Origin of the sequence: Rhodococcus sp. NPDC003318, from assembly GCF_042879035.1 — a bacterium.
Lineage (GTDB): Bacteria > Actinomycetota > Actinomycetes > Mycobacteriales > Mycobacteriaceae > Rhodococcus_G.
On record NZ_JBIAOU010000007.1, the window covers coordinates 1 to 53,799 of the forward strand.

61 protein-coding genes, 4 tRNA genes and 1 riboswitch (1 of these 66 only partly in view) are annotated in these 53,799 nt (G+C 69.5%); of the genes, 21 read left to right on the forward strand and 44 right to left on the reverse strand.

What is annotated here, in order from left to right:
- Positions 1–263: 263 nt before the first annotated feature.
- The 4 genes from tgt to ACFYVR_RS13425 form a co-directional block, all read right to left on the reverse strand.
- Positions 264–1,529, reverse strand: a complete 1,266-nt coding sequence (tgt, locus tag ACFYVR_RS13410; RefSeq protein WP_387473709.1) for a tRNA guanosine(34) transglycosylase Tgt — start codon at positions 1,527–1,529, stop codon at positions 264–266.
- Positions 1,526–3,433, reverse strand: a complete 1,908-nt coding sequence (locus ACFYVR_RS13415) for an ABC transporter ATP-binding protein (protein ID WP_387474213.1) — start codon at positions 3,431–3,433, stop codon at positions 1,526–1,528. Before ACFYVR_RS13415 ends, tgt begins: the two co-directional genes overlap by 4 nt.
- Before the next feature lie 5 nt (positions 3,434–3,438).
- On the reverse strand, positions 3,439–5,172 hold the full coding sequence (locus ACFYVR_RS13420; RefSeq protein WP_387473711.1) for an ABC transporter ATP-binding protein: 1,734 nt from the start codon (positions 5,170–5,172) through the stop codon (positions 3,439–3,441).
- A gap of 69 nt (positions 5,173–5,241) precedes the next feature.
- Positions 5,242–5,697, reverse strand: coding sequence for an RrF2 family transcriptional regulator (locus ACFYVR_RS13425; RefSeq protein ID WP_387473713.1), 456 nt, complete (start codon positions 5,695–5,697; stop codon positions 5,242–5,244).
- A 277-nt stretch (positions 5,698–5,974) separates the two neighbouring features.
- Here ACFYVR_RS13425 and ACFYVR_RS13430 point away from each other — a divergent pair, with 277 nt between their 5' ends.
- A complete protein-coding gene (locus tag ACFYVR_RS13430) occupies positions 5,975–6,997 on the forward strand; it encodes an LLM class flavin-dependent oxidoreductase (RefSeq protein ID WP_387474215.1) in 1,023 nt (340 codons plus the stop codon).
- Here ACFYVR_RS13430 and ACFYVR_RS13435 read toward each other — a convergent pair.
- From ACFYVR_RS13435 to ACFYVR_RS13445, 3 genes are read right to left on the reverse strand one after another with little or no spacing between them, the layout of a single operon-like run.
- The gene (locus ACFYVR_RS13435) at positions 6,963–7,328 is read right to left on the reverse strand and encodes a hypothetical protein (RefSeq protein WP_387473715.1); all 366 of its coding nucleotides are present in this window, start codon (positions 7,326–7,328) and stop codon (positions 6,963–6,965) included. The two genes, ACFYVR_RS13430 and ACFYVR_RS13435, sit on opposite strands and share 35 nt — an antisense overlap.
- Before the next feature lie 32 nt (positions 7,329–7,360).
- On the reverse strand, positions 7,361–9,046 hold the full coding sequence (locus ACFYVR_RS13440) for an alpha/beta hydrolase (protein ID WP_387473717.1): 1,686 nt from the start codon (positions 9,044–9,046) through the stop codon (positions 7,361–7,363).
- Entirely contained in the window at positions 9,043–9,348 is a 306-nt protein-coding gene (locus ACFYVR_RS13445; RefSeq protein WP_387473720.1) for a hypothetical protein, read from the reverse strand. Before ACFYVR_RS13445 ends, ACFYVR_RS13440 begins: the two co-directional genes overlap by 4 nt.
- 172 nt (positions 9,349–9,520) lie before the next feature.
- Here ACFYVR_RS13445 and ACFYVR_RS13450 point away from each other — a divergent pair, with 172 nt between their 5' ends.
- Positions 9,521–10,558 (forward strand): sterol desaturase family protein, encoded by a 1,038-nt coding sequence (locus ACFYVR_RS13450; RefSeq protein WP_387473722.1) that lies wholly within the window; start codon positions 9,521–9,523, stop codon positions 10,556–10,558.
- A gap of 38 nt (positions 10,559–10,596) precedes the next feature.
- Here ACFYVR_RS13450 and ACFYVR_RS13455 read toward each other — a convergent pair whose 3' ends face one another.
- On the reverse strand, positions 10,597–11,283 hold the full coding sequence (locus ACFYVR_RS13455; protein WP_387473724.1) for a YceI family protein: 687 nt from the start codon (positions 11,281–11,283) through the stop codon (positions 10,597–10,599).
- A gap of 427 nt (positions 11,284–11,710) precedes the next feature.
- On the opposite strand from ACFYVR_RS13455, the gene ACFYVR_RS13460 reads away from it, so the two are divergent.
- Entirely contained in the window at positions 11,711–12,418 is a 708-nt protein-coding gene (locus ACFYVR_RS13460) for a TIGR02391 family protein (protein ID WP_387473727.1), read from the forward strand.
- Positions 12,419–12,679: 261 nt separating this feature from the next.
- Here ACFYVR_RS13460 and ACFYVR_RS13465 read toward each other — a convergent pair whose 3' ends face one another.
- The 13 genes from ACFYVR_RS13465 to ACFYVR_RS13525 all read right to left on the reverse strand — a co-directional run bounded on the left by ACFYVR_RS13465 (position 12,680) and on the right by ACFYVR_RS13525 (position 18,758).
- Complete coding sequence (locus ACFYVR_RS13465) at positions 12,680–12,853, reverse strand: hypothetical protein (RefSeq protein WP_387473728.1); 174 nt, start codon at positions 12,851–12,853, stop codon at positions 12,680–12,682.
- Positions 12,854–12,948: 95 nt separating this feature from the next.
- Positions 12,949–13,854, reverse strand: coding sequence for a major capsid protein (locus ACFYVR_RS13470; RefSeq protein ID WP_387473731.1), 906 nt, complete (start codon positions 13,852–13,854; stop codon positions 12,949–12,951).
- A gap of 2 nt (positions 13,855–13,856) precedes the next feature.
- On the reverse strand, positions 13,857–14,261 hold the full coding sequence (locus ACFYVR_RS13475) for a hypothetical protein (RefSeq protein WP_387473733.1): 405 nt from the start codon (positions 14,259–14,261) through the stop codon (positions 13,857–13,859).
- Positions 14,254–14,550 carry a hypothetical protein gene (locus ACFYVR_RS13480; RefSeq protein ID WP_387473736.1) on the reverse strand — a complete coding sequence of 99 codons (297 nt, stop codon included), beginning with the start codon at positions 14,548–14,550 and terminating at the stop codon, positions 14,254–14,256. The genes ACFYVR_RS13475 and ACFYVR_RS13480 overlap by 8 nt, the downstream gene beginning before the upstream one ends.
- Before the next feature lie 149 nt (positions 14,551–14,699).
- Positions 14,700–15,068 carry a hypothetical protein gene (locus ACFYVR_RS13485; RefSeq protein WP_387473739.1) on the reverse strand — a complete coding sequence of 123 codons (369 nt, stop codon included), beginning with the start codon at positions 15,066–15,068 and terminating at the stop codon, positions 14,700–14,702.
- Complete coding sequence (locus ACFYVR_RS13490) at positions 15,065–15,226, reverse strand: hypothetical protein (RefSeq protein ID WP_387473742.1); 162 nt, start codon at positions 15,224–15,226, stop codon at positions 15,065–15,067. Before ACFYVR_RS13490 ends, ACFYVR_RS13485 begins: the two co-directional genes overlap by 4 nt.
- A complete protein-coding gene (locus tag ACFYVR_RS13495; protein WP_387473745.1) occupies positions 15,226–15,420 on the reverse strand; it encodes a hypothetical protein in 195 nt (64 codons plus the stop codon). The genes ACFYVR_RS13490 and ACFYVR_RS13495 overlap by 1 nt, the downstream gene beginning before the upstream one ends.
- Positions 15,417–15,674 (reverse strand): hypothetical protein, encoded by a 258-nt coding sequence (locus ACFYVR_RS13500; RefSeq protein WP_387473747.1) that lies wholly within the window; start codon positions 15,672–15,674, stop codon positions 15,417–15,419. Before ACFYVR_RS13500 ends, ACFYVR_RS13495 begins: the two co-directional genes overlap by 4 nt.
- The gene (locus ACFYVR_RS13505) at positions 15,671–15,910 is read right to left on the reverse strand and encodes a hypothetical protein (RefSeq protein WP_387473750.1); all 240 of its coding nucleotides are present in this window, start codon (positions 15,908–15,910) and stop codon (positions 15,671–15,673) included. The genes ACFYVR_RS13500 and ACFYVR_RS13505 overlap by 4 nt, the downstream gene beginning before the upstream one ends.
- A gap of 94 nt (positions 15,911–16,004) precedes the next feature.
- Complete coding sequence (locus ACFYVR_RS13510; RefSeq protein WP_387473753.1) at positions 16,005–17,207, reverse strand: DUF3631 domain-containing protein; 1,203 nt, start codon at positions 17,205–17,207, stop codon at positions 16,005–16,007.
- Positions 17,204–17,716, reverse strand: a complete 513-nt coding sequence (locus tag ACFYVR_RS13515; RefSeq protein ID WP_387473756.1) for a hypothetical protein — start codon at positions 17,714–17,716, stop codon at positions 17,204–17,206. The genes ACFYVR_RS13510 and ACFYVR_RS13515 overlap by 4 nt, the downstream gene beginning before the upstream one ends.
- A 122-nt stretch (positions 17,717–17,838) precedes the next feature.
- Positions 17,839–18,354, reverse strand: a complete 516-nt coding sequence (locus ACFYVR_RS13520) for a hypothetical protein (protein ID WP_387473759.1) — start codon at positions 18,352–18,354, stop codon at positions 17,839–17,841.
- Positions 18,355–18,551: 197 nt separating this feature from the next.
- Positions 18,552–18,758, reverse strand: coding sequence for a helix-turn-helix transcriptional regulator (locus tag ACFYVR_RS13525; protein ID WP_387473761.1), 207 nt, complete (start codon positions 18,756–18,758; stop codon positions 18,552–18,554).
- 140 nt (positions 18,759–18,898) lie between these two features.
- Here ACFYVR_RS13525 and ACFYVR_RS13530 point away from each other — a divergent pair, with 140 nt between their 5' ends.
- Together ACFYVR_RS13530 and ACFYVR_RS13535 are read left to right on the forward strand one after the other, a co-directional pair.
- Positions 18,899–19,429, forward strand: a complete 531-nt coding sequence (locus ACFYVR_RS13530; RefSeq protein ID WP_387473763.1) for a hypothetical protein — start codon at positions 18,899–18,901, stop codon at positions 19,427–19,429.
- 3 nt (positions 19,430–19,432) lie between these two features.
- Positions 19,433–20,578 (forward strand): tyrosine-type recombinase/integrase, encoded by a 1,146-nt coding sequence (locus ACFYVR_RS13535; protein WP_387473766.1) that lies wholly within the window; start codon positions 19,433–19,435, stop codon positions 20,576–20,578.
- Positions 20,579–20,632: 54 nt separating this feature from the next.
- Here the strand turns inward: ACFYVR_RS13535 and ACFYVR_RS13540 are convergent.
- The 3 genes from ACFYVR_RS13540 to ACFYVR_RS13550 all read right to left on the reverse strand — a co-directional run bounded on the left by ACFYVR_RS13540 (position 20,633) and on the right by ACFYVR_RS13550 (position 21,778).
- Positions 20,633–20,723: transfer RNA gene (locus tag ACFYVR_RS13540), tRNA-Ser, on the reverse strand.
- Positions 20,724–20,756: 33 nt separating this feature from the next.
- Entirely contained in the window at positions 20,757–21,209 is a 453-nt protein-coding gene (locus tag ACFYVR_RS13545; protein WP_387474217.1) for a nucleoside deaminase, read from the reverse strand.
- Between the two features lie 32 nt (positions 21,210–21,241).
- Positions 21,242–21,778 carry a tRNA adenosine deaminase-associated protein gene (locus ACFYVR_RS13550; RefSeq protein ID WP_387473768.1) on the reverse strand — a complete coding sequence of 179 codons (537 nt, stop codon included), beginning with the start codon at positions 21,776–21,778 and terminating at the stop codon, positions 21,242–21,244.
- A 49-nt stretch (positions 21,779–21,827) separates the two neighbouring features.
- On the opposite strand from ACFYVR_RS13550, the gene ACFYVR_RS13555 reads away from it, so the two are divergent.
- Complete coding sequence (locus ACFYVR_RS13555) at positions 21,828–22,796, forward strand: prephenate dehydrogenase (RefSeq protein WP_387473771.1); 969 nt, start codon at positions 21,828–21,830, stop codon at positions 22,794–22,796.
- 40 nt (positions 22,797–22,836) lie between these two features.
- On the opposite strand, the gene ACFYVR_RS13560 is transcribed toward ACFYVR_RS13555, so the two are convergent.
- Positions 22,837–23,427: a putative glycolipid-binding domain-containing protein gene (locus tag ACFYVR_RS13560; protein ID WP_387473773.1), complete on the reverse strand. Its 591-nt coding sequence runs from the start codon at positions 23,425–23,427 to the stop codon at positions 22,837–22,839.
- A gap of 238 nt (positions 23,428–23,665) precedes the next feature.
- Between ACFYVR_RS13560 and ACFYVR_RS13565 the strand changes: the two genes are divergently transcribed.
- The 4 genes from ACFYVR_RS13565 to ACFYVR_RS13580 all read left to right on the forward strand — a co-directional run bounded on the left by ACFYVR_RS13565 (position 23,666) and on the right by ACFYVR_RS13580 (position 27,574).
- Complete coding sequence (locus ACFYVR_RS13565) at positions 23,666–24,187, forward strand: hypothetical protein (RefSeq protein WP_387473776.1); 522 nt, start codon at positions 23,666–23,668, stop codon at positions 24,185–24,187.
- A 113-nt stretch (positions 24,188–24,300) separates the two neighbouring features.
- Positions 24,301–25,341: an NAD(P)-dependent alcohol dehydrogenase gene (locus tag ACFYVR_RS13570; RefSeq protein WP_387473778.1), complete on the forward strand. Its 1,041-nt coding sequence runs from the start codon at positions 24,301–24,303 to the stop codon at positions 25,339–25,341.
- Between the two features lie 77 nt (positions 25,342–25,418).
- Complete coding sequence (locus tag ACFYVR_RS13575; protein WP_387473781.1) at positions 25,419–25,946, forward strand: hypothetical protein; 528 nt, start codon at positions 25,419–25,421, stop codon at positions 25,944–25,946.
- Between the two features lie 176 nt (positions 25,947–26,122).
- Positions 26,123–27,574 (forward strand): PepSY-associated TM helix domain-containing protein, encoded by a 1,452-nt coding sequence (locus ACFYVR_RS13580; RefSeq protein WP_387473783.1) that lies wholly within the window; start codon positions 26,123–26,125, stop codon positions 27,572–27,574.
- Positions 27,575–27,774: 200 nt separating this feature from the next.
- Here ACFYVR_RS13580 and ACFYVR_RS13585 read toward each other — a convergent pair whose 3' ends face one another.
- The 4 genes from ACFYVR_RS13585 to ACFYVR_RS13600 form a co-directional block, all read right to left on the reverse strand.
- On the reverse strand, positions 27,775–27,954 hold the full coding sequence (locus ACFYVR_RS13585; RefSeq protein ID WP_387473785.1) for a hypothetical protein: 180 nt from the start codon (positions 27,952–27,954) through the stop codon (positions 27,775–27,777).
- Between the two features lie 260 nt (positions 27,955–28,214).
- Positions 28,215–28,287: transfer RNA gene (locus tag ACFYVR_RS13590), tRNA-Arg, on the reverse strand.
- Between the two features lie 65 nt (positions 28,288–28,352).
- Positions 28,353–28,444, reverse strand: a tRNA-Ser gene (locus ACFYVR_RS13595).
- An 83-nt stretch (positions 28,445–28,527) separates the two neighbouring features.
- Positions 28,528–29,244 carry a dienelactone hydrolase family protein gene (locus ACFYVR_RS13600; protein WP_387473788.1) on the reverse strand — a complete coding sequence of 239 codons (717 nt, stop codon included), beginning with the start codon at positions 29,242–29,244 and terminating at the stop codon, positions 28,528–28,530.
- Between the two features lie 69 nt (positions 29,245–29,313).
- Between ACFYVR_RS13600 and hisC the strand changes: the two genes are divergently transcribed.
- Complete coding sequence (hisC, locus tag ACFYVR_RS13605) at positions 29,314–30,399, forward strand: histidinol-phosphate transaminase (protein WP_387473791.1); 1,086 nt, start codon at positions 29,314–29,316, stop codon at positions 30,397–30,399.
- A 73-nt stretch (positions 30,400–30,472) separates the two neighbouring features.
- Here hisC and ACFYVR_RS13610 read toward each other — a convergent pair whose 3' ends face one another.
- Positions 30,473–31,450 carry an alpha/beta hydrolase gene (locus ACFYVR_RS13610; protein WP_387473793.1) on the reverse strand — a complete coding sequence of 326 codons (978 nt, stop codon included), beginning with the start codon at positions 31,448–31,450 and terminating at the stop codon, positions 30,473–30,475.
- Positions 31,451–31,578: 128 nt separating this feature from the next.
- Between ACFYVR_RS13610 and ACFYVR_RS13615 the strand changes: the two genes are divergently transcribed.
- A complete protein-coding gene (locus ACFYVR_RS13615; protein WP_387473795.1) occupies positions 31,579–32,397 on the forward strand; it encodes a DUF5602 domain-containing protein in 819 nt (272 codons plus the stop codon).
- Positions 32,398–32,453: 56 nt separating this feature from the next.
- Positions 32,454–32,789, forward strand: coding sequence for a hypothetical protein (locus tag ACFYVR_RS13620; protein WP_387473798.1), 336 nt, complete (start codon positions 32,454–32,456; stop codon positions 32,787–32,789).
- Between the two features lie 32 nt (positions 32,790–32,821).
- On the opposite strand, the gene ACFYVR_RS13625 is transcribed toward ACFYVR_RS13620, so the two are convergent.
- The 4 genes from ACFYVR_RS13625 to ACFYVR_RS13640 form a co-directional block, all read right to left on the reverse strand.
- Entirely contained in the window at positions 32,822–32,971 is a 150-nt protein-coding gene (locus ACFYVR_RS13625; RefSeq protein ID WP_387473801.1) for a transposase, read from the reverse strand.
- Positions 32,972–33,082: 111 nt separating this feature from the next.
- On the reverse strand, positions 33,083–33,811 hold the full coding sequence (locus ACFYVR_RS13630; protein WP_387473803.1) for a dienelactone hydrolase family protein: 729 nt from the start codon (positions 33,809–33,811) through the stop codon (positions 33,083–33,085).
- Between the two features lie 457 nt (positions 33,812–34,268).
- On the reverse strand, positions 34,269–34,409 hold the full coding sequence (locus ACFYVR_RS13635; RefSeq protein WP_387473805.1) for a hypothetical protein: 141 nt from the start codon (positions 34,407–34,409) through the stop codon (positions 34,269–34,271).
- Between the two features lie 14 nt (positions 34,410–34,423).
- The gene (locus ACFYVR_RS13640; RefSeq protein WP_387473808.1) at positions 34,424–35,044 is read right to left on the reverse strand and encodes a TetR/AcrR family transcriptional regulator; all 621 of its coding nucleotides are present in this window, start codon (positions 35,042–35,044) and stop codon (positions 34,424–34,426) included.
- Between the two features lie 219 nt (positions 35,045–35,263).
- Between ACFYVR_RS13640 and ACFYVR_RS13645 the strand changes: the two genes are divergently transcribed.
- Positions 35,264–36,214, forward strand: coding sequence for a metal-dependent hydrolase (locus tag ACFYVR_RS13645; protein WP_387473810.1), 951 nt, complete (start codon positions 35,264–35,266; stop codon positions 36,212–36,214).
- Positions 36,214–37,362, forward strand: coding sequence for a hypothetical protein (locus ACFYVR_RS13650; protein ID WP_387473813.1), 1,149 nt, complete (start codon positions 36,214–36,216; stop codon positions 37,360–37,362). The genes ACFYVR_RS13645 and ACFYVR_RS13650 overlap by 1 nt, the downstream gene beginning before the upstream one ends.
- Here the strand turns inward: ACFYVR_RS13650 and ACFYVR_RS13655 are convergent.
- From ACFYVR_RS13655 to ACFYVR_RS13675, 5 genes are all read right to left on the reverse strand, one after another.
- Positions 37,359–37,760: a class I SAM-dependent methyltransferase gene (locus tag ACFYVR_RS13655; protein ID WP_387473816.1), complete on the reverse strand. Its 402-nt coding sequence runs from the start codon at positions 37,758–37,760 to the stop codon at positions 37,359–37,361. The two genes, ACFYVR_RS13650 and ACFYVR_RS13655, sit on opposite strands and share 4 nt — an antisense overlap.
- Positions 37,757–38,752, reverse strand: coding sequence for an ABC transporter substrate-binding protein (locus tag ACFYVR_RS13660; RefSeq protein WP_387473819.1), 996 nt, complete (start codon positions 38,750–38,752; stop codon positions 37,757–37,759). Before ACFYVR_RS13660 ends, ACFYVR_RS13655 begins: the two co-directional genes overlap by 4 nt.
- Before the next feature lie 58 nt (positions 38,753–38,810).
- Positions 38,811–38,937: riboswitch (cobalamin riboswitch) on the reverse strand.
- Between the two features lie 99 nt (positions 38,938–39,036).
- Positions 39,037–39,121: transfer RNA gene (locus ACFYVR_RS13665), tRNA-Ser, on the reverse strand.
- A 51-nt stretch (positions 39,122–39,172) separates the two neighbouring features.
- Entirely contained in the window at positions 39,173–39,667 is a 495-nt protein-coding gene (locus ACFYVR_RS13670) for a MarR family winged helix-turn-helix transcriptional regulator (protein WP_387473821.1), read from the reverse strand.
- Between the two features lie 28 nt (positions 39,668–39,695).
- Positions 39,696–40,853 carry an alpha-hydroxy-acid oxidizing protein gene (locus tag ACFYVR_RS13675; protein WP_387474219.1) on the reverse strand — a complete coding sequence of 386 codons (1,158 nt, stop codon included), beginning with the start codon at positions 40,851–40,853 and terminating at the stop codon, positions 39,696–39,698.
- A gap of 85 nt (positions 40,854–40,938) precedes the next feature.
- Here ACFYVR_RS13675 and ACFYVR_RS13680 point away from each other — a divergent pair, with 85 nt between their 5' ends.
- Positions 40,939–41,925 (forward strand): NAD(P)H-quinone oxidoreductase, encoded by a 987-nt coding sequence (locus tag ACFYVR_RS13680; protein ID WP_387473823.1) that lies wholly within the window; start codon positions 40,939–40,941, stop codon positions 41,923–41,925.
- 188 nt (positions 41,926–42,113) lie between these two features.
- Here ACFYVR_RS13680 and ACFYVR_RS13685 read toward each other — a convergent pair whose 3' ends face one another.
- On the reverse strand, positions 42,114–43,313 hold the full coding sequence (locus ACFYVR_RS13685) for a cysteine desulfurase-like protein (protein ID WP_387473826.1): 1,200 nt from the start codon (positions 43,311–43,313) through the stop codon (positions 42,114–42,116).
- A 154-nt stretch (positions 43,314–43,467) separates the two neighbouring features.
- Between ACFYVR_RS13685 and ACFYVR_RS13690 the strand changes: the two genes are divergently transcribed.
- The 4 genes from ACFYVR_RS13690 (at position 43,468) to ACFYVR_RS13705 (ending at position 46,835) form a co-directional block, all read left to right on the forward strand.
- On the forward strand, positions 43,468–44,058 hold the full coding sequence (locus ACFYVR_RS13690; RefSeq protein ID WP_387473828.1) for a bacterial proteasome activator family protein: 591 nt from the start codon (positions 43,468–43,470) through the stop codon (positions 44,056–44,058).
- A gap of 152 nt (positions 44,059–44,210) precedes the next feature.
- A complete protein-coding gene (locus ACFYVR_RS13695) occupies positions 44,211–45,050 on the forward strand; it encodes an ABC transporter ATP-binding protein (RefSeq protein WP_387473831.1) in 840 nt (279 codons plus the stop codon).
- Positions 45,047–45,931, forward strand: coding sequence for a glycosyltransferase (locus ACFYVR_RS13700; protein WP_387473832.1), 885 nt, complete (start codon positions 45,047–45,049; stop codon positions 45,929–45,931). Before ACFYVR_RS13695 ends, ACFYVR_RS13700 begins: the two co-directional genes overlap by 4 nt.
- A gap of 88 nt (positions 45,932–46,019) precedes the next feature.
- Positions 46,020–46,835: an ABC transporter permease gene (locus ACFYVR_RS13705; protein WP_387474221.1), complete on the forward strand. Its 816-nt coding sequence runs from the start codon at positions 46,020–46,022 to the stop codon at positions 46,833–46,835.
- A 25-nt stretch (positions 46,836–46,860) separates the two neighbouring features.
- Here ACFYVR_RS13705 and ACFYVR_RS13710 read toward each other — a convergent pair whose 3' ends face one another.
- The 4 genes from ACFYVR_RS13710 to rfbB form a co-directional block, all read right to left on the reverse strand.
- The gene (locus ACFYVR_RS13710; protein WP_387473835.1) at positions 46,861–48,408 is read right to left on the reverse strand and encodes a glycosyltransferase family 39 protein; all 1,548 of its coding nucleotides are present in this window, start codon (positions 48,406–48,408) and stop codon (positions 46,861–46,863) included.
- A 4-nt stretch (positions 48,409–48,412) separates the two neighbouring features.
- Positions 48,413–50,314 carry a glycosyltransferase gene (locus ACFYVR_RS13715; RefSeq protein ID WP_387473838.1) on the reverse strand — a complete coding sequence of 634 codons (1,902 nt, stop codon included), beginning with the start codon at positions 50,312–50,314 and terminating at the stop codon, positions 48,413–48,415.
- Positions 50,315–50,499: 185 nt separating this feature from the next.
- Entirely contained in the window at positions 50,500–51,150 is a 651-nt protein-coding gene (locus ACFYVR_RS13720) for a hypothetical protein (RefSeq protein ID WP_387473840.1), read from the reverse strand.
- A 147-nt stretch (positions 51,151–51,297) separates the two neighbouring features.
- Positions 51,298–52,305 (reverse strand): dTDP-glucose 4,6-dehydratase, encoded by a 1,008-nt coding sequence (gene rfbB, locus ACFYVR_RS13725; RefSeq protein WP_387473843.1) that lies wholly within the window; start codon positions 52,303–52,305, stop codon positions 51,298–51,300.
- Between the two features lie 128 nt (positions 52,306–52,433).
- Between rfbB and ACFYVR_RS13730 the strand changes: the two genes are divergently transcribed.
- Positions 52,434–53,799, forward strand: partial view of an APC family permease gene (locus tag ACFYVR_RS13730; RefSeq protein WP_387473846.1) — the 5' portion only. The gene runs 86 nt beyond the window's last position; only the first 1,366 of its 1,452 coding nucleotides appear in the window; the start codon lies at positions 52,434–52,436; the stop codon falls past the right edge of the window.

The following is a 53,799-nucleotide window of genomic DNA, read 5'->3' on the forward strand; positions in this document are numbered from 1 at the left end:
AAGCTCGACGGCTTGAGCCCGGTCACATACCGGGCCCAAGCCCTCGCCGCCTAGGCTTCCGATTACCCAGTCCAACTTCCGGGGACCAGTTCACGTGCGGTCAGATCGCACGAAGGGCACCTTCAGCCGGAAAGGGTGGGACGGCAGCGCGCGACGGTCGACGGCATCGCCCCATCGGCCCCGGCACCTCCCCGCGGGCTGAAGGCCCCCTTCATGCGGTTCACCCGCACGAAGGGGGCCTTCAGCCCGAAAGAGAGTGACGATCAGGCGCGGGCGGTGGCGTAGAAGCTGCTCAGGGTCTGCGCCCGCAGCTCGTCGAAGTAGCCGCCGTCGATACTGTCGCGGATCCGGTCGACGAGGCGGATGGTGAACCGCTCGTTGTGGATGGTCGCCAGCGTGGACGCGAGCATCTCCTTCGCCTTGAACAGGTGGTGCAGGTACGCCCGCGAGTAGTTGCGGCAGGTGTAGCAGTCGCAGTTCTCGTCGATCGGGTTGAAGTCCCGTTTGAAGCGGCTGGTGTTGACGTTGAACCGGCCGTTCTCGGTGTACATCGCGGCGTTGCGGGCGACCCGGGACGGGTTGACGCAGTCGAACGTGTCGGCGCCGTTCTCGACCGCGGTGAACAGGTCGTCCGGTTCGCTGATGCCGAGCAGGTGCCGCGGCTTGTGCTCGGGCAACTCCTCGTTGCACCAGCGGACGATGGTCCCGAGATTCTGCTTCTCCAGCGCGCCACCGATGCCGTACCCGTCGAACCCGCGTCCGGTCTCCCCGACGATCGACTCCAGCCCGCGGCACGCCTGCCTGCGCAGGTCCTCGTACTGCGCGCCCTGCACCACACCGAACAGCGCCTGGTAGGGCCGGTGCCGCCGCTCCGCGGTCAGACGCTCGTGCTCGGCGATGCACCGCACCGCCCACGCCTGCGTCCGCTGCACCGACTCCTCCTGGTAGGCGCGGGTGTTGAACAGCGTCGTCAGCTCGTCGAACGCGAAGATGATGTCCGCGCCGAGCCGGTGCTGGATGGCCATGGAGATCTCCGGCGTGAACCGGTGCCGCGACCCGTCGCGGTGCGACTTGAAGGTCACCCCGTCGTCGTCGACGTGCGCGAGCCGTTCCTTGCCCGCGGCGATGACGTCGTCGGACTGGACGCCGACGGCCTCCATCGCGAGGACCTTCTTGAACCCGACTCCCAGGGACATCACCTGGAAACCACCGCTGTCGGTGAACGTCGGGCCGGACCAGTTCATGAACCGGCCCAGGCCACCCGCCTCGTCGACGATGTCCGGACCCGGCTGCAGGTACAGGTGGTAGGCGTTGGCGAGCACCGCCTGCGCACCCGCCTCGCGGATCGTCTCCGGGAGCACCGCCTTGACGGTGGCGTTGGTGCCGACCGCGATGAACGCGGGGGTGGCGATGTCACCGTGCGGGGTGTGGATGGTGCCGGTGCGCCCCAACTGTCCGGGGATTCTGGTGCGGACCGTGAAGAAGGGGTCGTTCGGGGCAGGCACGGCGGTCCCGTCGCTCCCGTTCACGCCTGCACCTGCGCCGGTCCGGCGAACTGGCTGTGGTACAGGTCCGCGTACGCCTCGCCGTGTTCGAGCAGCTCCTCGTGCGTGCCCTGTTCGACGATGCGTCCGTCCTGCATCACCACGATCAGGTCCGCGTCGCGGATGGTCGAGAGCCGGTGCGCGATGACGAAGCTGGTGCGGTCGCTACGGAGCGCCGCGGTCGCGTGCTGGACGAGCAGTTCGGTACGGGTGTCGACCGAGCTGGTCGCCTCGTCGAGGATCAGGATCGACGGCTGCGCGATGAACGCCCGCGCGATGGTGATGAGCTGCTTCTCACCGGCGCTGACGTTGTTGCCCTCCTCGTCGATGACGGTGTCGTAGCCGTCGGGCAGGGTCCGCACGAACCGGTCGACGTGGCTCATCCGCGCCGCCCCGAGGATCTGTTCCTCGGTTGCCCCGGCCAGCCCGTAGGCGATGTTGTCGCGGATCGTGCCGCCGAACAGCCAGGTGTCCTGCAGCACCATCCCGATCCGCGACCGCAGGTCGTCGCGGGTCATCGTGGCGATGTCGACGCCGTCGAGCAGGATCCGGCCCGAGTTGATCTCGTAGAACCGCATGACCAGGTTCACCAGCGTCGTCTTGCCGGCTCCGGTGGGCCCGACGATCGCGACCATCTGCCCGGGCCGGGCGAGCAGGTTCAGGTCCTCGATCAGCGGTTCGTCGTCCTTGTACCGGAACGACACGTCCTGGAACTCGACCAGCCCCCGCTTGGACGGCGGGCCGGCGGCCGGCTCCGGGTCGGCGCTCTGCTCGTCCTCGTCGAGGAGGGCGAAGACCCGCTCCGCGGACGCGACACCCGACTGCATCAGGTTCATCATCGAGCTGACCTGCGTGAGCGGTTGGGTGAACTGCCGCGAGTACTGGATGAACGCCTGCACGTCACCGAGGGACATCGACCCCGACGCCACCCGCATGCCGCCGATCACGGCGATGGCGACGAAGTTCAGGTTCCCGAGGAACATCACCGCGGGCTGGACCAGACCGGAGATCAGCTGCGCCTTGAAACCCGATTCGTACAGGTTGTTGTTCTTCTCGTCGAACGCCGCGCGGACCTCGCGCTGGCGGCCGAAGACCTTGACCAGCTCGTGCCCGGTGTAGGCCTCCTCGATCTGCGCGTTCAACAGGCCGATGGTCTGCCACTGCGCGATGAAGTGCTTCTGCGACCGCTTCGCGATCACCGTCGTCACCGCGATGGAGGCGGGCACGACCAGCACGGTGATCAGCGCCAGCAGCCACGAGATCCACACCATCATGCCGAGGATGCCGATCACGGTCAGCAGGGCCGTCAGCAGCTGGCTGATCGTCTGGTTCACCGTCTGTGCGACGTTGTCGATGTCGTTGGTGACGCGGGAGAGCACGTCGCCGCGCGGGTTGGTGTCGAAGTACCTGAGCGGCAGCCGGTGGATCTTGGCCTCGACGTCGGCGCGCAGCTGCTTGATCGTGCCCTGGACGATCCGGTTGAGCAGGAACGCCTGCAGCCACGCGAACAGCGCCGCCAGCAGGTACAGGCCGAGGACGAGCGCCAGCACCTGACCGAGAGCGGTGAAGTCGACGCCGGCGCCCGGGGTCACGTCCATGCCGGACACCATGTCCGCGAACGTGTCCTGGCCCTGCGTGCGCAGGGCGGCGACGGCCTCGTCCTTCGTCATGCCCGCGGGCAGCTGCTTGCCGATGACACCGTCGAAGATGATGTTCGTGGCGTGACCCATGACCTTCGGGCCGACGACGGTGAACACGACGCTGATCGTCGCCAGCAGGAGCACCACGACCAGCGCGACCTTGTGCGGCGCGAGCCGCCGCAGCAGCCGTCGCATGGACGGCCCGAAGTGCATCGGTTTCTTCGACGCCGCGGCGCCGCCTGCGATCATGGCACTCACGACGCCTCCTGCGCGGTGAACTGGGAGGCGACGATCTCCGCGTAGGTGGGGCAGGTCTCGAGCAGTTGCTCGTGCGTTCCCGTCCCGACGATCCGGCCGTCGTCGAGCACGATGATCTGGTCGGCGTCGATGATCGTCGACACGCGCTGCGCGACGACGATCACGCAGGCGTCGCGGGTGACGGGGCGCAGCGCCTCCCGCAGTCGGGCGTCGGTCCGCAGGTCGAGCGCGGAGAACGAGTCGTCGAAGAGGTAGATCTCGGGGGCCCGCACCAGCGCTCGCGCGATCGCGATGCGCTGCCGCTGACCGCCGGACAGGTTGGTGCCGCCCTGCGCGACGGGGGTGTCGAGGCCCTGCGGTGCGGCGCGCACGAAGTCCGCGGCCTGCGCGACCTCGAGGGATCGCCACAGCTGCGCGTCGGTGGCTTCGGGCCGGCCGTACCGCAGGTTGGTGGCGATGGTGCCGGAGAACAGGTACGGCTTCTGCGGCACCAGGCCGATCGAGGCCCGCAGTCGTTCCGGGTCGACGGAACGGACGTCCGCGGCGCCGACCCGGACCTGGCCTGCGGTGACGTCGATCAACCTCGGGATCAGGTTCAGCAGGGTCGTCTTCCCGGAGCCGGTGCCGCCGATGATCGCCGTCGTCATGCCCGGTTCGGCGAGGAAGTTGAGGTCGTACAGGACCGGGGCGTCGGCGCCGGGGTAGGAGAAGGTCGCGTCGCGCATCTCGACGATGCCGCGCTCACGCCACGACTCGAGCTGCCATTCCGGGGCCTGCACGGACGGTTCGGTGTCGAGGACTTCGGTGATGCGTTCGGCACAGACCGAGGCGCGGGGCAGCAGCACCGTCATGACGGTGACCATCATCACCGACATCAGGATCAGCATGATGTACGACAGGACGGCGGTCAGCGCACCGATCTCCATCTGCCCGTCGTTGATCAGGTGCGCGCCGAACCACAGCACCGAGATGCTGGTGACGTTCGCGATCAGCATCACCGCGGGACCCATGAAGGCCATCAGCTTGCCGACCTTGAGCGCGACGTCGACCAGGCTGTCGTTGGCCTCGCCGAACCGCTCGATCTCGTGACGCTCTCGCACGAAGGCGCGGACCACGCGGATACCGGTGATCTGTTCGCGCAGCACCCGGTTGATCGCGTCGATCCGCACCTGCATCGACCGGAAGTGGGGAATCATCTTCCGGATCACCAGGAACATCGTCAGCGCGAGCACGGGCACCGCGACGGCGAGCACCCAGGCCAGGCCCTGCGACTCCCGGATCGACATCACGATGCCGCCGATGCACATGATCGGTGCGGCCACCAGAATCGTGCAGCTGATCACCACGACCATCTGGACCTGCGTGACGTCGTTCGTGTTGCGGGTGATCAGCGACGGCGCACCGAAGAAACCGACCTCGCGCGCCGAGAACTCTCCGACCTTGTACATCACGCCGGCCCGCAGGTCGCGTCCGAGTCCCATCGCGGCCCGGGCACCGAAGTACACGGCACCGATGCTGCACGCGATCTGCAGGCAGGTGATCAGCAGCATGACGCCGCCGGTGGAGAGCACGACCCCGGTGTCGCCCCGGGTGACGCCGTCGTCGATGATCGTGGCGTTGAGGCTCGGCAGGTACAGCGACGCCATCGTGGAGATGAACTGCAGCGCGATCACACCAGCAAGATCAGCCCGGTACGGCCGCAGGTATGTCCGCAGCAGTGAGTACAACATATTGAATGAGGCTACCAACCTGGCCGTTTGACGCCCGTCGGGCGCGCAATCAGCGAGCAATCAGGTAGGTCAGCGGCGACGCCAGGCCTGGGGGTCGGCGGTGAGTTCCTCGACGAAGCCCGGCAGGGCCCCGGACGCGATGTCGGCGACGCTGACGGACTCGAGCACGGCGCGCAGGTTCACGCGGACGGCGATCCACACGTCGCGCAGCGGTGCGGCCGCGCCACCGTACTCGACTTCCTCCGGCCGTTCGCCGCGGACGGAGGCGAGCGGCCCCTCCACCGCACGGATCACGTCGGCGACCGCGATGTCGGTGGCGGGGCGGGCCAGCCAGTAGCCGCCCTCCGGTCCGCGGCGGCTGTTGACCATCCCGGCGCGGCGCAGGTCGCCGAGGACCGCTTCGAGGAACTTGTGCGGGATCGTCTGGGCCGTGGCCAGGTGTTCGGCCTTGACCGGGGTGGCGCTCGCGGCGGCGATCTCGACGAGTGTTCGGACTGCGTAGTCGACCTTCGCAGTGATGTGCACCGCCAACTCCTCCCCGGTGCCCGACGTCTTCCGGCCCGGGATAAATTCCTACCACTTCAGTATGAAATGGGGCAAGCAGGGGTTTGACAGCGCAGGCACGCACTGCGAACCTGAACACATGTCCGACACCTTCGCGCTCACGGTCCGACGCCACGTCGACCTCCTGCGTGTCGCGGCCGATCTCTGTCGGTAGCGCCTGCCACCGACCCGATCACCCTTCCGCCCGACCGGACGCCCGGTCCCGCGGCCCTTCCCCGAAGGACACCCATGAGCGTCGATCTGCACTGGTTCCCTCGACTACCTCACGCAGGTCGCCCGCGCCGCGGAGTCCGCCGGCTTCACCGGCGTGCTCACCCCGACCGGGACGCACTGCGAGGACGCCTGGCTGACGACCGCCGCCCTGATCCCGCTGACCACGCGACTGAAGTTCCTCGTCGCGTTCCGACCGGGCGCGATCTCCCCGACCCTCGCCGCGCAGATGGCGTCGAGCTTCCAGCGGTTGTCGGGGGGCCGGTTGCTGCTCAACGTCGTGACCGGCGGCGATTCGGTCGAGCAGCAGCAGTTCGGCGACTGGCTGACCAAGGGCCAGCGGTACGGGCGCACCGCGGAATTCATGCAGGCCCTGCGCGGAGCGTGGGGTGACGCCCCGTTCGACTTCGACGGCGAGCACTACCGGCTGGCCGGCGCGACGACGTCCGCGCCGCCGAACCCGGTGCCGCCCTTGTACTTCGGCGGTTCCTCCGCGGCGGCGCTGCCGGTGGCGGGCGAACACGCCGATGTGTACCTCACCTGGGGGGAGCCGCCGGCCGCCGTCGCCGCGAAGATCGCCACGGTCCGCGAGCACGCCGAACGTGCCGGTCGCACAATACGATTCGAAATCCGGCTGCACGTGATCACCCGTGACACGTCCGCCGAGGCGTGGGCCGTGACCGACCGGATGCTCGCCGGCCTCGATCCCGACGCGATCGCCGACGCCGCGGCGCGGTTCGCGAACGCGGAGTCCGAGGGCCAGCGCCGGATGACCGCGCTGCACGGCGGCAGCACCGCGAACCTCGAGATCGCCCCGAACCTGTGGGCGGGCGTCGGTCTGGTGCGCGGCGGCGCGGGGACGGCGCTGGTCGGCAGCCACACCGAGGTCGCCGACCGGATCGCGGAGTACCACGCGCTCGGCATCGACGAGTTCGTGCTGTCCGGTTACCCGCACCTCGAGGAGGCGCTGTGGTTCGGGGAGGGCGTCCGTCCGATCCTCGCCCGCCGCGGCCTCCTCACCACCGAGGCCGCGGCGCGGCCTGTGCGGTAGGCGCCAGCGGATCCTGCAGGAACGACGGGGGTTGCCCCGCGGCGACCGGGCCGGTGGCCTCCCCGGCCGGGTCGAGCGCACCGGCCAGGTCGAATGCCCGCGCGACCATCGGGTCGTCGAGCAGCTCGGCGAGGACGCCCTCGGACTCGGCGCGGGCGCGCTCGCGGGCCCCGCGGTGCGCCTCGGCCACCAGGGCCGCGAGTCGGGCCGACCCGAGTCCGAGGGCCCGCTCGGCGATCTCCACGACGACGAGCCGGCCGTCGGCCGCGACACCGATCCGGACACCGCCGACCTCCGCGACCCCGCACACCCCGTCGAGTTCCCGCTGCATTCGGATCAGTCTGTGCGCCAGCGCTTCCCGGGTCACCACCGACCACCCGACAGCCGCTGCCGGAGGTCTCCGAGCGGCGCGCCGGGTATCCGGTCGCCGAGGCCGGCGTCGGTGCCCGCCACGATCCGCTCCGGCACGCCCCCGACCACGGCGGCGATGTTGTGGCGGCTGAGCGTCCCCGCGGCCAGGTACTCGCTGTGTCCCGTCGAGCCCTCGAGCCCACCGGCGGTGGCGGTGGACAGATTCGTGACGCCGCGCAGCCGGTTCGGGTCCCGGCCGTACGCGGCGAGGTCCGCGACCGCGTCGCCGGACGCCTCGGCCACGTAGACGTGACCGGGGCCGAGCCCGAGATCGTCGACGTGGTCGGTGCCGAGGCCCGGCGACCCGAAGAACACGGCGTCGTCGACACCGGTGTCGCCGCGCTGCAGCGCCAGGCCCGCCGTGGTGGATCCGTAGGAGTGACCCAGCGCGGTCAGGTGTACCCCGTCGGGCCGGGCGGCGACACCGCGGTAGAACGCGGCCAGGGCCGCCGCGCCGTCGCTCGCCGCCACCGCGCCGCCGAGGTCGACGAGGGCGTTGCGCAGCGAGTCGATCGGTCTCGCCGGATCCAGCTGCGGGGGAACGTAGTCCAGCCAGGCCACGACGGCGACCGATTCGTCGCCGCGCCCGGCGTCGGCGAGCTGGTCCCCGACCTCGCGGCGCAGGCCTCGGGCGTCGTCGACGTACCGCGGCAGGTCGAGGGCCGTCGAGTTCACTCCCGGGGTGAACACCGCGACGTGATCGGCCGTGTCGACGTCCCCGACCGCGACCGCTGCCCGCACCCGTTCCCCGCCCCGGTACACGAGCAGCCGCCCGTCCGGGTCGCCGATCGCGCGGGCCACCGCGTCCACACCGGCGAGACGAGCACGAAGCGCGAGGAGGTCGGGACGCACCTCGGGACGGCCCCAGTCGAACACCCACGGGTCCTGGGCGGCGCGGTCGATGAGCAGTTCGAGACTCCGGACGTCGGCGGCCAGCTGCGCCCGGTTCGCCGCGTCGCGGACGGCCGCGGGAATGCCGTCGAGGTTGCCGATCCACCCGGGGTGCTCGGCGAGCACCCGGTGCCGCTGGTCCTCGGACAGTGCCGCCCAGTAGTGGGCGTTGTCCGCGGGCGTCGCACCCGGCTCCGGCGGCGTCAGATCGTGCGGTGACGCGGTCAGCGCCCCTGCGGCGAGGCCGACGGCCGCTGCCGTGGCCCGGTCGGCCGCGTCGACCGCGTCGAGCGCCGCGGTCAGCCGGGCCTCGCACACCCGCGCCTGCTCCGCGAGCGCCGCGCGAAGCAGCGCGGCCGGGAGGGGTCCGCCGATCCACGGCACCGGCGGCGGGGCGACGCGTCCGGCATCGGTCACGACGAGACCGAGACCGTCGGTGGTGTCCCGGAACACCGCGAGCGCCACCGTGCGGGCCGAGCCGATCGACTCCGCACCCGACCGCAGCTCCCGCGCGAGCTCCGCGAGCCCCCCGGACCAGGCCGTCGCCGAACGCAGTTCGGCCTCCGCTGCGGCGAGCGCACGGTCGGCCGCCGCCCCCGTCCACGAGCCGGTGGCCCGCCGGGTCCGCTCGTGGGCCGCGGTGACGGCGTCGAGGTGTTCGGCGGCTGCCACGTCGAGGGCGTCGGCGCCGCCGGCCAGGGCCGTCGGATTCCACTCCAGCAGCCGGGTCAGGGTCGGCCTCGTCACCGATCACCGCCGAGCCGGTCGAGCTGGCGGGACAGTTTTCGCGCCACCGCCGCGTCGGTGTCCGCGTACGCGACCGCCGACCGCGCGGTCGCCCCGGCCATCGACCGGATGCGCCCGGCCGTCTCCGCGACGGCCCGTGCCACGGCGTCCGGCAGCGGCGCGAGGACCGCAGCCGTGTCCGACCCGGGCATCGCGGCGAGCGCGTCCGTCACCGCGGTCTCCGGGCCGGATCGGCCGACCCGTTCGGCGGCCACGCCCAACTCGGCCGACAACGCGACCAGCGCGTCCACGTCGACACTCATCTCCCCCGGCATCCGCTCCCCCTTCGCCGCCCCTGTCCGCACCCTAACGACGTCGCACCGCTGGTCAGCGGTCATGCACAGGGCTTGTCCCCAGGGGAACCGGGCGCCGGGTTGCTGCGTCCGGTCGGGTCCGGGTCTGGATCGCGGGTGGGGCGGGGTCCACACTGCTTGCATGCTCTCGGTGCCCGAACTGTGGAACGCGCTGCCGCAGCCGCTACGCGACCCGGTCGCGCTCGCGATCCCGTTCTTCCTGCTGTTCCTCGTGCTGGAGTGGACGGCGGCGCGGTACCTCGCGGACCCCGAGGCCGACGACGCGGGCCGCACCCACCCGCCGTCGGGCGGCTACGAACGACGCGACGCGCGGGCGAGCATCTCGATGGGGTTGGTCTCGGTCGCGACGAGCGCGGCGTGGAAGGCGCTCGCGCTGGTCGGGTACGCCGCGATCTACGCCTACCTCGCGCCGTGGCACCTGCCGGTGGACGCCTGGTACACGTGGGTGATCCTGATCGTCGGGGTCGACTTCCTCTTCTACTGGTATCACCGGATCGCCCACCGGGTGCGGGTCGTCTGGGCAACCCACCAGGCCCACCATTCGAGCGAGTACTTCAACTTCGCGACCGCGCTGCGCCAGAAGTGGAACAACAGCGGCGAGATCGTCATGTGGATCCCGTTGCCGCTCATCGGCATTCCGCCGTGGATGGTGTTCGTCGGGTTCTCCGTGAACCTCGTCTACCAGTTCTTCGTACACACCGAGCACGTCGACCGCCTGCCCCGACCGGTCGAGTTCGTGTTCAACACACCGTCGCACCACCGGGTGCACCACGGCTGCGACCCGGAGTACCTCGACAGGAACTACGCCGGGATCCTCATCGTCTGGGACCGGATGTTCGGCACGTATCGCGAGGAGACGCACCATCCCACCTACGGGCTCATCAAGCCGGTCGGCACCTACAACATCCTCGCCCTGCAGGGCCGCGAGTACGCGGCGATCGGCCGGGACGTGCGCGCGGCGCGCACGTGGCGTGAACGGTTCGGCTATGTCTTCGGTCCGCCCGGGTGGGCCCCCGCCGCCGACACCGCGCCGGCGGGGCGCCCAGGGTGTTTCTCCCGATTCCTCTCGGATGCACCTGGCGAATCAATCGTCGTCCGGGAAGGCGGAGCCGACACCGCGGTCCGGCGGCCGACGACGACGCAGCCGGCCGGCGGTTGAGCGCCAGGGGCGCCGACAACGGATTCGAGAGAGATGCCCTAACTCTTCTGGAGGCTGACCAGGAAGTCGACGGTGCCGGTCGGGTCGACGGTGACGAACCCGAGCGACGGCGGCGTGACGCCGTAGTCGGTGAACGTCACCGGGATGGAACCCGACGCGATCAGGTCGGTGCCGGACCGCAGCACCTCGATGTCGACGGTGACGGGACGCTCCGCGCCCTTGAGGGTCAGCGTGCCCGTCGCGGCGACGGTGCCGGTGGTGCCGTCGGCGGGGACCGACGACAGGTCGACGGGGCCGTCGAGTTTGAAGGTCGCGGTCGGGAACTGCCCGGTGTTCATCACGTTGAGGGCGAACTGGGCGTCGCGGCGGCCGCTGTCGGTCGCGATCTTGCCGACCTGCACGGTGACCTCACCGGCGGTGAGCTTGTCGTCCTCGATGGTCGCCGAGCCGCTGACCTCGGAGGTCGAGCCGACGACGGTGACGCTGGCCCCGTTCAGGATCTCGTGCACGGTGTAGCCGGCCGCCGTCGTGTTCGGGTCGGAGCCGGGCACGACGGTCCACTGCCCGTCGATGTCGCCCTCGGCGGCCTGCGCGCCCTCCGTGGACACGGTCGCGGCCGGGGCGTCGTCCTCGGCAATCCAGTTTCCGTACACCCACGGCCCGGCCACCAGGGCCAGCACCGCAACCACGACGATTCCACCGACGATCCACCAGCGTTTGGTCATGCGAACCAGGCTAGTTGAGCTTTCAAGACCGTGGGGGTGGTAGAAATCCGCGCCGGGCCTGGACAGGGCCAGGGCCGCCAGCCCCGTGAGCGATATCGCGATGAAAGCCTTGGTCACGGCCACCACGGCTACCAGACCCGGGCGAGGATGCGCCCGCGAACGAGAAAACTCCCCACCTGCGTACAGGTGGGGAGCTTCGTGGCGGTGGCGGAGGGATTTGAACCCTTCCGTCCCTCCTGGTCAGGCGGTCAATATGGGCTTGACCTGCAGAATCACATGCCTGCACGTCACGCCCAATAACCCCGAATTGAGACCAGGTGTGCCCAAAATGTGCCCACAGCATGCACCCGGCGCGTCTGCGTCCGTACCAGGAAGTTTCTCGCTCTACGCTGCTGGCGATCTACTCCAACAGAAGGGCAGCAACCGAATGGTCATTCCCGCCATGAACATGCGCTCGACGCGGATGACGTTGAAGCGAGTGGTCGACGGCCAGGTAACCGAACAGCCCATTGACGGAATCGACCTCAGCAAGGACGGCCTGACGTTCAGCGTCGACGCGGATGTGCTTGTCGGCGACATCGTCAGCTACAAGCTCCCAAGCGGACGAGTGAAGTCGATGAGAATCACGGAGGTTCATGTACTCCAAAGCCCGTTCCAGGGCGGACCGAACCTCGACCACACGAAGGCCGAGTACGTCGAGGGTGATCTGCCACCGTTGAACCCCCCGAAGCGGATCGACCTGCCTGGCCTCCACCCAGCAGTCTCAGCGGCCAGCGGATCGAAGTTCGCCCAGCGGCAGTACGGCAACGCTGTCTTCGACGCCTTCAAGGCGGTCGAGCATCGGGTCCAGACCTTGACCGGTGAAAGCGCCTCTGGAAAGCCCCTGATGTCCTCGGTCTTCAGCGAGAAGGGTCCGACGCTGGACATCACCACGAGCGACGCGGGCGATCGACAGCGGCAGGATCAGATCGAGGGCTACAAGTTCCTGTTCATGGGTGCGACGCTCGGGCTGCGGAACCCGCAGGGGCACGGAGGCGAGATCACGTTCGACGAGCAGGAAGCGCTGGAGGCTCTCGCTCTCGCGAGCCTGCTCATGCGATCACTCGATCGTGCGGAATCGCGACTCACGATGTAGCGACTCACCCCCTGAGCATTTCCCCAGGGGAGAGAGATTTGTGGACTACCGCGGAGGAGTCTCGGTGCCCCTCCCCTCGATTTTCTGGGGGTCGGTGAACGCGGAAGCACCCCGGTCTCGTGGTGAGGCCGGGGCGCTTCGTGTGGGTGGCGCTGGTCGGGTCTGTGCGGGGCCAGAAAGGTTTCCCTGCTCGCCGGCCATCCAGTCCCCTGCACCGCCCCTGCAAGGTCGCGGTCGGGGTGAGGTTGACGCCTGGTCGCCCTACTGGGCGAGGTTCCTCGGGGGCCGGCCGAACAGCTGCTCGTAGATGTCGGTGACAGCGTTGATGTCGGTGACAGCGTTCCGGCTCTCGGCCTGCGATTCATCGGCGAGCCGGTGTGCCTCGTTGTCGATCCGCCTGCGCCGGTCGGCGAGGTCGAGGGACTCGGCGACCATGCGCTCAATCTCGTCGGCTTCGCACTTGACTGCGGCGACTGCGCGGAAGGAGTCAGCCTTGCGTCCCCGGATCACTCCAATGATCTGCCTCCGCATCATGCCTCCGGATCGACGTTGAGGCCGGTGATCTTGCGGACCGCGCCGGGTGTGGTGACCGCGAAGGCCGGCACCGCGTAGGACTGGATCCACGTCGACCGGTGGTGACGGTCGTCGATGGTCTCGGTCATCAGGGGCCGCTCGAATGCCACCTGGCCGGCCTTGCCTTCCTCGACGAGGTAGGCGGTGCCGTTGGTGACGAGCGTCGATGTGCGGACGCTGGTGATCCCTGCGCTGGCGAGGGCCGCGGCGAGTCCTTCGCCGTAGCCGATCTTCAACGCGGCTTCCTGCTGCGGGTGGCAGACGAGGACGTTGAGGGTGCCGATACCGAGGTCGTCGACGCGGGCGAGGAGGTTCGCGCGGGCGAAGTCGGCGGTCGGGCGCTTCGTGGACGGCGTCAGCTCCGCTTCGGGGCCGGCGGTGACGAGGCCGTCCCAGTAGTTGCCGGGCACCCCGGCGATCGAGTGCCTTGTCAGCGCGGCGTCGATCGCTGCGATGGCGATCTGGTCGATCTTCTTGGTGAGGGTGTTTGCCTGCTGGATCAGCTTGTTGCCGAGGGTGATGGTGTGGCTGCGGTCACGTTCCTCGTCGAGGATCTGCACCTTCGAGCCCCAGTCCTGCGGGGTGGCGAGGTCGAACGTGGTCTCCCCGTCGGTGACGACGTACTCGGCGCCAGGGCTACGCTCCGCGACGTCGCTGATGGTGAAGTTCGACCCGTTCAGCAGTACCGAGTAGACGAGCCCTCCACCCTGGATGGTGGAGACCGAGGTGCCGAAGAAGGCAGGCATCACCAGTCGGTCAGCGGTGAGTTGCGCGAGAACGGCATTCAGCGCGGCCGGCGACTTGAGAAGCGCGGACACGGTCAGTTGGTTGCTGCTGATGCTGGGGACGAGGGGGGTTGGCATGATCAGCTCCTGTCGGGCCGGCAGGCCCGGTAGTCGTCGAGTGCGGTGGTGGGGATCCACCAGCGCCGGTGGCGCCAGGTCGCTTGGAGTCGTCCGGTTCGGCATAGGTAGCGCACGCCGTCGGCGGTGATCCCGAGCGTCCCGGCCGCGGTGACTGTGTCGACCACCGCGTCCTGTTTCACACCCAACAGGTCACCGGGCGCATGTACTTCGGTGCTCGCGTCGGCGCGAATGTTGGCGTGAGTGGCGAGGTCTCGGCGGATTTGCGCGATCCGCGGCGCGAGTTGGGATCCGCTGCGGCCAGCGAGCTGGTTGAGGACGTCGAGGGCGGCGACCACCTCGGCCGCAGCCGCGCGGGATAGCACCACACCCGCCACCGCGGCGACATCACCGTCCGGATCAGTCACCGCTACCGTCCTCGCCGAGGTCGTCGAGGCCGTGCTCGTGCTCGAACAGCGCCCACATGTGCGTGTCGAGCTGCGCGCCGCACGTCTCGGGATCAAGCCAGAGTGCAGGCGCCGCGGCCTCGCAGGCACGGAACACCGACAGCGGGTGAATCGGTCCGGTCCGCGCCACGCGGGAGGCGTCGTCGAGGCGGCCGTGAATCAAGTGCTGCACCCACTCGGCGGCGCGGCGTTCGTCGGCGATGGGAACGTATCCGGTTCGGTCCGGGTCGGGATCGGGATGGTCGGGCATGGTGGGAGGTCCTTCCGAGCGGGGTACGCGGTCGGCGCGTACGTGCGGGTCGAGGGGCGTTTTCGCCCCAGATTTCGGGGGCCGTACAAAAAAAGATGTGGACTACCGCGGAGGAGTCTCGGTGGGGGGTGCCTCGATTTTTCTGGGGGTCAGGGGGTGAGGTCGGGCCAGGGCATCGCGCGGTGGCCGAGGAGTCGTGCGGACTCGTCGTCCTTGGCGGACGGTGGGGGTCGAACGCCGGTTACCGCAGGCCGTAGGTGGTCGCGGGAGCCGTCGCCGCGCTCGCGGTTGCACACGCTGTGCAGCAGGCGATCTGCGCGGGTGCCACCGCGTGAGCGGGCGAGGGTGTGGTCCGCCTCGAGTGGCTGGCCGTCCGGGTTCATGTCGGGTTGGCGGCGAAGTGGCTGCGAGCACCACCAGCACGGCGTGCCGTCGACCAACGCGCGCAGGAGTCGTTCGCGTTGTTGACGGTGGGCGTAGCCGAGTCCTCGTGCTGCTGCGCTCTTGTTGGGGGTCACAGGTTCTCCTCGGTGGCATCGATGAGAGCGTCGGCGAGTTGTCGGGCTGCGGCGTTGCTCAGGGTGAAGGTGAGGCCGGCGACTTCGAGTCGGATCGGGCGTCGTGGGTTGTCGACTCGGGTGATGCGGGCCTGATGGTTGGACGGCTGCAGTCGCATCAGTCGTCCTCGCCTGTCAGGGTTCGGATGCGCGCGTTGAGTGTGGCGACCTCGTCGAGCATTTCGTTGTGAAGTTCGCGGGCCTGTTCGAGCGTGAGGTCGGCGAAGTTGCAGCCGCGGCGTTCTCGGGTGAGGAGGTCGAGTTGTCGGCGCTCCGGAAGGGTGAGGTTGCCGAGGTGGTCGGGGGCGATCATGCGGTCTCCTGGTGTGGGCGGGCGGCGAGGGAGTCGGGGCAGCGGGTGGTGTGTGGGCAGCCGCGGCAGAGTCGTTCGGCTGCGATCTGCGCGACGGTGGCGTCTGCCTCGGGTTCGGGGTGCAGCGCCGCATCGAACAGTCGGTGCTGTCGGCGGCACGCGGCGTGCTCGAGGTTCGGGCAGTCGTTGAGGATCGCGGCGAGCAGGGAGACCGGGCCGGGTTCGTGCCGGCCTCCGCTGCTGCGTCGCGTCACTGCCTGTCCCTCGCCTCGAGAAGGCGGGTCGGGTCGAGGTTTCCGAGAAGGTGTCGCAGATCGCGCCGGAACAGCTCGGCGACCTCCTCGGCTGAGTCGCGGTCGAAGTAGGTGCCGTCGACTTTGAGCACGACGTCGAACGCTCCACTCTCGACCTCCACCACGCCGACCGCGAGCCAGTCGCGGCGCGAGTCGAGGAAGTCGTCGGCGGTGACATAGGCGCCTTTGTCGGGCATGGTGCGGTCCTCTCGGGGTCGCGGTCGGGTGGTAGCCGTAACCGGGGTAACTTCGGCAACTTGCCTGGTCAGGTGGTTACGGACAATTTCGTGGTTACGCTTCATCCGTAACCCCGTTCTGATCCGTAACCGCTCTGAGCTGCGGAGTTACGGCGGTTTCGCTGGTTACGGGTACCGATGGGTCCGCGGGTAGGTAACGCGTCCACGCATCGTGGAATCCGGTCGCCCCGGTCGCCGCGTAGCCCTTCGCCGGAGTGCCGTCGGGCATCTTCTGCGTCTTCGACCGGATGCCATACGGCTTGAGCAACCGGGCCAGCGTTCGGGCGTCTATCTGCTTGCCGTGAAGGTCCTTCCACGGCGACTCCTCGAGGTCCCGCAGAGACAGCACCAACTCCTCGGTCTTGACCCGATCGCGGCCACCGAACACGCGCCGGCAGTCGGCGAGCAACTGCACCCCGATCGACAGCTCGGGCGGCTCGGCGTCGACGACGAAGTGACGGCACGCCGAGCGGGCGGTCCCGGGCCAGTGCCCGCCGGCGGCGTCGGCGATCGCCAGCAGCGCCTCCCACACCTCGGCTGGCCGGTCCTCGACACCGCGCGGCATCTCCGGTCGAGCCTCGGCCAGCTCGTCGGCGATGCTGCCCACCCACTCGGCGAGATCGGCCTGGATCGGGGCGGCCTGCGCGGCTGCGTCCCGTTCTCGGAACGGGTGCACCTTCTCCCCCGGTGCCCGCTTGCGCTTGTGGATCGTCACCGAGCGGGTGGTGATCGTCGCGGGCATGTTTCCCGCGAGACCGGCGAGTGCGACCGGCGCGAACACCGGGAACTCGCGCACCTTCATGTTCTTGCTGTCACCTTCGCAGCGGTCCACGGTCGCGCCGCGCTTGTAGCCGGCGTTCAGCAGTGCCCGCAGGTCCTCGGTCTGCGGTGCCGTGGTGCGGCCGAAGATCGCGTCGACCTCGTCGAAGAAGATCGTCGGCGGTAGCTGGTCCTCATCCGCTGCGGCCGAGATGCGCCGGTAGAGCGCGGCCGTCGTCGCCGAGATGGTCATCTTCGGGTTGTGGGCGAGCAGCGCCCCGAGCTCGAGGTCGCGGGTCTTGCCGGACCCCGGCTCGGGCGAGGAGAAGATGATCCGCGGGGTGACGTAGAACGAATCCGATGCGTGGGTGTGGGCGATCCACAGCGCGTACGTCGGCGCGCAATGCTTGTCCGGGTACACCGAGTACCACCCGAGGAACGCGGTCACGTCGTCGAGGAGCCCAGCGCCCGGCGAGGGCTCGGTCAGGGCAGCGCTCACGCCTGCACCTCCCCCCGCAGCGCGGACAGCCGGGCCTCGTGCTCCCGCGCCGCCGAGCCCTCCCGGACGGACAGTGGCATCAGATCCGCTTCGGGCAGGTTCGCGGCCGCGTCGACGAGGGCCTTACCCCACGTCTCGAATCGGCGCCGATACGCCTGACCGACGACGATCGCGGCGTGGCAACGCAACTCGGTCTCAAGTCCCGTGCATCCGGCGGTCGTCGCGTCGAGAATCGCCTTCTTCGCGGGTCCATCGATGCAGCCGGCGCGGAGCAGCTCGGCCTGCACCGCGGCGGCGCTGTACTCGCGCCCGAACACGATGAGCGGGTTCATCGCCTCCCACACCTGAGCGGATCCGACGTCGTCGAAGTCGTCGGCGCGAATGTGGGGGACCAGCGGCCGCAGGACGTCGCGGTCGGCGGCGAACGCTGAACCGAGAAGCAGCGGTCCAGCTTCGGCGTTGGTGCTCGGTCGGATGAAACCTGTACTGCGGGAGAACGTGTCTACCATGGGGACTGCGTGTGGCATGTTCTGCCTTTCCGGGACCGGGAGCCTTCGGCGGGCTCCCGGTCCACACATTTCCGGTCGAGAGTGTGCAGCCCTCTCGGAATTACGTTGGAGCGTCGAGATATTCAGCCGCGGTGACCTCCGGGGTTGTCGGTGCGGGCGACGGTGACGAGCAGGAGAAGATCGCGGGCGAGTTGCTCGGCCTCGTCGAGGGCGAGTTCGACGGTCGATCCCTTGATCAGGCCGAGCTTGTTGTCCTCGCGTGCGGCGTATTTCGAGAACCGGACGATCGGCGCGGCCTCGGCGAGCCACTGGCGCAACTCGACCTCGAGGTGTGCCAGACGGAGACGCTCGGTGTTGTCGGTGAACTGCCCGAAGTGTCGGCGCAGCGGGATCACGATCTCCTCGGACCGCATCGTGGACTGGGCCGGCGCGGTGGAGTGGCTGTCCCATTCCGGCAGCGACCACGCGGGCCGCGGGTTCGGGAACAGGGACTTATCCTCCGCGTCGACGGTGGCGGCGGCCTGACTCTCGTCGACGCGGCGCTGGAACACGTCGAGCGCCGTCTCGCCGTCCTCGGTGAGGGTGTATCCGCACGATTCGGTTGAGGTGTCAGCGGTGGGGTGTACGGTGTCGTTCACGGACTCTGTTCCTTCCTGGGGGTTGGGCTGGTTCTCATTGCCCTCGGAAGTCGTTGCAGCGGCTCCGGGGGCGTTTTCGTTCTGGCGGGCCTCGATCTGGTCGGCTGTTGCCTCGTACACCAGCGCGAGCCGTGTATCGCCGAATCTCCGCGCGGCGGCCGCACCGCGGCGCAGCTCCTCCGGAGTCAGCTCGGACATCACACGACCGCCGGACGGTCGTCGGTGCGCTGCAAGGTGTTCGCGTCGGCCCATGCCATAACGTCCGCCCAGCGGTAGAGGACGCGGCGGCCGTGCTTGACGAACTTCGGACCGACACCGCGGTAACGATCGTTCGCGAGCTTGGCGACGCTGGTGCGGAGGAACTCGGCCACCTCGTCGGGTGTCGCGAGCGGGGACTCGGGCATCTGATCTCCTCAGGTAGCGGACTCGTGCCCTTGTTGAATCACTGGCACACTCAGACCATAACCAAGCTTGTGCCCTTCTTGCAATACCGGCACATGCACCGGTGCTGGAAAACCCGCGCACCGCCTGGCACCCTGAGCGCATGGCAACGGTGCAGCGGCTCGGCGACGAACACGGAAACCCAGACATCGAGGCGGCCCCCGGCCTGCTGGTTCACCATGAAGTGATCGTGGAAACTGAGGCCGGAGAAGGCGATATCCCGTATGCCGCGACTGTGAAGATTCGGCCCCGAAATGGCGTCTACGTAGTCGCGGAACTCACTGTCCGGCAAGGCGAGGACGGCCCGCCGATCCAGAGAGGCGAGCTGGCGAAATTCACACTGGAGAACTCTCTTCGGATCGCAGCGGACAGCGCCCGACGGGTCACGCCGAACGGACTGGTCGACCCACACGTGCGAGACGAGTTCTTCGACAGGATCAAGAGCGACGGACTCGCTGACGACGATCTACCCGAGCTGGCGTACGCCTACCGCTGGATCAGGCTTCAGGAAGGCCGGCCAACAACACTGCTCGCCGATGAGTTCGGGGTCACGACCGCGACAGTCAAACGTTGGCTCGGCAAGGCTGTGGCGGCTGGACACCTCACTCAGGACGAGCGAGCGAAGGCGCGGTGAACCGTGGCGACGATTGAGAGCTACTCGACGGCGGCCGGCAAGCGGTACATGGTCCGCTACCGAACACCGGACCGTGCGTCGACGAAGAAGCGCGGCTTCAAGACCAAACGCGACGCGGAAGCGTTCGCCGCGACGGTCGAGGTCGAGAAGCTCACCGGGTCCTACGTCGCACCGGCACTCGGCCGGATCACGGTCGAGGAACTGGCCCCCGACTGGCTGGCGCGCAAGGAATCGGACGTCGCGCCGTCGAACTACCGGACACTCGAGACTGCGTGGCGTGTCCACGTGCAACCGAGGTGGGGCCGCGCGCGGGTGGCAGACGTCGAGCTGGCGCGCGTCGAGCAGTGGATCGCGCAGATACAGCGCGACGAGACCGACGCGGACGGCGAGGTCATCAAGAAGGGTGCCGGCGCGACCGTCGTGATCCGGGCCTACGGGGTGCTCGCGGGCATCCTCGACGACGCGGTGAAGTCCCGGCGGCTCGCATCGAATCCCGCCCGCGGTGTCGAGAATCTGCCTCGGAAGCTGACGAAGCGGCACGTCTACCTGTCGGCGGAGGACGTCGGCAGGCTGGCGGACGAATCAGGTGCGCATCGGCCGCTGGTCCTCACCCTGGCCTACACCGGGCTTCGATGGGGCGAGCTGGTGGCGCTGAGGGTGCGCGACGTCGAGTTCCTGCGGCGCCGGCTCACGGTCCACGACAACGCGGTGCAGCTCGGCGTCGACCACGCCGTCGGCCGGACCAAGAGCAGGCGCACACGGTCGGTCCCCGTCCCCGAGTTCATCCTCGACGAGCTGTCGGTGCAGTGCCGCGGCAAAGGCCCGGACGACCTCGTGTTCCCCGGCCCGGATGGTTCGTATCTCCCCCGACCGAAGTCGGACGGCGGGTGGTTCGCCGGCGCGGTGAAGCGCGCCAAGGTGCAGGCGATCACCCCGCACGATCTGCGGCACACCACAGCCTCCCTGTCGGTGTCGGCCGGCGTCAACGTCCTCGCGCTCGCGCGGATGCTCGGGCACACGTCGGCGAAGGTCACCCTCGACACGTACGCAGACCTGTTCGACAGCGATCTCGACGCGGTCGCGAAGTCGCTCCATGCCCGGTACTCACCACCGCCTGTGCCCAAAGTGTGCCCAAACGGGACCGAGTAGACCGCCGTTGAGCAACAAAAAAGCCCCTCACCTGCAGTGCAGGCGAGGGGCTCTTGGCGGTGGCGGAGGGATTTGAACCCTCGGACGGGGGTTACCCGTCACACGCTTTCGAGGCGTGCTCCTTAGGCCGCTCGGACACGCCACCGCTGGTGACTTTACCCGACTCGGCGGCACAGAACTAAATCCGCTGGTCACCCAGCCGGTGGGTGCGGAAGAAGTCGTCGAGCAGGGCGGCGCAGTCGGCTTCGAGAACACCCCCGCGGACCTGCGGGCGGTGCGTGAGCCTGCGGTCACGCACGACGTCCCACAGCGATCCGACGGCACCGGTCTTCGGTTCCCAGGCGCCGAAGACCACCTTCGCGACCCGCGCGAGCACCAGTGCCCCCGCGCACATCGTGCACGGCTCCAGGGTGACCGCGAGCGTCGCGCCCTCGAGGCGCCAGCCGTCGCCGTGCACCCGCGCGGCGCGGCGCAGTGCCAGGATCTCGGCGTGCGCGGTCGGATCCCCCGACGCCTCGCGCGCGTTCGCCGCCCGCGCGAGCTCGACGCCCTCGGCGTCGAACACCACCGCCCCGACCGGGACGTCGTCGGGATCGGCCTCGCCGGCGGCGGCGATCGCGGCCCGCACCATCTCCTCGTCGCGGGCCCCGAGGGGCACGGCCACTACCGGGGTGTGGCGTCGAGCACCGCGGACAGCTCCGCGCCGAAGCCCAGCCGCTGCGCGATCATCGTCAACTGCTCGTCCGGATACAGGTCGGTCTCCGCGAGGATGACACCGAGGACCGGTTCGGGCAGCCCGAGGTCGGAGAGGACGCCGAGGTCGCCCTCCTCCCACGGTTCGATGTCGTCGAGGTCGTCGCCGTCGATGTCGGGCGTCTCGATGTTCAGCGCGTCGAGGACGTCCGCGGCGATGTCGTAGTCCAGTGCCATCGTCGCGTCCGACAGCAGCAGTCGCGTCCCCGTCGGCGCGGGACGCAGGATGACGAAGAACTCCTCGTCGACGTCGAGCAGCCCGAAGACCGCGCCGGATGCGCGCATCTCGAGCAGCTCCTTCTCCGCCTGTTCGAGACTGGTCAGTGCGGCCGCGGTCAACGCGGTGCACTTCCATTTGCCGTCGTCGAGCACCACTGCAACACCGAAGCCCTCGAGGTCTTCGAACTGATCCGAGGGGGCGTTGTTCCCCGCGCGCTGAGCAGCCATGCGGCAACCGTAGTCCGCGGGTGGCCCCTTCATGAAGTCCAGTGGACAAATGTGTCAACCTATCCGGGTGTCAGCGGAATCGACGGCTCCTCCGGTGTGTGTGCTCGGGCTCGGATTGATCGGAGGATCGGTGTTGCGGGCCGCGGTCGCCGCCGGCCGCACCGCGTGGGGGTGGAACCGGTCCGCGGCCGCCGTCGACGGTGCCCGCGCCGACGGCTTCGACGCAGGCACCGACCTGCGGGCCGCCCTGGTCCGGGCCGCCGAACAGGACGCGATCGTCGTGGTCGCGGTCCCGGAGCCCGCGCTCGACGCCGTCCTCACCGAGGTCGCCGCGCACGCCCCCGGCTGCACCCTCACCGACGTCGTCAGCGTCAAGGGGTCGGTGCTCGCGGCGGTCCGCAGGCACGGACTGGCAGCACACTTCGCGGGCGGGCACCCGATGGCCGGCACCGCCGAATCCGGCTGGTCGGCCGGCGACACCGACCTGTTCCGCGGGGCGGTGTGGGTGGTGGCCGCCGAGGACGACACCGATCCCGGCGCGTGGACCGGCGTCGCACGACTGGCCCTGGACTGCGGCTCGGTGGTCGTCCCCGCGGGTGCGGCCGAGCACGACGCCGCGGTCGCGCGGATATCCCACCTGCCGCATCTGCTCGCCGAGGCGCTCGCGGTGACGGCGGCGTCCGGCGGCGACCTGGCGCTGGCCCTGGCGGCCGGTTCGTACCGGGACGGCACCCGCGTCGCGGGCACCGCACCCGCCCTGGTCCGGGCCATGTGCGAGGCGAACGCGCAGGCGTTGGCGGTGGCGTTGGACGAGGCGCTGGCGCTGCTCACCGACGCCCGGCGGGCGCTGGCGTCGACGGGGAGCACCGAGGTCCTGGTCGAGGCGGGGCACCGGGCGCGGCAGCGTCACGACACCCTCGGCCGCTGGGACATCACCGATGTCGCGGTGGGGGCACCGGGTTGGGCGGAGGCACTGCGGGACGCCGGCCGCCGCGGGGGCGCCGTCCGCGCACTGTGAGTCCTTCCGGCCCGCACGGGGACCGAAAGGACTCACGGGGTCAGATCCGTTCGGCCAGGCCGGGATAGTCGACGACGAAACCGTCCGCGTCGACGGTGACCGACGAGCTGGACACCGGCGAGAGCACGTGGATGCCGTCCGGGCCGGAGCTGTAGGTCAGGTCCGCGGGCCGCACCCGCAGGTCCGGCAGGTACACGTACACGACCGGAACCTGGATGTCCTCGGAGTTGTGCTGCAGGGCGAGCCTGCGGATCGGCAGCGTGTTGAAGAACGGGCTCAGCACCACGTCCACGTCGAGGGCGCCGCCGAACGCGGACCGGTGGTGGCTCGAACCGTCCTCGATCATCCAGTAGCCCTCGGCGTCGCGGCTGATGGACACGTGCCGCTCGCCGGACGCGAGACTGGTCCGCAGCGAGAGCCGCCGGGTGACCCCCGCCTCATCGGTGACGAGGTCGTAGGACGCGCTGAAGGCCGGATGGTCGGCGCACTCACCGCCGATGATCCGGCCCGCCGCCTTGATGCGTTTGCCGACCAGCTGCACTCGTACCGATTCCATCCGAGGTGCGTTGTGAGCCCGCCACGTCAGGACCGCAGGCCAAACGGTTTCGGCGCCCAGAGCTGGATTGGTCACCTGTCTACCGTAAGCGACGGGGCGCCGATCAGCATCGGTGGACTCGATCCCGGTGTTGGCGCGTCGCGGCGATGCCGCACTCCGCCCCGAGGGCTCCGCATGTGGACGGCGCGGCGACTCGACAGAACATTCTGGACGACCGTCCGGAACTTCACCCCACAACGATCAAAACGATGTGACGGATAACACATTGGTTACAGACTGGAATGGATTGGATGACAGTCCCAGGAGGTATCCGATGGCCGACACTCAGGAGATCTGGTCAGCGCAGGCCCGCGACGTCCTGATCGAAGTCGCAGGCACGTACCAGCGCACGCTCACCTACCAGCAACTCGCGGACGCGGTCCAGGAGCGGTCGGGGGTGTACACCCGCAACCTGCTGCAGAACTGGATCGGCAAGATCCTCAGCCGGGTCGCCGCCCAGTGCAGCGCGAACGCCGAACCCCTGCTGTCGTCGCTGTGCGTCAGCGTCAACGGCACGGTCGGCGACGGCTACGCCAAGGCCGTCCGGGCGATGTACGACGTCGACCCGGGTGACCTCGAGCTGCACGCCGCCGAGGAACGCCTGCGGTGCTACCGCTACTTCGGTGCGCTCGACCTGCCGGCCGACGGCGGCGTCGCGACGCTCGCGCCGAGCGTGGTGACGGCGCGGGCGAAGGCACAGAAACGCGACCGCAGCCGACGCCGGGAACTCGTCATCACCTGTGGTGAGTGCTTCCAGATGCAGTCGCTGACCGGAAAGTGCGGCTGCACTTGGTGAGTGATCCCGTTGTCGCGGGTGCCGCCCCGGGCTAGCGTCTGCAGACGTACTTGCGGCCTCGCTCATCCGGCCGACACACGGCCCGGCGCGTCCGCAGCGGAAAGGTGCGTCGCATGAAGGCAATCCAGTACACCACCATTGGCGCCGAGCCCGAGGTCACCGAGATCGAGAAGCCCTCGCCGGGCCCCGGCGAGGTGCTGCTGAAGGTGACGGCCGCCGGGGTGTGTCACTCCGACGACTTCATCATGAACCTGCCCGCGGAGCAGTACATCTACGGGCTGCCACTGACGCTCGGCCACGAAGGTGCCGGCACCGTCGTCGAACTCGGCGAGGGCGCGTCCGGAATCGAGGTGGGGACGAACGTGGTGGTGTACGGCCCCTGGGGATGCGGGACCTGCTGGCACTGCGCCCGCGGCGAGGAGAACTACTGTTCGCGGGCCGCGGACCTGGGCATCATGCCGCCGGGCCTCGGGTCGCCGGGCGCCCTCGCCGAGTACATGATCGTCGACTCCCCGCGGCACCTCGTTCCGATCGGCGACCTCGACCCGGTGACCACCGTGCCGCTGACGGACGCCGGGCTGACCCCGTACCACGCCATCAAACGATCACTGCACAAACTGCGCGGCGGGTCGACGGCCGTGGTGATCGGCACCGGCGGGCTCGGCCACGTGGCGATCGAACTGCTGCGTCACCTGTCACCGGCACGCGTCGTCGCGCTCGACGTGACCGAGGAGAAGCTCGAGTTCGCACGGTCGGTCGGCGCGCACGAGGCGGTACTCTCCGACAAGTCCGCGGTCGACAGCGTCCGCAAGATCACCGGCGCGGCGGGCGCCGCGCTGGTCCTCGACTTCGTCGGCTTCCAGCCCACCATCGACATCGCCATGGGCGTTGCCGGTATCGGCTCGGACGTGACGATCGTCGGGATCGGCGACTTCGTCGCACACGCCAAGGTCGGGTTCGGCCAGAGCCCGTACGAGGCGGCGGTGACGTCCCCGTACTGGGGTTCGCGCAGCGAACTGATCGAGCTTATCGACCTGGCCCATCAGGGGATCTTCGACATCGCCGTCGAGCGGTTCAGCCTCGACGACGGACCGGAGGCCTACCGCCGGCTCGCCGCGGGCACCCTGCGCGGGCGCGCCGTCATCGTGCCCTGACCAGCGGGCTCGCCGGGAATCGATCCCGGCGAGCCCAACTGTTCGCGCTGGTGGTGCGCGCTTGTAGTCTTCGCGGCATGACCACCCGGGGGACGACGATCGCGCGCATGCGCGGTGGCTTCGTCGGCTCCCTGTCCGGCGCGGTGGCCGTTGCCGCCCACGCGAGCGGCGGCGGCGCGGCCCCGTCCTGCAGTGCGGCGGTGTTACTGCTTCTGGCCTGCACCGCCGTCGGCGCGCTGGTGTCCGCCGCACGCCCGCCCACCCGGGAACTGCCCTTTCTGATCGCCGCGCTGATCGCGGGTCAGGCGACCGGTCACGCGGCGCTGACGGTCGGCGCCGCATCCCACCACGGGACGCAACCGACCCCGACGATGCTGACCGCGCACGCCGTCGCCGTCGCCGTGGCGGCGGTCCTGATCCGCGGCGGCGGACGCGGCCTCGCCGTCGCCGCTTCCCGTGTCCGGGGCGTCCTCCCGGCACCGTTCACCGCGGTCCCGGTCGAGGTCCCCGGCTCGCCCACCGTCCCGGCCCACCGCCCGGAATTCGAACGCTGGCTGCTGGTCGGCGCCCGGCTCGGCACCCGCGGACCACCCGCACTCGTCTAGCGCCGTCCGAATCACGCCGTCCCCGGATCATTTTCCGGACACGGCGCGTCGTCGTGCGCCCATCTCACCTCCACAGGCGGCTACGCCACCTGTGCGCGAGTTCGGTAGCCAGGGCTACCGAACTCGCGCACGGGGCGCGGAGCGCCTCTCCCCCATACCCGCATCGAGGTACAACCATGTCCGCACCCGACATCGTCGGGGCCGCACCGGCCCCGAGTTCCACATCCACCGACTCGCCGCCCGGACGCCGGTACACCCTGCGCCCGCTGATGATGCGGCTGCACTTCTACGCCGGCATCCTCGTCGCCCCGCTCATCCTGATCGCCGCCGTCAGCGGCGGCCTCTACGCCGTCGCGCCCGCATTGGAGCAGGTCGTCTACCGCGACTACCTGCACGTCACGTACTCCGGCCCGGCGTTCCCCGTGGCCGACCAGATCCGCGCTGCCCAGCAGACGCGTCCCGACCTGACCGTCGCCGCGGTCCGACCCGCGCCCGACCCGGGCGACACCACCCGGGTCCTGTTCACCGACCCGACACTCGGCGAGTCCGAGCGACTCGCCGTGTTCGTCGACCCGTCGACAGCGCGACCGGTCGGCGAGCTCACCGTGTACGGCAGCAGCAGCGCGCTGCCGATGCGGACCTGGATCTCCCAACTGCACCGCCACCTGCACCTCGGCGAACCGGGTCGCATCTACAGCGAGCTCGCGTCGTCGTGGATGTGGGTGATCGCCCTCGGCGGGCTGTACCTGTGGTGGGATCGCTACCGCAAGGCACGAACCCGGGACGCCGCGTCCGCGCGGCTGCTCACCGTCGACCGGTCCACGAGAGGCCGGGCCCGCACGCTCGGTTGGCACGGGGCGGTGGGCGCCTGGATCGCGGTGGGTCTGGTGTTCCTGTCCGCGACCGGCCTGACGTGGTCCAAGTACGCCGGCGAGAACGTCGGCGACCTGCGCACCGCGCTGAGCTGGACGACCCCGTCACTCGACAAGACCATCGACGACGCGGCACCGAGCGGCGGCAGTCACGAGGGCCACGGCGCCGCGGCCACCGCCGGCACCGCCGACACGTCGATCCTGGACTCCAACGTCGACCGCGTCGACTCAGTGCTCGCGATCGCCGCCGACAACGGCGTCGACCGGGCTGTCGAGGCGTCCATCCCCGCGGCCGCGTCCACCGCGTTCACCGTCGCCGAGACCCGGCAACCATGGGCGCTCGCGACCGACTCGGTCTCCGTCGACGGCGCCACCGGCCACCTCGTCGACGTGTTGCCGTTCTCGACGTACCCGCTGGCGGCGAAGCTGACCTCGTGGGGCATCGCCCTGCACATGGGTCTGCTGTTCGGCCTGCTCAACCAGATCGCGCTGGCCGCGCTGGCGGTCGCGTTGGTGACGGTGATCGTGCGCGGCTACGTCCTGTGGTGGCGTCGGCGCCCAACCCGCGGCTCGGACCGGGCCGTCGGCAGGCCGCCGCTGCGCGGCGCACTCCGGCAGCTGCACCCGGCCGTGGGAGTCGCGATCGTCGCGGCCGCCGCCCTCGTCGGCTGGTTCGTGCCCCTGCTGGGACTGAGCCTGCTCGCGTTCCTGGCGGTCGACGCCGGGTTCGGGCTCGTGGCGCGGGCGCGCGCCTGACCCGTCGAGCGGGCGGTCACCGGGCTCGGCAAGATGCTCCGGTGACCGCCCGCTCGGGGTCAGCTGCCGAACAGGTTCTCCAGCGATCCGCCACCGGCCGGTTCCGCGATGCTGACGGTCACCGACACGGTCGCGTCAGGCGTCACCCCGTTACTCGCCGTCACGGTGATCGGAAACGACCCCGCGACGGTCGGCGTCCCCTACAGCACACCCGCCGGTGACAGGGTGATGCCTGCGGGCAACGCGTCCGCCGTCGTCACCGCCGGAGCCGGATCCCCCGCGACTGTGAACGCGAACGCGTACGGGGTTCCGACGGCGCCGACCACGACCGCGGCGAACCACCGCCCGCGACCTCGGTACGTCCTGTGGACTGTGGACATCGACGGCGTCGACATGCTGATCCCCCTGCTCAGTCGGATGGTGAACCGCTGCTCTCGCAAGGCACGACGGCCGCCGCCCGGTGGTGAACTTCCGACTGTGGCCACGGTCTCCGTTGTCTTGCCGGCAGATCGCCGCCGAGCATGCCAGCACCGCGACGAGCCCCGCCGGCACTTGGGGAAATCGCGGCGCCCCACCCTCGTGCGCGATATCCCCGAAACGCGACATCCCCGCCACCTGATGGTGACGGGGATGTCGGTTGTGCGCCCGAAGGGATTCGAACCCCTAACCTCTTGATCCGTAGTCAAGTGCTCTATCCGTTGAGCTACGGGCGCATGTCTTCAGTTGTGTCGGCGAACCGGCACATTACCGGTGAACCAACGTTGTCGGCGAACCGACATGGCGGAAGCGAGAGGATTTGAACCTCCGGTCCCCTGTAAGGAGGACAACTCATTAGCAGTGAGTCCCATTCGGCCGCTCTGGCACGCTTCCTAGGCTCAGGTCCTTTCGAACCGCCGGGACGAAAGATTACACACGGTCCGCCGGATATACCAAAACAGCAGGTCAGCCCGGTGTTATCGCAGATTGCCGTCGAACCAGTCGAGGATCCGCCGCTGCGCGTCGAGGGCCGGGTCGTCGTCCTCCGCGTCGAGCCGCAGCTGGGGCGGTTCGTCCGCGCGGTGCGCGAGACCGCGGTAGCTGACGACGTTCGTCGCGACGGGGGCTTTCGCGACGGCGTCGCGGAGCCGTTCGACGTGGGCCGCGGGAGTGTGCGGATCGTCCTCCCCGTACAGCCCCAGCCACGGGGCCTTCAGGTCGAGTGCGACATCGACGAGGGCGGGAACGTCGATGCGGAGTCCGGCGACGATGCCGCGGGCCGCGACGCTCACCGCGGCACCGATGGGGCGGTTGGTCGCCACCAGCAGTGCCGCGGTGCCCGCGTCGTCGAACCCGAGGACGCCGACACAGTCCGGGTAGACGCCGCGGGCGACGAGCCAGTCGAAGGTCGCGTCGAAGTCGGCGAACAGGGCGTCGCCGAACACTTCGACGGCGGCGTGCGCCCCCTCGCGGTGGAACAGGTCCGGTGCGACGGTCAGCCATCCCTCGCCCGCGAGCAGGCGCATCAGGTCGAGCAGGGCGTCGGACAGTTGGCGTGACTCGTGCAGAATGACGATGCCGCCGCGCGGGAGCCCGTCCGGGGCAACACCGGTGAGTGAGACCCGCTCGGGAGCGGCGTCCCGATGCGCCCCGGCGCCACGTACGACCGCACCGTCGGTGAAGATTCCCGACATACGTCCACCTTGGCACGGCCCGGACCACCGCGCCCCCACCAATTTTTGTTGCGGCGCATAATGCAGTTCGTGACCGCACGCATTCGTCCCGACCTCGCCGACATTCCCGCCTACGTGCCCGGACGCAGTTTCCCCGGCGCGATCAAGCTGGCGAGCAACGAGACCACCGCGGGCCCCCTGCCGTCGGTGGCGGCGGCGATCGCAGCGGCGGCCGCGGGCGCGAACCGCTATCCCGACAACGGCAATCTCGCGTTGCGGGAGGCGCTGAGCTCGGCGCTCGGTGTCGACCTGGACCGGATCGCGGCCGGCTGCGGGTCGGTGAGCCTGTGCCAGGAGCTGGTGCAGGCGACGGCGGGGCCCGGCGACGAGGTGATCTTCGCGTGGCGCTCGTTCGAGGCGTACCCGGTGGTGACGAAGGTCGCCGGCGCGACGCCGGTGCAGGTGCCGCTCACCGCCGACCAGGCGCACGACCTGGACGCGATGGCCGCCGCGGTGACCGACCGCACCCGGCTGATCTTCGTCTGCAATCCCAACAACCCGACGGGACGCACCCTGAGCGCCGCGGAGATCACGCGGTTCCTCGACGCCGTCCCGACGGACGTGCTGGTCGTCCTGGACGAGGCGTACATCGAGTACGTGCGGCCCGGCGACGACGCGGGCGCCACCGTCCCGGACGGAGTCGCACTGGCCGCAAGTCGCCCCAACCTCGTTGTGCTGCGGACATTCTCGAAGGCGTACGGCCTCGCCGGCCTGCGCGTCGGGTACGCCGTCGCGGATCCGGCGATCATCACCGCGCTCGGCAAGGTGCACATCCCGTTCGCGGTGAGCGTCGTGGCGCAGGCCGCGGCGATCGCCTCGCTCGACGCGGCCGCGGAACTGCTCGCCCGCACCGACGCCGTCGTCGGCGAGCGCACCCGGGTGCGCGACGCGCTGCTGGCCGCCGGCTACGACGTGCCGGAGTCGAACGGGAACTTCGTGTGGCTGCCGCTCGGCGAGAAGACCGCCGCCTACGGTGCGGCGAGCGGCGAGGCCGGGGTGATCGTGCGCGCGTACGGGACGGACGGGGTGCGGATCACGATCGGCGACCCGCACGAGAACGACGCGCTTCTCGCGTTCGCAACCGGGGCCGGGCTGGAGATCCTGAAGTCGGAGTGAGGAACACCCCGGGGACGGGCGCGAATCCTCTTGGCGCGCCCGCGTACTCGCCGTGCCGAGTCGGACGTCCGGCTCAGACACCCATCGCGCGGGACAGACTCGGCCACGACGAGCGCAGCGCGTCCTGCCAGTACAACCACGTGTGCGTGCCGGCCGGGCGGTAGTCGAACGTGGCCGGGATGCCCAGCTCCTGGAGGCGTCGCTCGAACCCCAACGTGCAGTGCAGTGCTGCCGCCTCGAGCGGGCCGCCGAGCGCGGCGACCAGCGGCAACGCCGGGTCGTCGAGGCGGTCGCGCGGACCGAGCGCGCCGTTGCCCACCGACGAGTACACGACCTTGCCGCGCAAGGCCGCCGCGTTGTGCAGGGGGTCGTGCGCAGCCCAGTCCGGGTCGTCGTCGAGGCCCCACATGTTGTCGGCGTCTCCGTTCACCAAGCCGACCGCGCGGCGCACCACGAAGCGCGCCTCGGGGCTGGAGGTGTCCGCACATCCGCTGTACGAGGCGACGCCGGTGTAGAGCTCGGGCCTGCGGGTGATCAGGTTCAGCGCGGCCGCGCCGCCCATCGACAGTCCCGCGACGGTGTTGACGCCATTGCCGCCGAATTCGGTGTCGATCAGTGGTGGCAACTCGTCGGCCAGGAAGGTCTCCCACCGGTTCACGCCGAGCACCGGGTCGGCCCGCTGCCAGTCGGTGTAGTAGCTGCCCGCCCCGCCGACCGGGAGCACCACGTTGACCGGCTTGTCCGCGAAGAAGTCGGCCGCATCGGTCTCGGTCGTCCAATCGCTTTCGCGCCCACCGGATTCCTGCCCGCCACCGACCCCGTCGAGCAGGTACAGGGTCGGATGCGCGGTGTCGCGGTCGGCGGGCAGCAGGACCTGCACCTGGACGATCCGGCCCATGGCCGGCGAGTCCACGAACACCGCGGCGCGGCGATCGGTGAGCATGGTGACGTGATCGACGGACGCGCCGCGCGCGGGGAGTTCGCCCGCGACGGCTGCCGGCGCCGCGAACACCGTCGCCACCGCCGCTGCCAGTGCTGCCATCACCCTCATCGGACCCACTTTCGTCGGCGGCCCCACCCGAGACCACCATCGCAGATCGAGACCCCGAACCGCCGTTGCACCGCGCACCACAGGGATACCATTGTGGCGCCCATCACGTTCGCGAACGAGGTGTTCCCATGCACACGTCACTCCGCTTACGGTCCGCTGGTCTCGTCGTCACCGCCTGCGCGACGCTGGTCGCCGCCACCGCCTGTACGGAACCGGCCGCGTCCGCGGCGACCGGTACCACGTTCGACGGTCCGACCGTGAGCGTGGGCAACGGGACGGCCCGCTCCTACGTCACGACCGCCGCCGACGGCACCCCGGCCGCGACGGGGATCCGGATGACCGCGACCGCGCTGGACGGGCTGACACACGCCGCCGACGTGCCGATGCAGGTGTTCGACCTGGCGTTGCCTCAGGACGCGCCGGCCACCGTGTTCGACCACCTGACGGTCGACTGGAACCCGCACGGCCACGAACCGGCCGGGGTGTTCACCAAGCCGCACTTCGACATGCACTTCTACATGATCGATGCGGCCGCGGTCGGCGAGATCACCCCGATGCGAATCGACTTCGTGCCACGTGCCTCGAATCTTCCTCCCGCGCAGTACATGCCGACCGGATACGCGGCGCCACCCGGACTGCCGGCGATGAACACCGTGCCCGACATGGGACTGCACTGGATCGACGCGGCCGCCGGTGTCGGCGCGCCGGGATACGACTTCCAGCAGGTGCTCGTCGCCGGATCCTGGGACGGCGCACACACATTCCTCGAGCCGATGATGACGCACGAGTGGATGCTCACCAAGCAGAGCGTCGACGAGGCGGTCGCACAGCCGGAGAAGTGGGCGAAGTCGGGCTACTACCCCACCACGTACACGGTGCGGTTCGACGACTCCACCTCCGAGTACGTCATCGAGCTCGGAGGGATGACCCTGCGCGAGGCCTCCTGACCGAAGACCGAGAACAACTGCCGGAAAGCGGGTTCGCGATGAGGATGATCACGACGATGGCGGCGTCCGCCCTGATCGCCGGAGCGGTGGTCGCGGGAACGGGTGTCGCGCATGCGGATCCGGTGCCACCTCCGCCGCCGTTGACCAAACAGCAGGCCCTCGACAACATGCTGGTCGAACTGGGTCTCGGCTGGGCGCAGGGCGGGGCGGCGGGCACCGCCATCGGCACCGTCATCGGGCTCGGTGTCGGCTGCGTGTCGATGTTCCCGGGCAGCCTCGCCGGTTGCATCATCGGCGCCCCGACCGGCGCCGTGATCGGGGGTCTGATCGGCATGGGCAACGGCAACCCGAAGGTCCAGCAGTCCATCGAGACCTACCTGAACACGCCGTGACCCGGGAAGGCCGCTGGAGCGTGTCTCCCACCTCACGGACCACCAGCTCGATACCGGTACACGATGCCCTCGACGACCGTGCGATCGTTCCGGAAGGGGCGGCCCTCGAGTCCGTCGGAGGAGGGCAACATCGGTTCGATCAACGCCCACTGGGCGTCGGACAGGTACTCGGTACGTGACACGACGCCCAGTGTCGTTGATGGAGACGCCCCTGTTGGGAGATACGTTCTGGCCATGGACGGGAGACCGCGCCCGATGATCGCGGTTCGATCCGATCGCGCTACAAGCAGGTCCTACTTCAGATGCCGGGCGAAGAACCGGTTTCCCTCCTCTCCCGCGAACGGCGGGACGCCGGTGTGCCCGCCCATATTGGCGTGCAGCGTCTTCTCCTTGGAGGCGAAGGCGTCGAACAGGTCCAGGGCCTGTTGCCGGTCGTTGCCTTCGTCGTCCCACTGCAGCAGGACATGCAGCGGAATTGTGACCTCACGGGCCTGCTCGAATATGGTGCGCGGCACGTAGCTTCCGGCGAACAGAACCGCGGCCGCGATGCGCGGCTCGACGACCGCGAACCGGACGCCAACCGAGATCAGCCCTCCCGAATACCCGACCGGGCCGTCGATTTCGGGCAGCGCGAGAAGCACGTCGAGGACGGCCCGCCATTCCGGGACGGACTGATCGACGAGAGGCAGGACGAGCCGGTCGACGATGTCGTCGGTCACCGGCTCACCGGTATGCAGCACCCGGTGCAGGTCGGCGCGGGCCTGGTCGGCCGCCGTCGAACCGGGCCGCTCACCGCTCCACGGGAGCTCGATGGTCGCCGCGGCGAAGCCCGCCGCCACGGTGCGCCGGGCCCGATCCGCAAGCCGGGGGTACATCCGGTGCAGGCCCCCGGGGTGGCCCAGCAGGATCAGCGGCGTTCGAGCGGATGAGGATCCGGGCGTCCACAGGATGCCGGGGATTTCACCGAGGGTGAATTCGCGTTCGAGGACGTCGTCGAGACGCTTTTCGGAAGTGAATTGCATGGTCGTACCTTTCGGGAGTGCTCGTTGACGGCGCTCCCAGACGACCTATCGCCTGACCGTGACCCCGAAGAGGAGCACCCATGTCGATACTGCGTTCACGGGTATCACCTCCTCATTCGTTCGCACGGCTCCCCGAAAGTACCAGTGGCCGGTTGCGCGGCGCGAATCGATTTCGGAGTGTCCTGAACCGTCACGAGTTCGGGACCGGCCTCGGCGTTCAGACCAGGGCCGGTGGGCGCGGCGATGGTTGAGCGTCGTGGACGCTCTCGTACTCGCCCGGGGCCAGGTGATCCAGCCGAGAATGCAGGCGCGAGTCGTTCACCAATCGCACCACTGAGTCCGTCGGACGAGGACACATCGGTTCGACCAACGCCCGCCGGGCATCGGACAGGTACTCGGTACGCGACACGACGCCCAGTCGTCATGATGGTGACGCCCCTCATTTGGGAGACACGCTCTACCCGGCGAGGTCGTCCGGTCCGATCGGGTCGACTGCCCACGCCTCGGCGCTCGTCGCGGACCTCGCGCGCAACCACCGGATTCCGAGAAGCGCGATGCCCACCACCACCACCACCACGACGGCGGACAGAGGAACCATGCGGGACGGCAAGGCTACTCGACCCCCAGGCGCGTGGGCTGGGCGACGATCGCGGACCCCACCCAGCGCCGCAGGTACCGCCGCATCTCGTCGTCGTTGCGCGGCGGGTCACCGGGAGAGACGAAGAACGACTGCATCGTCCGCAGCACGAACTCGACGAGTTCGGTGAGCGCGGCGTCGTCGTAGCCGAACCGCTCCCAGTCGACGTCGAATCGCCGGATCATCGTCATGCCGAACACCCGCGCCTCGTGCGAGGTGAGACCCTCGGGGTGGACGTTCGTGTACGAACCGGACAGCAGAATCCCCAGGTGAGGCGTGCGGCGCACCTCGGCGAGCGTGTAGACGATGCCCTCGGTCATCGCCTCGACCGGATCGACGAGACCCTGCACGTGCCCGGCCAGCCGGTCGAGGAACCCGGCGACCGACGCGATGGCCGCGGCCCGCATCAATGCGTCCGCGCTGGGGAAGTACCGGTACACCGTCTGCCGGATGACGCCCAGCGACTCGGCGACGTCGGCGATGCCGATCGCCGAACCCGTCTGCCCGATGAGATCCACTGCGGTGGAGACGATCCGGCGCGACGCCTCGTCGTCGTCGTTCGGCGGGCTTCCGCCCCACCCGCGTCTACGTGCCACTGCCCGCTTCCTCGGCTCAACCGCGTCGCACGGAATTCTCGTCCGTCGACCCTCCGCATGAAGGGGCCGACGCTACCACCTCGGCCGTGCCGAGGACGAGATGACCGAAAGTGAACATACACATGCGCCGTTCTTCGTATGATCGCCTCCACGGGGGGACCTCGCGTGCCGAGAGTCCACCCGACCAGCCCGTTTTGCCGAGACACGAGGGAGCGCACCGTGACGCACCTGCATCCCCGAAAGATGGATTTCGGGTTCGAGGACGAGGACGTGCCCTTCCTCTGGAACCCGGAGAACCCCGCCTGGTCGAGCATGTCCAACGCCGTGTCGTTCCTGGCCATCGGCTTCGAGAAGATGATCGTGAAGCTGATCCTCCAGACCAAGCCGCGGATCTCCGACCCCGCGGTCGTGGAGGAGGCGGTGGCGTTCATGCGACAGGAGGGCCACCACTCCACCGCGCACCGTCAGCACGTCAAGGCGCTGATCAAGCGGTATCCCGGGCTCCAGAACACCCTCGACGCGGTGATCGGCGAGTTCGACCTCCTCACCGAGGCGACCTCCGTCGAGTACCGGCTCGCGTACACCGCCGATCTCGAGGCGACCTTCACGCCGGTGTTCAAGCTGATGCTCGACCATGACGCCACCCTGTTCCGGCCCGGCGACGACCGGGTCGCCTCCCTGTTCCTCTGGCACTTCGTCGAGGAGGTCGAACACCGCAGTTCCGCACTGATCATCTTCAATTCCGTTGTCGGAAGCGAGCTCTACCGGATGCGGATGGCGCCGTCGATCTTCGCGCACGTGATGAAGGTGATCCGGATCGCGTGCGCCGGGTTCAACCAGCACGTGCCGATCGGGGACCGCAAGGTCGACGCGCTGTCGATGTTCGCGATGCACCGCACCAAGCAGAAGGTGCTCACCTTCGTCGCGCCCTACCTCACCAAGGGCACGATGCCGCGCGCGTTCGACGGGCTCCCCCGCGGTGAACAGCTCACCGCCCTGTCCGGCATCATCCGCAGCCAGATGCCGAAACACGATCCGACACACGAGAAACTGCCCGCGCTGGCCGGCCGGTGGTTCGAGCGGTACGACGCCGGCTACGACTGCACCCGCTGGTACACCGCCGACACCCGAGCGCCGCGGCCCGCCCCGGCGGTATCGGAGGCCAACTGATGGCGGACCTGTGCTCCCCCACCTTCGCCGACCTCGCGACCCGCCTCGGCTTCTCGTGCGCGGAGGCCGGCGGACTCGTCGAGTTCCGCAGCCCCACCACACTCGAGAACTGGACGCTGCCGGTGCTCGAGTTCACCGTCGTGCTCGGCTCGCTGCTCGCCCTAGTCCTCGCGATCGCGCGGCTGCGGCGCCACGGTGACCCGACCAATCTGGTGCTCTGGTTCGGCGCGACCGCCTACCTGTTCGTCATCGAACCGCCGCTGTACTTCCCGGCCGCCTTCGGCATCGAGGATCACGTCGACACGATGTTCGCGCACAACGTGTTCACCGTCGACTTCCTGTGGGGCCGGCTCCCGCTGTACATCGTCGCGATCTACCCGCTGATGACCACGATCGCCTTCGAGATCGTCAGGATGCTCGGCGTGTTCCGGCGGTACGGCGTCCTCGTCGGCGCCGTCTGCGTCGGATTCGTCCACCACGCCTTCTACGAGATCTTCGACCACACAGGCCCGCAACTGCGGTGGTGGGAGTGGTCCCTCGACAACCCCGTCAACCAGCCGATGTTCGATTCGGTTCCGCTGCCGAGTGTGGTCGTGTTCGCCGCGCTGTGGCCGATGTCCCTCGCCTTCTGCGTCCAACTGTTCGTCGGCCGTCACGTCGACCGCGGCGAGCACTTCACGGGCCTCCAATTGGTCTGGCGCACAGTGGTGATCGGACTGCTGGCGTCGCTGGGCACCTTCATCCTGCCCCTCCCCGCGACGGTGTTCGGGGCGGGCAGCGACACCGTCCGCGGATTCCTCTACGCCGCCGAACTGGTCGTCCTGACCGTGGTCGCGGTCGTGGTCCTCGCCCGGCAGTGGTCGCGGCTGCGCCGCGACGACACCGACATCCCGGCGTACGGCAACGACTTCGTCCGCTGGTACGCCGTCGTGTATCTGGCCGTCATGGCCGTCCTGTGGGCGACGGCGCTGCCCGACTGGTTCGGCGCCGTCGACGGCGTCACCGACAACGGCGACCCGATCGGCAGCCTCTGGTACACGGCCGGCTGCTTCGCCATCGCGATCACCTGCGTCGTCGCCACATTCACCGTGCCGCGGCCGAAGTCGGATGCCGACTCCGCGGCGGTGAGCACACCGGCGGCAACCTAGGCGGCTCCGTAGACGACGTAGTCGTCGAACAGCTGCCACAACGTGCCCGACTCCGCGAACCCGGCCTGCCGGAGCGCGGCGAGCTGGAACTGCACCGTGGTCGGCGGGGTCGCGTCCCGCCCGGCGAACCGGACCCGGTCGCCGTGCCCCGCCAGGTGTTCGCGGGCCAGTTCGAGGAGCATCGGATCGTGGTCGAGAGCCACCACCCGCGCATCCGGGAACCGGTCGAGGATCCGGCCGCTGAGCGATCCTGGTCCGCAGGCGAGATCGACCGCGGTGAAATCGGTTCCGACGGCGAGCTCCAGCGCGTCGAGCATCACGCCGAAAAGCACTTCCCGGTCAGCGATGTAGGCGGCCTGCTGACGATCCCAGCGCTCGACGAGCTCCGCCGACTTCACTGCGCAACCCCGAGGTCGCGCAGCCCCGCGGCGAGTTCCTCGATGCCCGCGACGTTGCGGATCGACGGATCCATCGTGGTACCGCTGATGACGATGTACCGCTTGTTCTGCACCGCGGTGAGTCGACTCGCCACCGGATCGGATTCGAGGAACCGGATCTTCGCCTCGGCGCTGTCGCCATCCCCGCCACGTCCGAGATCCGCGAGCACCAGCACCGCCGGATCACGGTCCAGAACACTCTCCCAGCCGATTTCGGGCCACAGCTGCCGACTGTCGGCGAAGGCGTTCACCGCCCCGACCTCGCGAGTCATGATCCCGGGCGCCCCGCAGCAGCCCGCGATGTACGGCGTCGCGGTGCCCGCGTACCACCAGGCGAGCGTGACCCCGGACGGATCGATGCCGTCGGCCGCCGCCTCCGCACGGGATCGCAGGTCCGCCACGAGTGCGTCACCGCGCTCGGAAACGCCGAACAGCGTGGAGACGTCGCCGATTTCGGCGTACAGGTCGTCGAGCGTCAGTTCCGAATCCTGCACGGCGTCCTGGCCGCCGCATTCGCTCGGGGACTGGTACGTCGCGACGCCGAGATCTGTGAACCGCTGCCGGTCGGCGATTCCCTCGGCGGAGAAGGTGTAGTCGAACGTGGTGTAGACGAGATCCGGGTCGCGATCGAGGACGGCCTCGAACGAGGGGAACTCGTCGTCGAACCGGAACACCTCGGACGCCCGCTGTTCGAGTTCGGGAAGGACCGGATCGTCGACGAACGCGAGACCGGCGAGGCGATCCTCGACGCCGAGGCTCAGCAGCAGCTCGGCCGCCGGCTGATTGACGGCGATCGCCCGCTCGACGGGAGCGTCGAGCGACACCGTGGTGTCGCAGTTCGTGAGGGCCGTCGGGGCATCGTGGTCGGCCGCCTCCTCGGCGCCGCATCCCGCCATCCCGACCAGTGTCGCGGCCGCGATCCCGGCGGCCGCCATTCGGACATGTTGCTTCATGACACGTCAACTTCCTGCGGACGCCGCACGCGAGCGTCCACACGAGAAATGCCGGCGACAGTTCACCGACCCAGCAGGCGACCGGACTCGGGGCGTCACCCCACACCGTTGCGCGTCAGTTCCGGATTCCCACCGGATTCCACCTGATCCCGATTGTCGGGATTGCCTGGCATCGCGGAATCTAGCAGGCACGGACTCAGCCGGGCCCCGCCGACGTGCCGCGCGGACCGGTTCGTGGCACGAGAAAGGCCCCTCACCTGCATCAACAGGTGAGGGGCCAGCTGCGGAAGCGGAGGGATTTGAACCCCCGGTCGCTCTCACGACGCTCGCTTTCAAGGCGAGTGCATTCGGCCGCTCTGCCACGCTTCCGTGGCGAATCCTAGCCGCCGGGCGCAACCGGGGACGAACCCGCCCGGCGCGTCACACCTCCGGGCGGGCGTCCAGGGCGGCGTCGACCTTCTCGAACACGGTGCCGACGGCGTCGAGTTCCTTCGCGTCGAGCAGGTCGATCAGGTAGTTCCGCACCCCGTTGAGGTGGGTGGGAGCGGCTTCGGCGAGTTTGCTGCGGCCGTGCGGTGTGATCAGGGCGAGCACGCCGCGGCCGTCCTCGACACAGGTGCTGCGGGTGACGAGGTCGTCCGTCTCCATCCGCCGCACCTGGTGGGTGAGGCGGCTGCGGGACGAGAGGATCCCGTCCGCGAGCTCGCTCATCCGGACCGACCCGTCGGGCGACTCCGACAGGATCACGAGGATCCGGTAGTCCGCCAGGGAGATCTGGTGTCGGCTCTGCAGCTCCCGGTTGAGCACCTCCATCAGGCGCTGACTGCCCTCGATGAACCCCCGCCAGGCACGCATCTCCGCCGCGTCGAGCCAGTGCGGAGACGCCGCCGTCTCATCTGCAATCTCTGTTGCCACCCCGCCATTCTAGTGAGCGGGGGACCGCTCAGGTGGCGCGAAGGATCGACGGATCCAACTCGGCGACGGTCGCGAAACCGGCGAGGCCCATGTTGACGTCGAAGTCCGCGAGCAGCATCCGCAGCGCGTGCCGCACTCCGTCTGCACCCGCGAGTCCGAGGCCGTACACCCACGGACGGCCGTACAGGACGGCGTCCGCGCCGAGCGCCAGCGCCTTCATCACGTCCGCGCCGCTGCGGATCCCGGAGTCGAGCAGCACGGCCGCCCGGTCCCCGATCGCGGCGGCGACCTCGGGGAGGGCGTCGAGCGCGGCGATCGCCCCGTCGACCTGACGGCCACCGTGGTTGCTCACCACGACACCGGACGCGCCTGCGTCGATCACCTCGCGGGCGTCGTCGGGATGCACGATGCCCTTCACCACGATCGGCAGGTCGGTCCAGTCCCGCAGTCGTGCAACGTCCCTCGTGCGGAGGGCGTGATTGCCGAACATCGACACCCACGTCAGCACCGCCATCTGCATCGCCTCGGTGCTCTCCTCCGGGGGCGTCGCGAGGCGGGACCGGAACACCGGGTCGGACAGGTAGTTCGCGATTCCCTTCGCCTTCAGGAACGGCAGGTGACCGAGCACGAGATCACGTGGTCGCCAACCCATTCCGGGAGTGTCGGCGGTGACGACGATCGCCTTCGCGCCGGCTGCGGCGGCGCGCCGCACGAACGATTCCGCGACCTCCTCGTCCGACGGCCAGTACAGCTGGTACCACCAGTTCTCACCCGACGCCGCCGCGACCGTCTCGATCGGCGTGGACGCCGCCGTCGAGAGCACCGACCCGACACCGAGTTCGGACGCGACCGCGCCGACCGCCGCCTCCGCGTCCGGGTGCACCATTTCGAGCACCCCGACCGGGGCGGTGAGCACCGGCGCCGCCAGCCGCGTCCCCAGCACGTCGACAGCGAGGTCGCGGGCGTCGGCGGCGGCGGTGCCGCGCAGCATCCGCGGCACGATCGCGTGCCGGTCGAAGGCCGCCAGGTTCGCCGCCGCCGTCCGTTCGGTGGACGCGCTGCCCGCGATGTAGCCGAACGCCTCCGGCGAGAGCCGCTCACGCGCGAGGTCCTCGAGACCGGCCGCCGTCATCGGCAGCTCCGGGACCACGCCGCCGAGGCCGGAGAAGTAGATCTCGTTCTGCATGTTGCCGAAGTAGGTCACAGCGAGACGGTATCGCCTCCACCGACTGCGCAGCGGTGGTACGCGGGCAGGCGCTAGCGTCGGTGTCATGCATGCGATCACCGTCACCGCGCCCGGCGGACCCGAAGTCCTCACCTGGTCGGAGGTTCCCGATCCCAGCCCCGGCCCCGGCGAGGTGCTGATCGACGTCGCCGCGACGGCCGTCAACCGCGCCGACGTGCTGCAGCGCCGTGGCCTCTACCCGCCGCCGCGCGGCGCCAGCGAGATCCTCGGACTGGAGTGCTCCGGCACCGTCAGTGCGCTCGGCGACGGGGTGCGGGACTGGCAGATCGGCGACCGGGTGTGCGCGCTGCTCGCCGGCGGCGGGTACGCGGAGAAGGTGGCGGTCCCGGCGACGCAGCTGCTGCCGGTGCCCGACGGACTGGACCTGGCGGCCGCGGCGTCACTCCCCGAGGTCGCGTGCACGGTGTGGTCGAACCTGGTGATGATCGGCGGGATGCGCGCCGGGCAGCTGGTGCTGATCCACGGCGGCGGGGGCGGTATCGGCACCCACGCCATCCAGGTCGCGTCGGCGCTCGGCGCCACCGTCGCCGTCACCGCCGGCTCCGAACTCAAACTCGCCGCCTGCCGCGACCTCGGCGCCTCGATCACGGTCAACTACCGCGAGGACGACTTCGTCGCCGCCGTCCGCGACACCCCGCAGGGCGGCGCCGACCTGATCCTCGACAACATGGGCGCGAAGTACCTGGACCGCAACGTCGACGCACTCGCCAAGGACGGGCAGCTGTGCGTGATCGGCATGCAGGGCGGCGCGATCGCCGAACTGAACATCGGCAAACTCCTGGCGAAGCGCGGCCACGTGTTTGCGACCGGATTGCGGGGCCGGCCCGAAACGGGGACCTCCAGCAAGGCGGAGATCGTCTCCGAGGTGACCGCCCGCCTGTGGCCGCTCGTCGCGGACGGCACGATCCGCCCGGTGGTGCACGCCGAGCTGCCGATCACCGAGGCCGGCCGGGCGCACGAGCTGCTGGACTCCGCCGAGACCGTCGGCAAGGTGGTGCTCACCGTCGCCTGACCCCACCCGGCTGAAGGGCACCCCGGTGCGGATCAACGACATGAAGGTGGCCTTCGGCCGGATCCGCCGGACGACCCGCTGTTCCGGCTGAAGGTGCCCTTCGTGCGGTTGATCCGAACGAAGGCGGCCTTCAGCCCGGAGGGGCGGGGTCGGCGGGGACCGCGGTTGGGAACGGGGAGGTGCTGTGCTCAGCCGAGGGAGGCGACGGCGCGGACGAGCTGGTCGATCTCGTACCGCGTCGTGTAGGGCGCGAGGCCGATCGTCACGGCGCCGCCCTCCTCGTTGACGCCGAGCGAGTCGAGCAGCCGGCTGCCGCGACTGCCGACGACGGTGCCGATGCGGCGGTCGGCGAAATGCTCGGAGACCTTCTCGGCGGGCACCCCGGCCACGGTGAAGCTGATGGTCGGAACCCGGCTGTGGGAGGTGCCGATCAGCGTGACCTGCGGCAACCTGCGCAGGGACGCCAGCAGCCGCTCGAACAGCCGGTCGTGGTAGTCCTGCAGCGAGCTGATCGACGTCTCGAGCCGTTCGCGGCGGGTGCCGTGGGCCGCCTCGTCGAGGTTCGCGAGGTAGTCGATGGACGCGGTCAGCCCGGCGAGGAGGGCGTACTGGTGTCCGGCCAGTTCGAGGCGTTCGGGGCCACGCGCGGTCGGGTTCAGCGAGATCGACGGGATCCGGTCGATCAGCGCCGGATCGCGGAACACCAGGGCGCCGATCTGGGGTCCGCCCCAGCTGGGCCCGGAGACCGCGACGACGTCCGCACCGAGTTCGTGGATGTCGACGTGCGCGTAGGGGGCGGCCGCGACGGCGTCGGCGACGAGCAGCCCACCCACCTCGTGGATCCGGTCGGCGGCGACCCGCACGTCCGGCGCCGAGCCGACGATCGGGGACGCGGCCGTCAACGCCACCAGCCGGGTGGTCGGGCCGATGAGTTCGGCGAACTGCCAGCTCGGCAGGTCGCACGTGTCGATCTCGACCTCCGCCCACCGGACCTGGGCGCCGTACCGGTTGGCGACGCGCAGCCACGGCGCGACGTTCGCCTCCTCGTCGAGCCGGGACAGCACGACACCGGTGCCGAGACCGAGCCGCGAACTGAGCGCTTCGGCCAGCCACGCGAGCAGTGACGCGCGATCGGGGCCGAGGACGACGCCGTCCGGGTCGCCACCGACGAGGTCCGCGACCGCCTGCCGGGCGGAGTCGAGGATCTCCGCGCCGCGCCGGGCGCTGACATGCCTGCCGGTGTGCCGGGACGCCGATCCACGGAACGCGGTGGACACCGCGGTCGACACCGAATCTGGGTGCAGCATTCCGGCCTGCGGGTCGAGATGGATCCATCCGTCTCCGAGTGAAGGGATCAGTCCCCGCACCCGGGCGACGTCGTAAGCCATGACCGACAGCCTAAGACTTGTTTTCTCCGCGATGCGATCGGGTTGACGGTTTCGGCTCGGCGGTACCGGATCTGAACAGCGGCGATACCGATTTCGGCGCGGTCGCCCGAATCGGGCCTTAGCGGATCGCGGACGAACCAGACAATATGGAGACATGACTGAACCGGAGAACGAACACGTCGTCGTGATCGGACCCGACGGGCGCCCCGTCGCCCTCAGCGCAGCCGGGCTCACTCCGGATCCCAGCGGTGCGGTCCGCAACGGCACGTCCGACGCCGAAGCCGAGGGGGACGAGCAGCGCGAGGAATCGCTCGCCGACATGGTCGAGCAGCCGGCGAAGGTCATGCGAATCGGCACGATGATCAAGCAGCTCCTCGAGGAGGTGCGCGCCGCACCGCTCGACGACGCCAGCCGCACCCGGCTCAGGGAGATCCACAAGTCGTCGATCAAGGAACTCGAACAGGGCCTGGCACCCGAACTGCGCGACGAACTCGAACGCCTCGCGCTGCCGTTCACCGACGAGACCGTCCCCTCCGATGCGGAGCTGCGGATCGCGCAGGCGCAGCTCGTGGGCTGGCTCGAGGGCCTGTTCCACGGCATCCAGACCGCGCTGTTCGCGCAGCAGATGGCCGCCCGCGCCCAGCTCGAACAGATGCGTCAGGGCGCGTTGCCGCCCGGGCTCGGCGGTGCACAGCACGCCGCCCCGGGCCAGCAGCCGCCCCAGGGCACCGGCCAGTACCTGTAGCAGGCAGCTGCGCTGCTCGTGCGCGGTTCCGGGGTCCGGACACCCCTCGACCGCGCACGAGCGGCGCAGCCGTGTCCGGGCGGCCGGTAGGCTGGGCGATCGTGTCAGCCGCCGCGTGCGAATCGGTCGGCTGAATCGCTTGAAAGGCGCGCATGACTGACCACGTGAGCATCGAGACCCAGAACGCGTACGTCGACTTCCCGATCTTCGACGCGAAGACCCGGTCGCTGAAGAAGGCGTTCCTCGGGAAGGCCGGCGGCACGATCGGTCGCAACAGCTCCGATGTCGTGGTCGTCGAGGCATTGCGGGACATCACGATCTCGCTGAAGGAGGGCGACCGCGTCGGCCTGGTCGGCCACAACGGCGCGGGCAAGTCGACCCTGCTGCGACTGCTGTCCGGAATCTACGAGCCGACCCGCGGCAGCGCTCGGGTCCGGGGTCGAGTCGCGCCGGTCTTCGACCTCGGTGTCGGCATGGATCCCGAGATCTCCGGCTTCGAGAACATCGTCATCCGCGGCATGTTCATGGGGATGACCCGCAAGCAGATGCTCGGCAAGGTCGACGAGATCGCCGAGTTCACCGAACTCGGCGAGTACCTGAACATGCCGCTGCGCACCTACTCCACGGGCATGCGGGTCCGCATCGCGCTCGGGGTCGTCACCAGCATCGACCCCGAGATCCTGCTGCTCGACGAGGGCATCGGCGCGGTCGACGCGGAGTTCATGAAGAAGGCCCGGACCCGGTTGCAGGCGCTGGTCGAGCGGTCCGGAATCCTGGTGTTCGCGAGCCACTCCAACGAGTTCCTCGCCCAACTCTGCGATCGGGCCCTGTGGATCGACCACGGTCAGGTCCGGATGAGCGGCGGCATCGAGGAGGTCGTGCGCGCCTACGAGGGTGACGACGCCGGCGATCACGTGGCGCACGTCATCCGGGAGATCGAACGCGAGAAGGCGCGCGACGCCGCGGCCGCCACCCCGAACGGCACCGTGTGAGCACGATCATCGGCGTCGTCGTCACCCATCGACGACGCGAACTGCTCGCCGCGTCCCTGCAGGTGCTCACCTCCCAGACCCGGCCGCTCGATCACCTGATCGTCGTCGACAACGCCGCCGAGGACGAGGTGCGCGACCTCGTCGAGGCCGCGAACATCCCGACCACCTACCTGGGGTCGAAGCACAACCTCGGCGGTGCGGGCGGTTTCGCGCTCGGCATGCTGCACGCGCTGGCGCTGGGCGCCGACTGGGTGTGGCTCGCCGACGACGACGGGCGCCCGGACGGACCCGCGGTGCTGGCCACCCTCCTCGCGTGCGCCGAGCGCAACAACCTGGCCGAGGTGTCGCCGGTGGTGTGCAACATCGACCAGCCGGAGCGGCTGGCGTTCCCGCTGCGTCGCGGGCTCGAGTGGCGGCGGACGCGTTCGGAGCTCGGCGACGGCGACCTGCTACCCGGCATCGCGTCGCTGTTCAACGGCGCCCTGTTCTCGGCGGCCGCGATCGACGCCGTCGGTGTGCCGGACCTGCGGCTGTTCGTGCGCGGCGACGAGGTCGAGGTGCACCGCCGGCTGGTCCGGTCCGGGCTGCCGTTCGGTACCTGCCTGACCACCGCGTACCTGCACCCGTGCGGGACCGACGAGTTCAAGCCGATCCTCGGCGGCCGGATGCACACGCAGTACCCGGACAACGACACCAAACGGTTCTTCACCTACCGCAACCGCGGCTACCTCCTCTCGCAGCCGGGCATGCGCCGACTGCTCCCCCAGGAGTGGCTGCGGTTCGGCTGGTACTTCCTGATCACCCGACGCGATCCCGCCGGCCTGCGGGAATGGGTCCGTCTACGCAAACTCGGCCGGGAGGAACGCTTTGAGCGGCAGTGACCTGGAGCTGGACCGGGAGGCGACGGAGGGCGGACGAGTAGTCTCGTCCCCTGTGTCCGACGCGTCCCCCGAAGCCCCGACAGCAGACCTGTCCACCAATTCCCGGAGCTTCCGGCGAGCGCTGGAGGACCTGCGGGACGGGTTCAAACACCGGGAGCTGTGGCTGCACCTGGGCTGGCAGGACATCAAGCAGCGGTACCGCCGCTCGGTGCTCGGCCCGTTCTGGATCACGATCGCGACCGGCGTCTCCGCGGTGGCGATGGGCCTGCTGTACGGCACGTTGTTCGACATGGACATCGCCGAGTTCCTGCCGTACGTCACGCTCGGCTTCATCATCTGGAACCTGATCAGCGGTTCCATCCTCGAGGGCGCGGACGTGTTCATGTCCAACGAGGGCCTGATCAAACAGCTGCCGACACCGCTGAGTGTGCACGTCTACCGGCTGGTGTGGCGCCAGCTGATCCTGTTCGCCCACAACATCGTCATCTACGTCGTCATCTTCGCCATCTTCCCGCAGCCGATCAGTTGGACGGCGATCGCCGCGATCCCGGCGCTGTTCCTGATCGCGATCAACGCGATCTGGGTCTCGCTGCTGTTCGGTATCCTCTCGACCCGCTACCGGGACATCGCACCGCTGCTCGGCAGCATCGTGCAGCTGCTGTTCTTCATGACGCCGATCATCTGGACCGAGAAGACGCTCCAGGGCACGGGCAACGCGGAGCGCGCGAAGATCGCCGAGCTCAACCCGCTGTACCACTTCCTCGACATCGTCCGGGCCCCGCTCCTCGGCCAGGACCAGCAGCTCTACCACTGGGTGATCGTCCTCGCGGTGACGGTGGTCGGCTGGGCCGTCGCGCTGCTCGCGATGCGCAACTACCGCTCGCGCGTCTCCTACTGGGTCTGACTGCGACGGGAGTGCCGTCGACGGATCACGACCGCTCCAGCCGGACCAGCTGGGTGTGGTGGATCGGGACGCGTTCGGAGATCACGAACCCCTCGACGGCCAGCGCCCGGTACAGGTCGGAGTCGACGAAACGGAACGGTGCGAACTCCCACCACACGTTCGCGGGATGCAGGTACCGCGCGTTCGTGGCCCGGTCTCCGTCGGTCACCGCCCACACCACCGCGCAGTGCCGCGCGCGGGCGGCCACGACATCGGTCGGTGCGTCCGTGTCCCAGAGGCTCGCGAGGTCGGCGCCGGACTCGCCGAAGCCGATGTCGTCGAGGTCGGCGAACGCGTCGGGTCGGGCCTGTTCGATCGCGCGCAGCGATGTCGGTTGCCACGTCACCGTCGGCTGGAATGCGACGCAGTCGCCGGGCCGCGCGCGGCGGGCGAGTTCATCGGCGGCAGCGCTGTAGTCCGTGCCGCCCGGCTTTCCCCACGGCTGCCGTTGCTCCAGGTAGTCGGGGAGCGCGACGAGCGCCAACACGAGCAGCACCGCCGCGACCGCGACCCGCGAGGTGAACGTACGGCCCACCGCCAGCCCCACGAGCAACGCCACCGCCGGCGTGGTGAAGATCAGGTAGCGGCCGAGGTAGATGTTGGCGACGAGGAGGGAGTAGACGAGGAACAGCGCGATCGGCACCAGCAGCCAGGGCAGCGCGACGATCAGAACGTCGCCGGCGGTGCCGTCCCGCCTGCCTCGGTACAGTCCGACCACACCGCCGACGATCACCAGCAGCAGGCACAGCGCCGCGAACCCGGTCGCACCGGGGAACCACTGGTCGACCGCGACGGTCTCGCCGATCCGGTGGTCGAGCGGCGGCACCCAGTCGACCTGCCCGGACTGCGACAGTGCCAGGGCCGCGAACGGCGCGACCGCCGCACCCGCTGCGGCGGCGGCGACGAGGAACCGGTACCGGCGCCGCGCCGGGCTCAGCGCGACGGTGACCGCGTGCGCGACCACCAGTGCGGCGCTGTAGAAGAAGAGGACGACGGACAGCGCGGTGAGCACGGCGTACAGCGCCCACCACCATCGCCGGGTCGACCGCAGCGCGGTGACCAGCACGAGGCCGGTCAGCGCGCCCATCGCCGCGACGAGCGCATACGACCGGGCCTCGGTCGCGGCCCAGGTGATGCGCGGCAGCACCATGAAGACCGCACCCGCGGCCACGGCGACCCGGGTGTCCGCCAGCATTCGGGCCAGCTGCACGAGTGCCGCGGTCGCGATCCCGACCGCGAGTGCGCTAGGGACGCGGGCCGACAGTTCGCCGATGCCGAACACCGCGAACCAGCCGTGCATCAGCAGGTAGTACGCGCCGTGCACAGCGTCGATCCGGCCGAGCAGCTCGCCCAGTTCGGGAACCGTGCGGTCCGCGGCCGACACCGTCGCCGCCTCGTCCCACCAGAACGACGGGATCCACGCGCCCGCGACACCGATCAGCGTCGCCAGCAGCCCGGCCCCAGCCGGCAGCCACGACGAGGAGGTTCCCCGGCGCCGGGACGGCACCGTCGCCGGTTCAGCGGACGGCGTCACCCATTCACACCTCGGTGCCGAACAGTCGGGTCCAGTTCTCCCGGCTGGTGATGCGCGGCAACGCCTCCGTGTAGGCGGTCTTCATCCGCGGTGCTTCCTTGCGCAGTCGCCAGCACACCTTCGCGGCCTGACGCGCCAGTTCGATCGCGGCCTGCTTGTCCCGCCGGCGGACCCGCACGGCGCCCTGCGACGCATCGGTGACCGTCGCCTGCGAGAACAGGGACACGTGCCACCAGTCGGCGTAGTGCGCGGGAATGGTCACCGGACGGCCGTCGACGCGGCCGAGGAACTGCTGCACGGCCCGCTTCGCGAGGACCAGGCCCTCCCGACTCTCGTCCGGTTCGAACTTCCAGACGTCCATCTGGGTGTGCGGGTCGGCTTCGGCTCCCACCTCGACCGCGGGACGCGCGACCGTCTCCGGGTAGCGGGACCGCAGTTCCCGGATGGCGCCGAGCACCTCCTGACCGCCGTCGTCGAGGAACGACGGGCCCTTCAGGAAGTCCTCCGCGGCCTGGATGAACGTCGCGGCAAGGCCGTACTGCATCGAGACGATCAGCTCGCTGATCTTGCGGAACAGGTACTTGGCCAGGGTGGTGCCGTCGAACCGGCCGTAGATCGACGACACGATCAGGCCGTTGCGGATGGAGAAGTACCGCGCCCAGTCGTCGTAGTCCTTGAGGTGGAAGTCGGCGTGCCACACCCCGGCGTTCGGCAGGGTGACGGTCGGGTGGCCGGCGAACCGGGCGCGGATGCCGTACTCGATGTCGTCCCACTGGAAGAACAGCGGCAGCGGCAGGCCGCAGTCGGCGATGATCTCCGCCGGGAGCAGGCACGTCCACCAGCCGTTCCAGCCGGCGTCGAATCGCTCTTCCTGCCGCTTCTTGACCAGGTCGACGCCCATCATCGCGCCCGGCGTCAGGGTGCCCGCCTTGATCTCGTCGAGCACTTCCCGCTCCGCGCTGACGTGCAGGATCTGCGGATTGCTCAGCGAGAGCATCTGCGCGCCGATGATCGCGGGCTTCGCGGTCATGTTCGCGAACGCGTTCATCCGCAGCACCGTCTCCGGCTCGCAGAGGATGTCGTCGTCCATCAGGATCACGTTCGCGTGCGCGGAACCGGGCGCGGAGGTGACCTCGTGCATGCCGCGGGCGAACCCGCCGGCGCCGCCGAGATTCGGCTGGGTCAGGTAGACGAGCTTGCGTCCGAGCGTCGCCGAGATCTCCGCGAACGCGGGCCGCGACTGCACCCGGTCGGTGCCCTGGTCGACGACGCAGACGGCGTCGATGTCGGCCATCGCCTCCGCGTCGGTGGCGAGCGTCCCGACGGTGGCGGCGCAGTCGTCGGCGCGGTTGAACGTGCAGATGACGACGGCGGCGGGCCGCAGCGTCTCCGGTGCGGGGACCGTCCAGCGGACCTCGCCGATCGTGAGGTCGCCGGTGTCGGTCTCGGCTTCGAACCACATCGCGCCGCCGTCGACGAACCGGTCCAGCCGACCCTCGAGGGTCAGCGTGCCGGAACCCTCGACGCGCTCGCGGACGACGAGGCGCTTGCGGCCCTTCGCGTCGGACGCCCACAGCGAGACAGCCGCCGCGCCCGTCGCGTACGTGAGGTCGAGACGGACCGCGGTGACGGCGGTCCAGCGCTGCCAGAAGCTCGCCGCGAACCGGCCGAAGTAGGTATTGGTGTCGGCGCGGGTGCCCTCGCGGAGCGTCAGCTCGGACCGCGTCGCCGCCGCGTCGCCCTTGACGGCGACGTACATCTTCTGCGGGACACGAGCCGACGTGGCGGCGAACAGGCCGCGCTGGGCGACCAGCCGATCCCGCTTCTCGTGCTCACCGAGTGCGCTGCGCAACGCCTCGACGTCGTTCGCGATTGCAGCCTCTCCGACTGCAGCTGCCTGATCCATCGAGTCCGCCCCAACCGTGTGTCTGGCCACTTGGTGTCCTGGCCGTTTCGCGCTGACAGTACCAATGGGCGCCCGGCGGGCACGTATTGGCCGCTACGGGCCCGTGCGTGGGTTTGGTGGCCGGGGCTGCCGAACCCGCGCACGGGCGGCGGAGCCGCCCAGGGCCTGTCTCCCGATTCCATGCCCTAGTTCCAGTTGATTCCGAGGGAACCGACGGCGACCGAGCCGAAGCCGGTGAGTACGGATCCTTCGACGAGTGAGCCGAAGTTGCCGAACCCGGTGTTCGAGGAGCCGGTGTTGGCGGAGCCGACGTTCGTCGAGCCGGTGTTGGCGGAGCCGGCGTTCAGCGAGCCGGTGTTGGCGGAGCCGACGTTGCTGTTCCCCGTGTTCGCGGACCCCACGTTGCCGGAGCCGGTGTTCGACGACCCGATGTTGCCGGAGCCGGTGTTCGACGAACCGATGTTGCCGGAGCCGGTGTTGCTGGGCCCGACGTTGTGGGAGCCGGTGTTGTTCTCGCCGACGTTGTTCGAACCGACGGCGCTGGCGGTGGTCGACGACCCGCCGGGTCCCGAGCCTCCCGACGAACCGGTAGCGGTGAGGTCCGACGACAGCCCGATCCCGAGGGCGGAGGCGATCTCGCGACACGGCAGCACCGTGCCCGGGGCGACCACCTGGGCGATCACCGCGACGTCGGACAGCCCGATCGGCGCGCACGCGTGGACGGCCCTGGCAGGGCTCAACGACCCGGAGTCGACGGATCCGGGGTCCGCGGCAGCCGTCCCGGCGCCCGCGAGCAGTACGGCACCGAGCGCCGATCCGATCACGAGGCTTCGCATTCCGCTCCGAGTGACAGCGTCCATCGCCGTACCCTTTCGTCGGCCGTAAAGGCATGAGCGAACTCTCAGGGAACCGTCCGCGACGCTACCGCTGCGCGGGACCGCCCGCCCGGCTAATCGCCGCGTTGGTGGGCACCGGGCCGCAGCTCAGTCGGCGCCTCGGGCCTCGACGGCGGCGTACGTCGCCTCGGTCGCCTCCTTGCCCGGACGCCACCACGCCTCGTGGTCGCGGTACCAGTCGACGGTCGCCTCCAGCCCCGCCCGGAAGTCGCGGTAGCGCGGCGTCCACCCGAGCTCGCTGCGCAGCAGCGTCGAGTCGATCGCGTACCGCAGGTCGTGGCCCGGGCGGTCGCGGACGTGGTCGAAGTCGTCGGGGCGGCGGCCGAAGATCTCGAGCAGTGCCGCGACGACGGTCCGGTTGTCGACCTCGCCGTCGGCGCCGATCAGATAGGTCTGCCCGATCCGGCCGCGGTCGAGGACGTCCCACACCGCGCGGTTGTGGTCGTCGACGTGGATCCAGTCCCGGACGTTGGCCCCGGCCCCGTAGAGCTTCGGCCTGCCGCCGTCGAGGAGGTTGGTGATCTGGCGCGGGATGAACTTCTCCACGTGCTGGTAGGGCCCGTAGTTGTTGGAGCAGTTCGACAGCGTCGCCCGGATCCCGAAGGACCGGCCCCAGGCCCGCACCAGCAGGTCGCTCGACGCCTTCGTCGACGAGTACGGGCTCGACGGGTTGTAGGCGGTGGCCTCCGTGAACCGCGCCGGGTCGTCGAGTTCGAGGTCGCCGTACACCTCGTCGGTGGAGATGTGGTGGTAGCGGACGTCGTGCTTGCGGACCGCCTCGAGCAGCGTGTACGTGCCGACGACGTTGGTCTGCACGAACGGCCACGGGTCGCCGAGCGAGTTGTCGTTGTGCGACTCGGCGGCGAAGTGCACCACCGCGTCGGACGCGCCGACGAGCCGGTCGACGAGGGCGGCGTCGGTGATGTTGCCGTGCACGAAGGCGATCCGGTCGGCGACGGGTTCGAGCGAGGCGCGGTTGCCCGCGTAGGTCAGGGCGTCGAGGACGGTGACCTGGACGTCGGGTCGCTCCGCGACGGTCTGGTGGACGAAGTTGGCGCCGATGAATCCCGCGCCGCCGGTGACGAGCAACCTCATGGGCCGAACAGTACCCGGACCGGATCGTCCGGCCGTTCACGGCGTTCACCCGTCGCGGGTGAGGTCGCTGCCGTCCACGACGCCATACCGTCGGGATGGGTAGGTCACTCTCGCGACAGGAGGACCGCGTGTCCGACAACGGGAACGAACCGGTGGCGACGAGCACTCCGCACACCGCGTCATCCGTCAAGTACATCTCCTGGACGGCACTCGCGCTGATGACCGTGTCGTCGGTCGCGAGTCTGCGGCCCGCACCGACGATGGCGGTGTACGGGCTCGCGTGCGTCTTCCTCTACGTGCTGCCCGCCATCGTGTTCCTGATCCCGACCGCCCTGGTGTCCGCCGAGCTGGCGTCCGGCTGGTCGGGTGGTGTGTATCGCTGGGTGACGGAAGGCATCTCACCCAACATGGGCTTCGCCGCGGCGTGGCACCAGTTCGCGATGACGATCTTCTACTACCCGACGCTGCTGTCGTTCGTCGCGAGCACCCTGGCGTACGTGATCAATCCGAGCCTCGCATCGAGCGGAGTGTTCACCGCGGTGGTCATCATCGTCGTCTACTGGGCGGGTGTGCTCCTCGCCCTCCGCGGCGGCATCGGGGTGATCGCGAAGCTCGCGTCGAGCGGCGTCCTCGTCGGAACACTCGTTCCCGGTGCACTTCTCGTGCTGCTCGGCATCGTGTTCCTCCTCCAGGGCAACCCGTCGGCCGCGCCGATGACCGGGGACGCGATGCTGCCCGCGTGGACGGGCATCGCCAGCATCGTGCTGATCGTCAGCAACTTCGGCGCGTACTCGGGCATGGAGATGAACGCCGTCCACGTCAACGAACTGAAGAACCCCGCGAAGCAGTTCCCGCGGGCGATGTTCCTCGCGGTGGCGCTGGTCCTGGTCATCCTGATCCTGCCGCCCCTGGCGATCTCGTGGGTGGTTCCGTCGCAGGAGATCAGTCTCACCGCCGGTGTGATGCAGGCGTTCTCGGTGGTGTTGGCGCACTTCGGTCTCGAGTGGCTGGTGCCGATCGTCGGTCTGGCGATCGTCGTCGCCTCGCTCGCCGGTTTCATGACGTGGCTGTCCGGTCCGTCCAAGAGTCTGCTGCTCGTCGCGAAGGACGGCGGGTACCTGCCGCCGTACTTCCAGCGCACCAACAAGGTGGGCGTCCAACAGAACATCCTCGTGGTGCAGGGATGGGTGACCACGCTGCTGGCGCTGCTGTTCGCGCTCGTACCGGCCGTGTCGAACGCGTACTGGATCTTCATGACGATCACCACGTCCGTGTACCTGCTGGTGTACCTGTGGCTGTTCGTCGCCGCGTACCGGCTCCGCAAGATCGCGCCCGACCATCCGCGCGGCTACCGGGCGCCCGCGCTGCCGCTGCTGTGCGCGGTCGGCCTGATCTCGTCGGTCGCCGCGATCGCCATCAGCTTCGTCCCGCCCTCGCAGTTCGGCGGCGGGAACCCGCTGAGCTTCATCGCGATCGTGGGAGGCGGAATCCTGT

What these genes read in the sequence shown, in the direction of transcription:
- ACFYVR_RS13610 (WP_387473793.1), bottom strand. Translation starts at nt 31,450, where the DNA reads ATGAGGGTGATGGCAGCACTGGCAGCGGCGGTGGCGACGGTGTTCGCG.
- ACFYVR_RS13465 (WP_387473728.1), bottom strand. Translation starts at nt 12,853, where the DNA reads ATGGTCGCCGAGTCCCTCGACCTCGCCGACCGGCGCAGGCGGATCGAC.
- ACFYVR_RS13695 (WP_387473831.1), top strand. Translation starts at nt 44,211, where the DNA reads ATGACTGACCACGTGAGCATCGAGACCCAGAACGCGTACGTCGACTTC.
- ACFYVR_RS13615 (WP_387473795.1), top strand. Translation starts at nt 31,579, where the DNA reads ATGCACACGTCACTCCGCTTACGGTCCGCTGGTCTCGTCGTCACCGCC.
- ACFYVR_RS13575 (WP_387473781.1), top strand. Translation starts at nt 25,419, where the DNA reads ATGACCACCCGGGGGACGACGATCGCGCGCATGCGCGGTGGCTTCGTC.
- ACFYVR_RS13420 (WP_387473711.1), bottom strand. Translation starts at nt 5,172, where the DNA reads ATGTTGTACTCACTGCTGCGGACATACCTGCGGCCGTACCGGGCTGAT.
- ACFYVR_RS13635 (WP_387473805.1), bottom strand. Translation starts at nt 34,409, where the DNA reads ATGGTTCCTCTGTCCGCCGTCGTGGTGGTGGTGGTGGTGGGCATCGCG.
- ACFYVR_RS13450 (WP_387473722.1), top strand. Translation starts at nt 9,521, where the DNA reads ATGCTCTCGGTGCCCGAACTGTGGAACGCGCTGCCGCAGCCGCTACGC.
- rfbB (WP_387473843.1), bottom strand. Translation starts at nt 52,305, where the DNA reads ATGAGGTTGCTCGTCACCGGCGGCGCGGGATTCATCGGCGCCAACTTC.
- ACFYVR_RS13480 (WP_387473736.1), bottom strand. Translation starts at nt 14,550, where the DNA reads ATGCCCGACCATCCCGATCCCGACCCGGACCGAACCGGATACGTTCCC.
- ACFYVR_RS13690 (WP_387473828.1), top strand. Translation starts at nt 43,468, where the DNA reads ATGACTGAACCGGAGAACGAACACGTCGTCGTGATCGGACCCGACGGG.
- ACFYVR_RS13630 (WP_387473803.1), bottom strand. Translation starts at nt 33,811, where the DNA reads ATGCAATTCACTTCCGAAAAGCGTCTCGACGACGTCCTCGAACGCGAA.
- ACFYVR_RS13580 (WP_387473783.1), top strand. Translation starts at nt 26,123, where the DNA reads ATGTCCGCACCCGACATCGTCGGGGCCGCACCGGCCCCGAGTTCCACA.
- ACFYVR_RS13685 (WP_387473826.1), bottom strand. Translation starts at nt 43,313, where the DNA reads ATGGCTTACGACGTCGCCCGGGTGCGGGGACTGATCCCTTCACTCGGA.
- ACFYVR_RS13530 (WP_387473763.1), top strand. Translation starts at nt 18,899, where the DNA reads ATGGCAACGGTGCAGCGGCTCGGCGACGAACACGGAAACCCAGACATC.
- ACFYVR_RS13415 (WP_387474213.1), bottom strand. Translation starts at nt 3,433, where the DNA reads ATGATCGCAGGCGGCGCCGCGGCGTCGAAGAAACCGATGCACTTCGGG.
- ACFYVR_RS13515 (WP_387473756.1), bottom strand. Translation starts at nt 17,716, where the DNA reads ATGGTAGACACGTTCTCCCGCAGTACAGGTTTCATCCGACCGAGCACC.
- ACFYVR_RS13445 (WP_387473720.1), bottom strand. Translation starts at nt 9,348, where the DNA reads ATGAGTGTCGACGTGGACGCGCTGGTCGCGTTGTCGGCCGAGTTGGGC.
- ACFYVR_RS13650 (WP_387473813.1), top strand. Translation starts at nt 36,214, where the DNA reads ATGGCGGACCTGTGCTCCCCCACCTTCGCCGACCTCGCGACCCGCCTC.
- ACFYVR_RS13585 (WP_387473785.1), bottom strand. Translation starts at nt 27,954, where the DNA reads ATGTCCACAGTCCACAGGACGTACCGAGGTCGCGGGCGGTGGTTCGCC.
- ACFYVR_RS13545 (WP_387474217.1), bottom strand. Translation starts at nt 21,209, where the DNA reads ATGGTGCGGGCCGCGATCGCCGCCGCCGGCGAGGCCGATCCCGACGAC.
- ACFYVR_RS13720 (WP_387473840.1), bottom strand. Translation starts at nt 51,150, where the DNA reads ATGCGAAGCCTCGTGATCGGATCGGCGCTCGGTGCCGTACTGCTCGCG.
- ACFYVR_RS13555 (WP_387473771.1), top strand. Translation starts at nt 21,828, where the DNA reads ATGTGTCAACCTATCCGGGTGTCAGCGGAATCGACGGCTCCTCCGGTG.
- ACFYVR_RS13600 (WP_387473788.1), bottom strand. Translation starts at nt 29,244, where the DNA reads ATGTCGGGAATCTTCACCGACGGTGCGGTCGTACGTGGCGCCGGGGCG.
- ACFYVR_RS13460 (WP_387473727.1), top strand. Translation starts at nt 11,711, where the DNA reads ATGGTCATTCCCGCCATGAACATGCGCTCGACGCGGATGACGTTGAAG.
- ACFYVR_RS13455 (WP_387473724.1), bottom strand. Translation starts at nt 11,283, where the DNA reads ATGACCAAACGCTGGTGGATCGTCGGTGGAATCGTCGTGGTTGCGGTG.
- ACFYVR_RS13495 (WP_387473745.1), bottom strand. Translation starts at nt 15,420, where the DNA reads ATGATCGCCCCCGACCACCTCGGCAACCTCACCCTTCCGGAGCGCCGA.
- ACFYVR_RS13470 (WP_387473731.1), bottom strand. Translation starts at nt 13,854, where the DNA reads ATGCCAACCCCCCTCGTCCCCAGCATCAGCAGCAACCAACTGACCGTG.
- ACFYVR_RS13680 (WP_387473823.1), top strand. Translation starts at nt 40,939, where the DNA reads ATGCATGCGATCACCGTCACCGCGCCCGGCGGACCCGAAGTCCTCACC.
- ACFYVR_RS13570 (WP_387473778.1), top strand. Translation starts at nt 24,301, where the DNA reads ATGAAGGCAATCCAGTACACCACCATTGGCGCCGAGCCCGAGGTCACC.
- ACFYVR_RS13505 (WP_387473750.1), bottom strand. Translation starts at nt 15,910, where the DNA reads ATGCCCGACAAAGGCGCCTATGTCACCGCCGACGACTTCCTCGACTCG.
- ACFYVR_RS13715 (WP_387473838.1), bottom strand. Translation starts at nt 50,314, where the DNA reads ATGGATCAGGCAGCTGCAGTCGGAGAGGCTGCAATCGCGAACGACGTC.
- ACFYVR_RS13675 (WP_387474219.1), bottom strand. Translation starts at nt 40,853, where the DNA reads ATGCAGAACGAGATCTACTTCTCCGGCCTCGGCGGCGTGGTCCCGGAG.
- ACFYVR_RS13435 (WP_387473715.1), bottom strand. Translation starts at nt 7,328, where the DNA reads ATGCAGCGGGAACTCGACGGGGTGTGCGGGGTCGCGGAGGTCGGCGGT.
- ACFYVR_RS13565 (WP_387473776.1), top strand. Translation starts at nt 23,666, where the DNA reads ATGGCCGACACTCAGGAGATCTGGTCAGCGCAGGCCCGCGACGTCCTG.
- ACFYVR_RS13660 (WP_387473819.1), bottom strand. Translation starts at nt 38,752, where the DNA reads ATGAAGCAACATGTCCGAATGGCGGCCGCCGGGATCGCGGCCGCGACA.
- ACFYVR_RS13550 (WP_387473768.1), bottom strand. Translation starts at nt 21,778, where the DNA reads ATGGCTGCTCAGCGCGCGGGGAACAACGCCCCCTCGGATCAGTTCGAA.
- ACFYVR_RS13620 (WP_387473798.1), top strand. Translation starts at nt 32,454, where the DNA reads ATGGCGGCGTCCGCCCTGATCGCCGGAGCGGTGGTCGCGGGAACGGGT.
- ACFYVR_RS13490 (WP_387473742.1), bottom strand. Translation starts at nt 15,226, where the DNA reads ATGCGACTGCAGCCGTCCAACCATCAGGCCCGCATCACCCGAGTCGAC.
- ACFYVR_RS13525 (WP_387473761.1), bottom strand. Translation starts at nt 18,758, where the DNA reads ATGCCCGAGTCCCCGCTCGCGACACCCGACGAGGTGGCCGAGTTCCTC.